This is a genomic window from Mesorhizobium sp. WSM4312 (genome assembly GCF_002294875.1).
Classification (GTDB): domain Bacteria; phylum Pseudomonadota; class Alphaproteobacteria; order Rhizobiales; family Rhizobiaceae; genus Mesorhizobium.
Genome location: NZ_NSFU01000007.1, coordinates 1 through 55,619, shown reverse-complemented (window position 1 = coordinate 55,619; position 55,619 = coordinate 1). Strand labels below are relative to the sequence as shown.

The 55,619-nt window shown below is 62.9% G+C and carries 58 protein-coding genes, 1 tRNA gene and 3 pseudogenes (1 of these 62 running past the window's edge); 28 read left to right on the top strand and 34 right to left on the bottom strand.

What is annotated here, in order from left to right; translation table 11 throughout:
• The 3 genes from CK228_RS12800 to CK228_RS12790 all read left to right on the top strand — a co-directional run.
• On the top strand, positions 1-690 hold the 3' end of the coding sequence (locus CK228_RS12800) for a sugar ABC transporter substrate-binding protein (RefSeq protein WP_095770392.1). Its footprint begins 978 nt before the window's first position; 690 of the gene's 1,668 nt are visible here — the last part of the coding sequence; its start codon lies off the left edge, out of view; the stop codon is at positions 688-690.
• An 89-nt stretch (positions 691-779) separates the two neighbouring features.
• Positions 780-1,910 carry a sugar ABC transporter permease gene (locus CK228_RS12795; RefSeq protein ID WP_095770393.1) on the top strand — a complete coding sequence of 377 codons (1,131 nt, stop codon included), beginning with the start codon at positions 780-782 and terminating at the stop codon, positions 1,908-1,910.
• A gap of 11 nt (positions 1,911-1,921) precedes the next feature.
• A complete protein-coding gene (locus CK228_RS12790) occupies positions 1,922-2,839 on the top strand; it encodes a carbohydrate ABC transporter permease (protein WP_010915657.1) in 918 nt (305 codons plus the stop codon).
• A 214-nt stretch (positions 2,840-3,053) separates the two neighbouring features.
• Here the strand turns inward: CK228_RS12790 and CK228_RS12785 are convergent, their stop codons facing one another.
• Complete coding sequence (locus tag CK228_RS12785) at positions 3,054-3,797, bottom strand: creatininase family protein (protein ID WP_095770395.1); 744 nt, start codon at positions 3,795-3,797, stop codon at positions 3,054-3,056.
• A gap of 3 nt (positions 3,798-3,800) precedes the next feature.
• Positions 3,801-4,427: an SIS domain-containing protein gene (locus tag CK228_RS12780; RefSeq protein WP_245438016.1), complete on the bottom strand. Its 627-nt coding sequence runs from the start codon at positions 4,425-4,427 to the stop codon at positions 3,801-3,803.
• 120 nt (positions 4,428-4,547) lie between these two features.
• Between CK228_RS12780 and CK228_RS12775 the strand changes: the two genes are divergently transcribed.
• Positions 4,548-5,570 carry an aldo/keto reductase gene (locus CK228_RS12775; RefSeq protein WP_095770396.1) on the top strand — a complete coding sequence of 341 codons (1,023 nt, stop codon included), beginning with the start codon at positions 4,548-4,550 and terminating at the stop codon, positions 5,568-5,570.
• A 199-nt stretch (positions 5,571-5,769) separates the two neighbouring features.
• On the opposite strand, the gene CK228_RS12770 is transcribed toward CK228_RS12775, so the two are convergent.
• From CK228_RS12770 to clpP, 4 genes are all read right to left on the bottom strand, one after another.
• Positions 5,770-6,042: an HU family DNA-binding protein gene (locus CK228_RS12770; RefSeq protein ID WP_006201846.1), complete on the bottom strand. Its 273-nt coding sequence runs from the start codon at positions 6,040-6,042 to the stop codon at positions 5,770-5,772.
• Between the two features lie 197 nt (positions 6,043-6,239).
• A complete protein-coding gene (gene lon, locus CK228_RS12765; protein WP_027046751.1) occupies positions 6,240-8,651 on the bottom strand; it encodes an endopeptidase La in 2,412 nt (803 codons plus the stop codon).
• Between the two features lie 273 nt (positions 8,652-8,924).
• A complete protein-coding gene (gene clpX, locus CK228_RS12760; protein ID WP_010915651.1) occupies positions 8,925-10,199 on the bottom strand; it encodes an ATP-dependent Clp protease ATP-binding subunit ClpX in 1,275 nt (424 codons plus the stop codon).
• A gap of 295 nt (positions 10,200-10,494) precedes the next feature.
• On the bottom strand, positions 10,495-11,124 hold the full coding sequence (gene clpP, locus CK228_RS12755; RefSeq protein ID WP_095770397.1) for an ATP-dependent Clp endopeptidase proteolytic subunit ClpP: 630 nt from the start codon (positions 11,122-11,124) through the stop codon (positions 10,495-10,497).
• 338 nt (positions 11,125-11,462) lie between these two features.
• On the opposite strand from clpP, the gene CK228_RS12750 reads away from it, so the two are divergent.
• On the top strand, positions 11,463-12,053 hold the full coding sequence (locus CK228_RS12750; RefSeq protein WP_095788082.1) for a hypothetical protein: 591 nt from the start codon (positions 11,463-11,465) through the stop codon (positions 12,051-12,053).
• Here the strand turns inward: CK228_RS12750 and CK228_RS12745 are convergent.
• A complete protein-coding gene (locus CK228_RS12745) occupies positions 12,050-13,153 on the bottom strand; it encodes an FAD-dependent oxidoreductase (RefSeq protein ID WP_095788081.1) in 1,104 nt (367 codons plus the stop codon). The two genes, CK228_RS12750 and CK228_RS12745, sit on opposite strands and share 4 nt — an antisense overlap.
• 102 nt (positions 13,154-13,255) lie before the next feature.
• Here CK228_RS12745 and CK228_RS12740 point away from each other — a divergent pair, with 102 nt between their 5' ends.
• Positions 13,256-14,506: a cytochrome P450 gene (locus CK228_RS12740; RefSeq protein WP_095788080.1), complete on the top strand. Its 1,251-nt coding sequence runs from the start codon at positions 13,256-13,258 to the stop codon at positions 14,504-14,506.
• 179 nt (positions 14,507-14,685) lie between these two features.
• On the opposite strand, the gene CK228_RS12735 is transcribed toward CK228_RS12740, so the two are convergent.
• From CK228_RS12735 to CK228_RS12710, 6 genes and pseudogenes are all read right to left on the bottom strand, one after another.
• Complete coding sequence (locus CK228_RS12735; protein ID WP_179295890.1) at positions 14,686-15,030, bottom strand: cupin domain-containing protein; 345 nt, start codon at positions 15,028-15,030, stop codon at positions 14,686-14,688.
• Positions 15,031-15,036: 6 nt separating this feature from the next.
• The gene (locus CK228_RS12730) at positions 15,037-16,317 is read right to left on the bottom strand and encodes an O-acetylhomoserine aminocarboxypropyltransferase (RefSeq protein ID WP_095788078.1); all 1,281 of its coding nucleotides are present in this window, start codon (positions 16,315-16,317) and stop codon (positions 15,037-15,039) included.
• A gap of 160 nt (positions 16,318-16,477) precedes the next feature.
• Positions 16,478-16,999 carry a CoA-binding protein gene (locus tag CK228_RS12725; RefSeq protein WP_095788077.1) on the bottom strand — a complete coding sequence of 174 codons (522 nt, stop codon included), beginning with the start codon at positions 16,997-16,999 and terminating at the stop codon, positions 16,478-16,480.
• Positions 16,996-17,777 (bottom strand): annotated as a pseudogene (locus tag CK228_RS12720) (AAA family ATPase). Before CK228_RS12720 ends, CK228_RS12725 begins: the two are co-directional and overlap by 4 nt.
• Positions 17,777-18,199 (bottom strand): VOC family protein, encoded by a 423-nt coding sequence (locus CK228_RS12715; RefSeq protein ID WP_095788076.1) that lies wholly within the window; start codon positions 18,197-18,199, stop codon positions 17,777-17,779. Before CK228_RS12715 ends, CK228_RS12720 begins: the two are co-directional and overlap by 1 nt.
• A 2-nt stretch (positions 18,200-18,201) precedes the next feature.
• Positions 18,202-19,023 (bottom strand): enoyl-CoA hydratase, encoded by an 822-nt coding sequence (locus CK228_RS12710; protein ID WP_095788075.1) that lies wholly within the window; start codon positions 19,021-19,023, stop codon positions 18,202-18,204.
• 155 nt (positions 19,024-19,178) lie between these two features.
• Here CK228_RS12710 and CK228_RS12705 point away from each other — a divergent pair, with 155 nt between their 5' ends.
• From CK228_RS12705 to CK228_RS12690, 4 genes are all read left to right on the top strand, one after another.
• Positions 19,179-19,643 (top strand): PaaI family thioesterase, encoded by a 465-nt coding sequence (locus tag CK228_RS12705; protein WP_095788074.1) that lies wholly within the window; start codon positions 19,179-19,181, stop codon positions 19,641-19,643.
• A gap of 215 nt (positions 19,644-19,858) precedes the next feature.
• Positions 19,859-20,323 (top strand): 50S ribosomal protein L13, encoded by a 465-nt coding sequence (rplM, locus tag CK228_RS12700; protein WP_010915638.1) that lies wholly within the window; start codon positions 19,859-19,861, stop codon positions 20,321-20,323.
• Between the two features lies 1 nt (position 20,324).
• Complete coding sequence (gene rpsI / locus CK228_RS12695) at positions 20,325-20,807, top strand: 30S ribosomal protein S9 (protein ID WP_027028580.1); 483 nt, start codon at positions 20,325-20,327, stop codon at positions 20,805-20,807.
• 420 nt (positions 20,808-21,227) lie between these two features.
• A complete protein-coding gene (locus tag CK228_RS12690; protein WP_245317958.1) occupies positions 21,228-21,932 on the top strand; it encodes a class I SAM-dependent methyltransferase in 705 nt (234 codons plus the stop codon).
• Between the two features lie 11 nt (positions 21,933-21,943).
• Here the strand turns inward: CK228_RS12690 and CK228_RS12685 are convergent.
• From CK228_RS12685 to CK228_RS12670, 4 genes and pseudogenes are all read right to left on the bottom strand, one after another.
• Positions 21,944-22,219, bottom strand: a pseudogene (locus tag CK228_RS12685) (hypothetical protein); the annotation flags it as partial.
• A gap of 12 nt (positions 22,220-22,231) precedes the next feature.
• Positions 22,232-22,387, bottom strand: a pseudogene (locus CK228_RS12680) (DNA polymerase III subunit chi); the annotation flags it as partial.
• Positions 22,387-23,445 (bottom strand): glycerophosphodiester phosphodiesterase family protein, encoded by a 1,059-nt coding sequence (locus tag CK228_RS12675; protein WP_095788073.1) that lies wholly within the window; start codon positions 23,443-23,445, stop codon positions 22,387-22,389. The gene CK228_RS12675 and the pseudogene CK228_RS12680, both read right to left, overlap by 1 nt.
• 96 nt (positions 23,446-23,541) lie before the next feature.
• A complete protein-coding gene (locus tag CK228_RS12670; protein WP_095788072.1) occupies positions 23,542-24,750 on the bottom strand; it encodes an acyltransferase in 1,209 nt (402 codons plus the stop codon).
• Positions 24,751-24,873: 123 nt separating this feature from the next.
• On the opposite strand from CK228_RS12670, the gene speB reads away from it, so the two are divergent.
• The 3 genes from speB to CK228_RS12655 are packed head-to-tail and all read left to right on the top strand — an operon-like array spanning position 24,874 to position 27,677.
• Entirely contained in the window at positions 24,874-25,881 is a 1,008-nt protein-coding gene (gene speB, locus CK228_RS12665; protein ID WP_095770411.1) for an agmatinase, read from the top strand.
• 30 nt (positions 25,882-25,911) lie between these two features.
• Positions 25,912-26,838 (top strand): N-acetyl-gamma-glutamyl-phosphate reductase, encoded by a 927-nt coding sequence (gene argC / locus CK228_RS12660; RefSeq protein WP_095788071.1) that lies wholly within the window; start codon positions 25,912-25,914, stop codon positions 26,836-26,838.
• The gene (locus CK228_RS12655; protein WP_210202890.1) at positions 26,835-27,677 is read left to right on the top strand and encodes an aminoglycoside phosphotransferase family protein; all 843 of its coding nucleotides are present in this window, start codon (positions 26,835-26,837) and stop codon (positions 27,675-27,677) included. Before argC ends, CK228_RS12655 begins: the two co-directional genes overlap by 4 nt.
• A gap of 19 nt (positions 27,678-27,696) precedes the next feature.
• Here the strand turns inward: CK228_RS12655 and CK228_RS12650 are convergent, their stop codons facing one another.
• Positions 27,697-28,857: a COX15/CtaA family protein gene (locus CK228_RS12650; RefSeq protein WP_245438015.1), complete on the bottom strand. Its 1,161-nt coding sequence runs from the start codon at positions 28,855-28,857 to the stop codon at positions 27,697-27,699.
• A 152-nt stretch (positions 28,858-29,009) separates the two neighbouring features.
• On the opposite strand from CK228_RS12650, the gene CK228_RS12645 reads away from it, so the two are divergent.
• The gene (locus CK228_RS12645) at positions 29,010-29,225 is read left to right on the top strand and encodes a DUF2842 domain-containing protein (protein WP_095788069.1); all 216 of its coding nucleotides are present in this window, start codon (positions 29,010-29,012) and stop codon (positions 29,223-29,225) included.
• 73 nt (positions 29,226-29,298) lie between these two features.
• Here the strand turns inward: CK228_RS12645 and CK228_RS12640 are convergent, their stop codons facing one another.
• Positions 29,299-30,357 (bottom strand): polysaccharide deacetylase family protein, encoded by a 1,059-nt coding sequence (locus tag CK228_RS12640; RefSeq protein ID WP_095788068.1) that lies wholly within the window; start codon positions 30,355-30,357, stop codon positions 29,299-29,301.
• A 90-nt stretch (positions 30,358-30,447) separates the two neighbouring features.
• Here CK228_RS12640 and CK228_RS12635 point away from each other — a divergent pair, with 90 nt between their 5' ends.
• The gene (locus CK228_RS12635) at positions 30,448-31,677 is read left to right on the top strand and encodes a GNAT family N-acetyltransferase (protein WP_095788067.1); all 1,230 of its coding nucleotides are present in this window, start codon (positions 30,448-30,450) and stop codon (positions 31,675-31,677) included.
• A gap of 3 nt (positions 31,678-31,680) precedes the next feature.
• On the opposite strand, the gene CK228_RS12630 is transcribed toward CK228_RS12635, so the two are convergent.
• Positions 31,681-32,391, bottom strand: coding sequence for a GntR family transcriptional regulator (locus CK228_RS12630; RefSeq protein WP_095770417.1), 711 nt, complete (start codon positions 32,389-32,391; stop codon positions 31,681-31,683).
• A 263-nt stretch (positions 32,392-32,654) separates the two neighbouring features.
• Here CK228_RS12630 and CK228_RS12625 point away from each other — a divergent pair, with 263 nt between their 5' ends.
• From CK228_RS12625 to CK228_RS12600, 6 genes are all read left to right on the top strand, one after another.
• Positions 32,655-33,743: an ABC transporter ATP-binding protein gene (locus CK228_RS12625; RefSeq protein ID WP_095770418.1), complete on the top strand. Its 1,089-nt coding sequence runs from the start codon at positions 32,655-32,657 to the stop codon at positions 33,741-33,743.
• Positions 33,744-33,777: 34 nt separating this feature from the next.
• The gene (locus CK228_RS12620; protein WP_095770419.1) at positions 33,778-35,067 is read left to right on the top strand and encodes a PotD/PotF family extracellular solute-binding protein; all 1,290 of its coding nucleotides are present in this window, start codon (positions 33,778-33,780) and stop codon (positions 35,065-35,067) included.
• An 83-nt stretch (positions 35,068-35,150) separates the two neighbouring features.
• The gene (locus CK228_RS12615; protein ID WP_095788066.1) at positions 35,151-36,062 is read left to right on the top strand and encodes an ABC transporter permease; all 912 of its coding nucleotides are present in this window, start codon (positions 35,151-35,153) and stop codon (positions 36,060-36,062) included.
• A gap of 1 nt (position 36,063) precedes the next feature.
• Positions 36,064-36,882 carry an ABC transporter permease gene (locus CK228_RS12610; protein ID WP_095770420.1) on the top strand — a complete coding sequence of 273 codons (819 nt, stop codon included), beginning with the start codon at positions 36,064-36,066 and terminating at the stop codon, positions 36,880-36,882.
• Positions 36,879-37,631: an aspartate/glutamate racemase family protein gene (locus CK228_RS12605; RefSeq protein WP_095770421.1), complete on the top strand. Its 753-nt coding sequence runs from the start codon at positions 36,879-36,881 to the stop codon at positions 37,629-37,631. Before CK228_RS12610 ends, CK228_RS12605 begins: the two co-directional genes overlap by 4 nt.
• Positions 37,632-37,636: 5 nt before the next feature.
• Positions 37,637-38,476, top strand: a complete 840-nt coding sequence (locus CK228_RS12600) for a GNAT family N-acetyltransferase (RefSeq protein ID WP_095788253.1) — start codon at positions 37,637-37,639, stop codon at positions 38,474-38,476.
• A gap of 28 nt (positions 38,477-38,504) precedes the next feature.
• Here CK228_RS12600 and CK228_RS12595 read toward each other — a convergent pair whose 3' ends face one another.
• Positions 38,505-40,787, bottom strand: a complete 2,283-nt coding sequence (locus CK228_RS12595; RefSeq protein WP_095770422.1) for a Wzz/FepE/Etk N-terminal domain-containing protein — start codon at positions 40,785-40,787, stop codon at positions 38,505-38,507.
• Positions 40,788-41,043: 256 nt separating this feature from the next.
• Between CK228_RS12595 and CK228_RS12590 the strand changes: the two genes are divergently transcribed.
• The 5 genes from CK228_RS12590 to CK228_RS12570 all read left to right on the top strand — a co-directional run bounded on the left by CK228_RS12590 (position 41,044) and on the right by CK228_RS12570 (position 45,772).
• Positions 41,044-41,607: a polysaccharide biosynthesis/export family protein gene (locus CK228_RS12590; RefSeq protein WP_027046744.1), complete on the top strand. Its 564-nt coding sequence runs from the start codon at positions 41,044-41,046 to the stop codon at positions 41,605-41,607.
• A gap of 10 nt (positions 41,608-41,617) precedes the next feature.
• Positions 41,618-42,748, top strand: a complete 1,131-nt coding sequence (locus CK228_RS12585) for a glycosyltransferase family 4 protein (RefSeq protein WP_095788065.1) — start codon at positions 41,618-41,620, stop codon at positions 42,746-42,748.
• A gap of 89 nt (positions 42,749-42,837) precedes the next feature.
• A complete protein-coding gene (locus tag CK228_RS12580) occupies positions 42,838-44,373 on the top strand; it encodes an undecaprenyl-phosphate glucose phosphotransferase (protein WP_095770424.1) in 1,536 nt (511 codons plus the stop codon).
• Positions 44,370-45,641, top strand: a complete 1,272-nt coding sequence (locus CK228_RS12575) for an O-antigen ligase family protein (protein WP_095770425.1) — start codon at positions 44,370-44,372, stop codon at positions 45,639-45,641. The genes CK228_RS12580 and CK228_RS12575 overlap by 4 nt, the downstream gene beginning before the upstream one ends.
• Before the next feature lie 54 nt (positions 45,642-45,695).
• A tRNA-Pro gene (locus CK228_RS12570) sits at positions 45,696-45,772 on the top strand.
• A 714-nt stretch (positions 45,773-46,486) separates the two neighbouring features.
• On the opposite strand, the gene CK228_RS12565 is transcribed toward CK228_RS12570, so the two are convergent.
• The 5 genes from CK228_RS12565 to CK228_RS12550 all read right to left on the bottom strand — a co-directional run bounded on the left by CK228_RS12565 (position 46,487) and on the right by CK228_RS12550 (position 48,367).
• Positions 46,487-46,681 (bottom strand): DUF1059 domain-containing protein, encoded by a 195-nt coding sequence (locus tag CK228_RS12565; RefSeq protein ID WP_080643723.1) that lies wholly within the window; start codon positions 46,679-46,681, stop codon positions 46,487-46,489.
• 127 nt (positions 46,682-46,808) lie between these two features.
• Positions 46,809-47,042, bottom strand: a complete 234-nt coding sequence (locus tag CK228_RS12560; protein WP_245438014.1) for a hypothetical protein — start codon at positions 47,040-47,042, stop codon at positions 46,809-46,811.
• A gap of 55 nt (positions 47,043-47,097) precedes the next feature.
• The gene (locus CK228_RS35255) at positions 47,098-47,274 is read right to left on the bottom strand and encodes a hypothetical protein (protein ID WP_179295889.1); all 177 of its coding nucleotides are present in this window, start codon (positions 47,272-47,274) and stop codon (positions 47,098-47,100) included.
• 164 nt (positions 47,275-47,438) lie between these two features.
• A complete protein-coding gene (locus CK228_RS12555) occupies positions 47,439-47,897 on the bottom strand; it encodes a YbaK/EbsC family protein (RefSeq protein ID WP_095770426.1) in 459 nt (152 codons plus the stop codon).
• A gap of 185 nt (positions 47,898-48,082) precedes the next feature.
• Complete coding sequence (locus CK228_RS12550; protein WP_095770896.1) at positions 48,083-48,367, bottom strand: helix-turn-helix transcriptional regulator; 285 nt, start codon at positions 48,365-48,367, stop codon at positions 48,083-48,085.
• 281 nt (positions 48,368-48,648) lie between these two features.
• Here CK228_RS12550 and CK228_RS12545 point away from each other — a divergent pair, with 281 nt between their 5' ends.
• Positions 48,649-49,263 (top strand): hypothetical protein, encoded by a 615-nt coding sequence (locus CK228_RS12545; protein ID WP_143750580.1) that lies wholly within the window; start codon positions 48,649-48,651, stop codon positions 49,261-49,263.
• 161 nt (positions 49,264-49,424) lie between these two features.
• On the opposite strand, the gene CK228_RS12540 is transcribed toward CK228_RS12545, so the two are convergent.
• The 8 genes from CK228_RS12540 to CK228_RS12505 form a co-directional block, all read right to left on the bottom strand.
• Positions 49,425-49,808, bottom strand: a complete 384-nt coding sequence (locus CK228_RS12540) for a hypothetical protein (protein WP_095788064.1) — start codon at positions 49,806-49,808, stop codon at positions 49,425-49,427.
• A 64-nt stretch (positions 49,809-49,872) separates the two neighbouring features.
• Positions 49,873-50,175 (bottom strand): hypothetical protein, encoded by a 303-nt coding sequence (locus CK228_RS12535; protein WP_095770897.1) that lies wholly within the window; start codon positions 50,173-50,175, stop codon positions 49,873-49,875.
• 135 nt (positions 50,176-50,310) lie between these two features.
• Positions 50,311-50,850, bottom strand: a complete 540-nt coding sequence (locus CK228_RS12530) for a MerR family transcriptional regulator (RefSeq protein WP_027046741.1) — start codon at positions 50,848-50,850, stop codon at positions 50,311-50,313.
• A 211-nt stretch (positions 50,851-51,061) separates the two neighbouring features.
• The gene (locus CK228_RS12525) at positions 51,062-51,385 is read right to left on the bottom strand and encodes an integration host factor subunit alpha (RefSeq protein WP_010915609.1); all 324 of its coding nucleotides are present in this window, start codon (positions 51,383-51,385) and stop codon (positions 51,062-51,064) included.
• A 102-nt stretch (positions 51,386-51,487) separates the two neighbouring features.
• Entirely contained in the window at positions 51,488-52,459 is a 972-nt protein-coding gene (locus tag CK228_RS12520) for a beta-ketoacyl-ACP synthase III (protein ID WP_095770428.1), read from the bottom strand.
• Positions 52,460-52,468: 9 nt separating this feature from the next.
• Positions 52,469-53,539, bottom strand: a complete 1,071-nt coding sequence (plsX, locus tag CK228_RS12515; protein ID WP_019857626.1) for a phosphate acyltransferase PlsX — start codon at positions 53,537-53,539, stop codon at positions 52,469-52,471.
• Positions 53,540-53,650: 111 nt separating this feature from the next.
• A complete protein-coding gene (locus CK228_RS12510) occupies positions 53,651-54,199 on the bottom strand; it encodes a DUF177 domain-containing protein (protein ID WP_095770429.1) in 549 nt (182 codons plus the stop codon).
• A complete protein-coding gene (locus tag CK228_RS12505; protein WP_095788063.1) occupies positions 54,199-54,744 on the bottom strand; it encodes a ubiquinol-cytochrome C chaperone family protein in 546 nt (181 codons plus the stop codon). Before CK228_RS12505 ends, CK228_RS12510 begins: the two co-directional genes overlap by 1 nt.
• Positions 54,745-54,859: 115 nt before the next feature.
• Here CK228_RS12505 and CK228_RS12500 point away from each other — a divergent pair, with 115 nt between their 5' ends.
• Positions 54,860-55,375: an outer membrane protein assembly factor BamE gene (locus CK228_RS12500; RefSeq protein WP_027046739.1), complete on the top strand. Its 516-nt coding sequence runs from the start codon at positions 54,860-54,862 to the stop codon at positions 55,373-55,375.
• The last annotated feature ends 244 nt before the right edge of the window (positions 55,376-55,619 follow it).

Genomic DNA, 55,619 nt, shown 5'->3' with positions numbered 1-55,619 from the left:
GAACCGGCGGACCAGATCAACGCCGACCCGAACACCACAGGCTTCCAGCAGTTCCTGGCCGGCACCGGTTCGATGATCCCCTGGTGGGGCGACATCGGCTCCAACGTCAAGACCAACGATTCGTCGGTCATCGGCGACGTCACCGGCTTCTCGATCCTGCCGGGCTCGGACGATGTGTACAATTCCAAGACCGGCAAATGGGAGAAGCTCGCCAGCGGGCCGAACTATTCGCCGAACTGCGCCTATCTGGGCTGGGGCGTCTATGTCATGGCCCGCGTCGACAAGGACGAGAAGAAGAAAAAGGCGGCATGGTCCGCCGCCGCCCATCTCGGCGGCAAGGACCTGTCGATCTGGACGGCGATGTATCCGTCCGGCTTCCAGCCCTACCGCAATTCGCATTTCGACATTCCCGAATGGGTGGCGGCCGGCTACGACGAGGCCTTCATCACCTCGTATCTGAAGTCGGAAGGCGACAGCTACAACCATCCGAACGCGGCGATCGAGCCACGCATCCCCGGCATCTTCCAGTATTACAGCGCCGCCGAGGACATTCTCGCCAACACTTTCGCCGGCAAGATGAAGGCACAGGAAGGCGCCGATGCCATCGCCGCCGCCTGGGAAAAGCTCACCGACCAGATCGGTCGCGAAAAGCAGGTCAAGCTCTACAAGGCCTCGCTCGGCCTGGCCTGATCGCAGCGTGAACCCGGGGTCCGGCGACGAAAGCCGCCGGACCCTGTCTTGACCGGCACCGCCGGTCGCGAAGTGCCTACTGCAACTGGATGAGACGCTTGGCTGACCAGATTTTGCCCACCAATGATTGGCCGGCAAACGCCGTCCCATCCGACCTGATACCGCCAGGCCGCAAACGCTTGGGCTGGGCGGTGATGGCCGCTGCAACGCTCGGCCTGCTGGCAACGATCCTTGTCCAGATCCTCTACAAGAGCGAGGTCGATACGATCGGCTTCGACACATGGCGTCCCGTGGTCTACGCCTATGTGCTGTGGGGCGTGGCGCTCGGCATCGGCCAGGTGCTGACGCGCGGCGAGGACGGCCAGCGCGCGCTGTTCCTGCTGCCGGCGCTGCTGTTCACCATCGCCATGGTGATCTTCCCGACACTGTTCGGCTTCTACATCGCGCTCACAGACTGGAACCTCTCCTCCTTCAGCGGCCGCAGGTTCAACGGGCTCGACAATTTCTGGCAGATGCTGGGCGATCCCTACTATCGCAACGCGCTGTTCAACATGGTGCTCTACGTGCTCGCCGTGCTGGTCGAATATGTCATAGCCTTCGGGCTGGCGCTGCTGCTCAACGCGCAGATCCGGGCGCGCAAATTCTTTCGCGTCGTCTTCCTGATGCCGCTGATGCTGTCGCCGGTCGCTGTGTCCTGGATGATCGGCAAATCGCTGATGGAGTATCGCTTCGGACCCGCGGCAACACTGGCGCGCCATCTCGGCTGGGACAATCCCGCCTTCTTCTCCGATCCCATCATCGCCCGCATATCGATCATGATACTGGATGCATGGACCTTCATCCCGTTCATGATGATCATGCTGCTCGCCGGCCTGCAGGCGATGTCGCGCGAGGTGCTGGAGGCCGCGCGCGTCGACGGCGCGACCACCTGGCAGACCTTCTGGCAGGTCACCTTCCCGCTGATGTTGCCGGTTTCGGTGACGGCGGTGATCCTGCGCATCATCTTCAAGCTGAAGCTGGCCGACATCATCATCACGGTGACTTCGGGCGGCCCCGGCGGCGCCACCGATTCCGTCTCCAGCTTCATCTATCGCGAATACCGCGACCGCTCCAATGTCGGCTACGGCACCATGCTGGCGATGGCCTATCTGGTCATCATCGTCGTGTTCGTGACCTGGCTGTTGAAACTCGCCAACCGCTTCGTGCGCAACGTCAATTGAGTGGCCGGATCATGAGCGTTCAGACCACCGAATACACCGTCTCCGAAATCCGTTCTCCGGCGAGCTTCATCACCAGCCGCGTCTTCATCTATGGCGCGCTGGTGTTCTGGGCCTTGATCTGCCTGTTTCCGATCTACTGGACGATAACGACCTCGTTCAAATCGGCGGTCGATGTCACGCAAGGCCATCTGATCCCCTTCGTCGACTTCCAGCCGGACTGGAAAGGCTGGCGTTCGCTCGGGCTGTCGCCGGATTCGATCTTCCAGACCTCCACGGTGCGCGATGAGTTCTTCAAGCGCTTCATGAACTCGGTCATCACCTCGGTCGGCGCATCGAGCCTCGCCATCGTCATCGGCAGCCTCGCCGCCTACGGCCTCACGCGCTACCGCTACAAGTTCGCCTGGTTCAAGAACGAGGACATCTCCTTCTTCTTCCTGTCGCAGTTGATCCTGCCGCCGGTGGTGCTCGCCCTGCCCTTCCTGGTGCTGTACCGCGAAGTCGGCCTGCTCGACACGCGCATCGGGCTGGTCCTGCTGTACACGCTGATGGTGCTGCCGATCGTCATCTGGATCATGCGCGACCAGTTCAACTCCATCCCGGTCGAGCTGGAAGAAGCAGCGCTCGTCGACGGCCTGTCGATCTGGGGGGCGTTCTTCCGCATCGTCATGCCGATCGCGCTGCCGGGCATGGTCGCCGCCTTCATCCTGGCGATGGTGCTGTGCTGGAACGAATATTTCTTCGCTGCCCTTCTGACCTCGACCGATGCCAAGACCATTCCTGTCATGGTGGCGAGCCAGACCGGCTCGCAAGGCATCAACTGGTGGTCGATGGCAGCCCTTGCCACCGCCGCGATCGCGCCGCTGGCGGTCATCGGCATCGCGCTGGAACGCTATCTCATCATGGGCATGACGGCGGGAGCCGTGAAGTAGGCCGCCCTGTCTTCCCTTCTCCCCTTGTGGGAGAAGGTGGCCGAGCGAAGCTCGGTCGGATGAGGGGTGTTGGCAGGATCGCAACACTGAAGATATAAGCGCTTAAAATCACTCTATATTTTGACGCCGCATTTCGTCCAGCACCCCTCATCCGGCTCGGCGCTGCGCGCCGATCCACCTTCTCCCACAACAAGGGGGAGAAGGTCGAACCGCGCTAGGCCTTCAGGATAGCGCGCAGGTGATCCATGATCATCGCGACGCCCTTGTTCCCAAGTTCCGCCGATGCATCCTTGGCGCTCGCCGTGTACCAGCCGGTATTGTCGGCGAAGCGGGCGGCGTCGACCGCCTCCGGACACAGCGCCAGCATCAGTGACGTCTCGCCGATGCCGGCATGGTCGAACGGATATTTGCCATTCATGGCGGCCGGCATCAGCGGATGGACCTGCACCCAGTTGAAGAAATTTTCACCGGCGGCATGTCCGGCATAATAGTCGGCCATGTCCTTCGAGCCCCACCAGCCCTCGCCGCGCTGCTTCTCGAGGAAACGGAAGATCGCCTGGCGGCCGGCGGTCTTGAAGGCGAGATCGGTCGGCATGCCGGCGGCGAAATTCTCGGTCTGGTGGTGGATGATGGCGTGGATGTTGCGGAAACCGATCCGCAGCAGGCTGTAGAACAGTTCCTCGCCGAACGGCGCCAGCTGGTTGCCGCCGACCTGCACCGAGCCCGAACCTTCCGGCGGCGCCACTGCGTAGCTCGCGGCACCGTAGTAGAAGGGGGGCAGGATGACGACATCCCTCTCCTTCTCGAACAGTTCCAGCGTCTTGATGACGGCCAGCGTATCCATGCCGACGGCCATGTGCTCGCCATGGTACTCGAGCACGCCGAGCGGCAGGGCGACCGGCCAATTCTCGGCAATCGCCTTGCGGATCTGGTGCGGCAGCATCAGTTCATAGTGCATGATCTATTCCATATTGGTATGGCGGGCACGCATGGCCTGGGGCGAAGCACCGATCAGGGATTTGAGCTTCAGCACCATCACCTCGAACAGCAGGAACAGCGCGCCTTCGAACACCGAGCCCATCGGCAGGACCGAAGTCCTTTGCGGCCCCTGGTCATTGGCCATGGTCTGGGCCGGAATGAGCAGCGTGGCATCGGCCAACCCCGCCGCGCTGCCGCCGGCCTGGGCGGTGAGCAGCAGATTGGTCGCGCCGGCATCGCGCGCGACGCGCATCAAGGTCAGTACCGTCGAGGTTTCTCCCGGTCCCGAACTGGCCAGGAAGACGCCACCAGGCCCCAAGGGCGGCGTGGTCATGTCGCCGACCACCGAGACCGGCAGGCCGAGATGATAGAGCCGCATGGCGAAACCCTTGACCTGCAACGCCTCGCGGCCGCAGCCATAGACGACGATCTGTCTGGCTTCGGCCAGCAGCTTGCAGGCCGCGCCGATCTGGCTGTCATCCACGCGCGCCAGCACGCCGCCGAGTTCGTCGAGCGCGGTCTTGAACAGATTTTCGTCCCGGTCGCTCACGACAAACCCACCCTCGAAATCCTCCTCGGACTTTTTCACGAACAGCTTGATTTCATTCATGCTAGCAACCGCGAAAATGCGTGTCCAACGCCGCGCAGCGCTTTTGCCTGGTCGCAGGCATGATAGTGTCATGTCAGATAAATCAGCTCACACAGATCAACCCCGGGAAAATTGCAGGACATGAAGACACGGCATTTCGACCGCATCGGCAATGGCGGCCTCACCTTTACGGAGCTCGGCTTCGGCACGGCACCGCTCGGCAATCTCTACCGCGCCGTTTCGGACGAGGATGCCAAGGCCACGCTCGACGCCGCCTGGGCGACAGGCTGCCGCTACTACGACACCGCGCCGCTGTACGGGCTTGGCCTGTCGGAAACACGCCTCAACCCCTTCCTGCGCGGCAAGAAGCGCGACGACTATGTGCTGTCGAGCAAGGTCGGCCGCCTCATGCGCGCCTGCCCGCCGGAGCAGCGCACGGCCATCGGCAAGTTCTTCGACACGCCATCACGCCAGGAGGTCTACGACTACAGCTATGACGGCGTCATGCGTTCGTTCGAAGCCTCGCTCGAGCGGCTCGGCGTCGACAGGATCGACATACTGTTCGTGCACGATGTCGACATCTTCACCCATGGCAGCAAGGAGGCGTCCGACCGGCGCATCGAAGAATTCATGCGCTCGGGCTACTATGGACTCCTGTCGCTGCGCGACCAGGGCGCGATCAAGGCGTTCGGCGGCGGCATCAACGAATGGCAGGTTGCCCAGACATTGGCAGAGCGCGGCGATTTCGACCTGTTCCTGCTGGCCGGGCGCTACACGCTGCTGGAACAGGAGGCGCTGACATCCTTCCTGCCCCTCTGCCAGAAGCGCGGCATCGGTATCGTTCTTGGCGGCCCTTACAATTCCGGCATACTGGCGACAGGACCGAAGCCCGGCGCCTACTACAACTATTCCGAGGCGCCGAAGGACATTCTCGAGCGGGTCGCCGGGATCGAGGCTGTCTGCAAACGCCATGGCGTCAGGCTGATCGAGGCGGCGCTGCAGTTTCCGCTGCTGCATCCCTCGGTCGTTTCGGTGATCCCTGGAGGCCAGCGGCCGAGCGAAGTCGAAAGCAACCGGGCACTGCTCGACGCGAAACTGCCGGCAGCGCTGTGGGCCGACCTCAAGAAGGAGGGCTTGATGCGCGACGACGCGCCGACCGCATAGGAGCGTTGCCGCCTCTAATTCGGGCCAAAAAAAGAAAAGCCTGGCAAGCGCGGCTTTTCTGGTCGCGTGTACCGGCGTCGGGCACAAAAAATGAAAAGCCGGGCAAGCGCGGCTTTTCTGGTCGCGTGTACCGGCATTGGGCACAAAAAATGAAAAGCCGGGCAAGCCCGGCTTTTCTGTCTCTGAAAAGAAAAAACGCTTAGTTGACTGCGTCCTTCAGGCCTTTGCCGGCCGAGAACTTCGGCACGGTGCGTGCCGGGATCTTCACTTCGGCGCCGGTCTGCGGGTTGCGGCCGGTCGAGGCGGCACGCTTTGACACGGTGAAATTGCCAAAGCCGACAAGCCGGACATCGCCGCCCTTCTTCAGTTCGCCGGTGATGACGGAAAATACCGCATCGACCGCCGACTGCGCGTCACCCTTCGAAATGCTCGCGGCGTCGGCGACAGCGGACACCAGTTCGTTCTTGTTCATAAAAATTCCCTTCCATGAGAACACCGGAACTAACGACTCATCCGGCAGGAAACGGACTTTAGAAAGAAGCGTTGCCGCAACCAAGTCGAAAAGCCTGGAAAAAATGGAAAAAAGCCCGGAAATCCGGGGTTTTTCACATGAAAAAGCCGGGCACGAGGCCCGGCTTTCCGTTTGTGCACTGCAACCTTAGAAGGAATCTAATGTGCAAGCGACTTTCCAGCATCGTCGGCACTGTCGGTCGTGGCCGGCGGATTGACCGGTTCGACCCATTCGATCGGCTCCGGCATACGCACCAGTGCGTGGCGCAACACCTCGCCGACGCGCGAGACCGGAATGATCTCCATGCCGTTCTTCACATTGTCCGGAATCTCCGCCAGATCCTTGGCATTGTCTTCCGGGATCAGCACCTTCTTGATGCCGCCGCGCAGAGCGGCGAGCAGCTTCTCCTTGAGGCCGCCGATCGGCAAGATGCGGCCGCGAAGCGTTATCTCGCCAGTCATCGCCACATCGGCCCGGACCGGAATGCCCGTCAGCACCGACACAATGGCTGTAGCCATGGCAGCACCCGCGGACGGACCATCCTTCGGCGTGGCGCCTTCCGGCAAGTGCACGTGGATGTCGCGCTTGTCGAACAGCGGCGGCTCGATGCCGAAATCGAGAGCTCTTGAGCGGACATAGGAGGCAGCCGCCGAGATCGATTCCTTCATCACGTCGCGCAGATTGCCGGTCACCGTCATGCGGCCCTTGCCGGGCATCATGACACCTTCGACCGTCAGCAATTCGCCGCCGACTTCCGTCCAGGCAAGACCGGTGACGACACCGACCTGATCGTCGGCCTCGACCTGACCGAAGCGATAGCGCTGGACACCGAGGTAGTCGGCGAGGTTCGCCGCCGTGATGCTCACCGTCTTCTTCTTCGTCTTCAGGATCTCGGTCACGGCCTTGCGCCCGAGCTTCATCAGCTCGCGCTCCAGGCTTCTGACACCCGCTTCACGCGTGTAGGTCTGGATGATGGCACGGATCGCATCCTCGCCGACGGAGAACTCCTTCGGCTGCAGCGCGTGATCGCGGATCACCTTCGGCATCAGGTGCCGCTTGGCGATCTCGATCTTTTCGTCCTCGGTGTAGCCGGCGATACGGATGATCTCCATGCGGTCCATCAAGGGCGCAGGGATGTTCAGCGTATTGGCCGTCGTCACGAACATCACGCTCGACAGGTCGTATTCGACCTCGAGGTAATGGTCCATGAACGTCGAGTTCTGTTCGGGATCGAGCACCTCGAGCAGCGCCGACGACGGATCACCACGGAAGTCCTGGCCCATCTTGTCGATCTCGTCGAGCAGGAAGAGCGGGTTGGACTTCTTCGCCTTCTTCATCGACTGGATGACCTTGCCGGGCATCGAACCGATATAGGTGCGCCGATGGCCACGGATCTCGGCTTCGTCACGCACGCCGCCGAGCGCCATGCGGATGAACTCGCGACCGGTCGCCTTGGCGATCGACTTGCCGAGCGAGGTCTTGCCGACGCCGGGAGGGCCGACGAGGCACAGGATCGGCCCCTTCAGCTTCTTCTGGCGGCTCTGCACGGCCAGATACTCGACGATGCGGTCCTTGACCTTGTCGAGACCGAAGTGATCGGTGTCGAGCACGTTCTGGGCGTAGGCCAGGTCCTGCTTGACCTTGGAGTTCTTGCCCCACGGGATCGACAGCAGCCAATCGAGGTAGTTTCGCACGACGGTCGATTCCGCCGACATCGGCGACATCGTCCGCAGCTTCTTCAACTCGGCTTCCGCTTTTTCGCGGGCCTCCTTGGAGAGCTTGGTCTTCTTGATGCGCGCCTCGATCTCGGCGGCCTCGTCGCGGCCGTCCTCGCCCTCGCCGAGCTCCTTCTGGATCGCCTTCATCTGCTCGTTGAGGTAGTATTCGCGCTGCGTCTTCTCCATCTGGCGCTTGACGCGCGAACGGATGCGCTTCTCCACCTGCAGGACGGAGATTTCGGCTTCCATGAAGCCCATTGCCTTTTCCAGCCGCTCCTTGACCGAGAGCGTGGCCAGCATTTCCTGCTTTTCAGGGATCTTGATGGCGAGATGCGAGGCAACCGTATCGGCGAGCTTGGAATAGTCGTCGATCTGGCTGGCGGCACCCACCACTTCAGGCGAGATCTTCTTGTTCAGCTTGACGTAGTTCTCGAAGTCAGTGACGACCGAGCGGGCCAGCGCCTCAACCTCGACCTCCTCCTCTTCCGGCTCGACCAACGCGGTGGCGCGGGCCTCGTGGAAATCGGGACGGTCGGTGAACGAAACGATCTTGGCACGCGAAGCACCTTCGACCAGGACCTTGACGGTGCCGTCGGGCAGCTTCAGCAATTGCAGCACATTGGCGAGCGTGCCGATGTCGAAGATCGCATCGGGCTCGGGATCGTCATCGGCAGCATTCATCTGGGTGGCAAGCAGGATCTGCTTTTCCTGACCCATCACCTCTTCCAGCGCCTTGATCGACTTTTCGCGCCCGACAAAGAGCGGAACGATCATGTGCGGGAACACCACGATGTCGCGCAGTGGGAGGACTGCGAAGACGCCGTCGCTGGGAGCCTTGGATATTTTGGCCATTGTCCAACCTTTCATGTCGCGGTCGCCATCAGGCCAACCGCGAATCTTATATTAACGACCGGGGATCGTTCCGCCTACCACCGTTTGTGACGGGTGTTTTACAGCACAGAAATCGGGCACCTCGGCCTTCTCGTGTTAGGTGGATGCAGGCAGGGCAAAGATCAAGAGTTAACATCGCCTGCAATCCACTCCATCACTGAGGTCGCGTTCCCTACACAGCAAAACGGCGCCGCGACGGCGCCGTTCCACAAAAATATGCGGCGACGTGCCATGTCAGGCGCTGACGTTGCCCTTCTTTTCCTTCTGTTCGGAGTAGATGTAGAGCGGCCGGGCGCTGCCGGTCACCACTTCTTCCGAAATCACCACTTCGCGCACGCCTTCGAGCGCGGGCAGTTCGAACATGGTGTCGAGCAGGATCGCTTCCATGATCGAACGCAGGCCGCGCGCGCCGGTCTTGCGCTCGATAGCGCGCTTGGCGATCGCCGACAGCGCGTTCTCGTGGAAGGTCAGGTCGACATTTTCCATCTCGAACAGCCGCTGGTACTGCTTGACCAGCGCGTTCTTCGGCTCGGTCAGGATCTGGATCAGCGCCGGCTCGTCGAGGTCCTCCAGCGTCGCCAGAACGGGCAGACGGCCGACGAATTCCGGAATGAGGCCGAACTTCAGCAGATCCTCGGGCTCGACCTGGCGGAAGATGTCACCGGTGCGGCGGTCCTCCGGCGAGGCGACCGTGGCGCCGAAACCGATCGAGGTCTTGCGGCCGCGATCCGAGATGATCTTGTCCAGGCCGGCAAAGGCGCCACCGCAGATGAACAGGATGTTGGCGGTGTCGACCTGCAGGAATTCCTGCTGCGGATGCTTGCGGCCGCCCTGCGGCGGCACGGAAGCGACGGTGCCTTCCATGATCTTCAGCAGCGCCTGCTGCACGCCCTCGCCCGACACGTCGCGGGTTATCGAGGGATTGTCGGACTTGCGCGAAATCTTGTCGATCTCGTCGATGTAGACGATGCCGCGCTGGGCCCGCTCGACATTGTAGTCGGCCGACTGCAGGAGCTTCAGGATGATGTTCTCGACGTCCTCGCCGACATAACCGGCTTCGGTCAGCGTCGTGGCGTCGGCCATGGTGAAGGGCACGTCGATGATGCGGGCCAGCGTCTGCGCGAGCAGCGTCTTGCCGCAACCGGTCGGGCCGATCAGCAGGATGTTGGATTTGGCCAGCTCGACATCGTTGTTCTTGCCGGCATGCGCGAGGCGCTTGTAGTGGTTGTGGACGGCCACCGACAGCACGCGCTTGGCGTAGGGCTGGCCGATGACATAGTCGTCGAGAACCTTGAGGATCTCCTGCGGTGTCGGCACGCCCTCGCGCGACTTCACCATCGAGGTCTTGTTCTCCTCGCGGATGATGTCCATGCAGAGTTCGACGCATTCGTCGCAGATGAAGACCGTCGGGCCGGCGATCAGCTTGCGCACCTCATGCTGGCTTTTGCCGCAAAACGAGCAATAAAGCGTGTTCTTCGAGTCACCGCTGTTGTTGCCGACCTTGCTCATTTTCCTGTCCTTTCATCGCCGCCCGCCGATGGTCTGGCTGAAAGGGCGCATACTCTATTTATCGCGGGAATCCGCCGCCGCCAGTGTCCCGGCTCCCGCAACGTATTCCGTACGAAACACAAATCAGAAAACGTGGCAATGATTCGCAGCAACCCCACACAAAGCTAAGCCGTCGAAAATCAACATAGCCTTAACGTAGGCAATCCCGACCGTCGAGGGAACAGCCAATTGTGGCCGAAATGCCGCAAGACGCGCCAAAAGCGCGTGATGGTGTCATCCAACTGCCACCAAGCCCTTATGCCACGGCGCTTTCAACCGGCTCGCGCGACGAAATGACCTTGTCGATGAGGCCGAAATCCTTGGCTTCGTCGGCGGTCATGAAATGGTCGCGGTCGAGCGTGCGTTCGATCTCCTCGTAGCTCTTGCCGGTGTGCTTGACATAGACCTCGTTGAGACGGCGCTTCAGCTTGACGATATCCATGGCATGGCGCTCGATGTCGGAGGCCTGGCCCTGGAAGCCGCCGGACGGCTGGTGAACCATGATGCGGGCGTTCGGCGTGGCGAAGCGCATGTCCTTATGGCCGGCGGTCAAAAGCAGCGAGCCCATCGAGGCCGCCTGGCCGATGCAGAGCGTCGACACGGCCGGCTTGATGAACTGCATGGTGTCGTAGATCGCCATACCCGAAGTGACCACGCCACCCGGCGAATTGATGTAGAGGTTGATTTCCTTCTTCGGATTTTCGGCTTCGAGGAACAGGAGCTGCGCGCAGACCAGCGTCGCCATGCCGTCCTCGACCGGACCGGTGATGAAAATGATGCGCTCCTTGAGGAGGCGCGAGAAGATGTCGTAGGCCCGCTCGCCGCGATTGGTCTGTTCGACCACCATCGGAACGAGGTTCATGTAGGTTTCGACGGGGTTTTTCATCAGTTATCTCTTATCTCGCGGTGGGATTCCGGCGCCGGGAATGCTGGCAGATCGGGCAGAATCGGTTCTGGATCGTTGTTCCGTAGATAGGATGCCGGCTCATCCTTGTGCAAGGCCGACCCGTCCTAGCCATCTGGGTAAGTCGAATCAAGCTTTTCGGCCAAGGATTCGCATCGCTGACGCTTGCGCCGGTCAAGGGCAGACGGTACCGGCCCGCAACGTAGCAGTTTCTTAACCGCGTCACTTAACGAAATGCGCCAAAACCGCTTTTCTGAGCGGCGTCTTTCCCTACAATTCAACGTTGAACTTGTGCCTGCGGTTCAAACAGGGGGAGTGTCATGTTCAGGAGAAGCGCATCCTTCGCCATTGCCGGGCTGGCCATGCTCGGCACGACTTCGCAGACGGCGGCCGGCGGCCGCGCGGTGGAATGCTACGAACCGGTCCGCACGCCTGACCTCTACGACACCGTCTATGAAGACGTGATGGTCAGCCCGCCGGGCCAGCAGGTCGACTACACCCCGCCCATCTACGGCACACGCGAACGCGTGGTGATGACCGTTCCGGCGCAGGTGACCTACGAAATCGTGCCCGCCGTCACCCGCACCGTCTACCACACGGTGAGGGTCGACGACGGCGGCTATTCCTGGGAATGGCGCGTCATCCATGGCCGCAAGGTGCTGTGCAAGGTCTGGCACAAGGCGCGCTACGGGCGCGTCGCCGAGACGGTGGTGATCCAGCCTGAACGTACGCGGCGGGTCGTCATCCCGGCGCAATATGACAGGATCGCCGAGGAAGTCCTGGTGCAGCCGGAGCAAAGGCGCGTCATCGACGTCCCTGCCTCCTACCAGACCGTCGCGCGGCGCGTGCTGGTCCGCGAAGGGTCGTCGGGCTGGCGGCGCGTGCATATTCCGAGGCACTGCCAGGATTAGGCCACCTCCGCCCGGAGCCACGCCTTCAGGCCGGCGATGTCGCCATCGCCAACGGCGACGGCTACGCGCCTGCCGACCGCGGCACCGAACTTGTAGCCATGGCCAGAGCAGGCCGAGACAACAAGGCACTTGCCCTTGGCATGCGCCATGAATTTCTCATCGGCGGTGAAGGTGTAGGCGCAGGTGACCACCTCGGTCACCTCATATTCCTGGATGCGGGCGATCGGCGGCGAAAACAGGTTGCGGATCGCCTCGCCCTCGCCCGGCACCGGCTGACGGTTCCAGTCGGCGTCGCTGGTCGGCACCCTGTGCAGACCTGAGCCGAATTTCATGCCGGCACCGCCGGAGGGCGGAATGACGTAGCCATCGACAGCGCCGCCGACGTCGAGGACGACCGGTGCCGCCTCCCAGGCCGCCTTCAGCTCGGCCGGCGGTTCGACATAGGCAAGGGCTGTTCGATAGGTCTTCAGTTCGCCGCCCAGTTCCGGAAGCAGCTTCAGCACCCAGGCGCCAGCGGCGACGACGACGCGGTCGGCCTGCATGGCTTCGCCGCTTTCGAGCACGATGCGGCCAGTGTCGGAGTCGATCGCGGTCACCTTGCTGTGTTCGTAGACATTGGCGCCGTTGGTACGCAGCCAGGCGGCAAGGCCGGAAGCGATCTTGCGGCAGTGGAGCGCGCCGCCCTCCGGCGAATAATAGGCATAGCGGAACGTGCCCGGCTCGAGGAAAGGCCAGCGCTTGACCGCGGCGTCGGGTTCGAACAGTTCGAACGGAAAATTCCCCTCCTCCAGGCCCTCGCGGTATTCCTCGGCCTCGTCGCCCGGTTCGCGCGAAATGCAGACGAATCCGCGCGCATCGAGGTGGCTTTCGCCGAGATCGGCCCACATCTCGTCCCAGGCCTCATAGGCTTCGGTGATCAGCCGCCCGTAGCCGGTTCCGGTGCGGTAGGCGCGACGGATGATGCGGTGATGGTCGCCGGACGCGGCCAGCGGGTTGGGGATCGGCCCCTGCTCGACGATCGACACGCTGTGGCCGGCCTTGACCAGCGACCATGCCGTGGAGAGACCGGCAATCCCCGCGCCGACAACGATCACGTTCATCCGCTCAGACCTTCCGCGCGCATTGGCTGGCTCAATTCATTGGAGTGCGGGCGCCAACATACGGTCTGGAATGCGGCTGGCAAGCCGCGCTATGGGTCTGGCATGACCAATTCGACACTCCCCTATCTTGCCTTCGATCCAGCCACTCGCCGGCTGCGTCTCGACCCGCACGAGCCGGCTTTCTTCCTGAACCCGTATGTGGCTTACGCCGTCCTGCACGGCGTCTCGAACGCCTTCTTCTGGGAGGAATTCGGCTTCTGGTGCTTTGGCGGCTTCGACGATGTCAACCGGCTGCTGCGCGACCGCCGCTTCGGCCGCCAGAACCCGGCCGGCATTCCCGACAGCCGGGGTGTCGGCCAGGACCGCAGCCATCTCAAGGCGTTCGACGGCATTGAAGCCAACTCCATGCTCGAATTGGAACCGCCCGTGCACACGCGTCTGAGAACCTTGGTCAACCGGGCCTTCGTCTCGCGCCAGGTCGAACGGCTGCGGCCACGGGTCGAGGCGCTCGCCAACGAGCTGATCAACCGCTTTGACCCGGCCGGACCGGTCGACCTTTTGCCTGCCTTCGCTTCTCCCCTGCCGATCACCATCATCGCCGAAATGCTCGGCGTGCCGGTCAAGATGGGCCCGCAACTTCTCGACTGGTCCCATCAAATGGTCGCCATGTACATTCATGGCCGCACGCGCGAGACCGAGGAGACGGCCAACCGCGCCGCGAGCGAATTTGCCGATTTCCTGCGCGGCTACGTCACCGAGCGGCGCAACAATCCCGGCGACGACCTCCTGTCGCTGCTGATTTCGGCACAGGAGGAAGGCCAGAGGCTGTCCGAGGACGAAATGGTGTCCTCGGCAATCCTGCTGCTCAATGCCGGCCATGAAGCGACCGTGCATCAGACCGGCAACGCGGTGCGCTCGATCCTGGCGCAAGGCGGCGATCCCAGCCGCTTCTTCACCTCGGCGGAAGCGACCGCCGCAACCGTCGAGGAATGCCTGCGCTTCGACGCGCCGCTGCATATGTTCACGCGCTACGCCTACCAGGAAATCGAGATTGCACCCGGCATCATCGTGCAGCCGGGCCAGACCATCGGGCTTTTGCTCGGCATGGCCAATCATGATCCGCACGCTTTTGCCGAACCGCAGGCCTTCCGGCCGGATCGGAGCGACCAGAAGAACGTGTCCTTCGGCGCCGGCATCCATTTCTGCATCGGCGCGCCGCTGGCCCGGCTCGAACTGCAGGTGTCGTTGAGGACTTTGTTCGAGCGGCACCCGCGGTTGCATCTTGCCGAGACCCCGCGCTTCCGCGACACTTACCACTTCCATGGGCTGGAAACGCTCGCCGTCGGCTTCTGAACGATCGCGGGCGAGACTGTTTTGGAGACCGGCGACGGCGTTCGCATTGGCGTAGTTGTGCGCCTGGCTGGGGACCACAGCACTCGCCCACGCCGATATCGAAGTCCAGGACGCCAATCTGCTGACGGCGCATGACAAAAGCGTCGGAAGCCTGCCCCAGCCAGTTTCCGGCGAAGTGATCACAGCTTGATCACATACTCCTTGCGAGTCGTTTCAAGCACTTCCCAGCTGCCCTTGAAGCCCGGCCTCAGCACGAAACTGTCACCGGCCTTGACGGTTCGCGCTTCGCCCCCGTCTTCCGAGATCACCGAAACGCCGGACAGGATGTGGCAGAACTCCCATTCGTCATAGACGATACGCCATTTGCCGGGGGTCGCTTCCCAGATGCCCGCATAGAGGCCGCCGTCCCGCTCCTCGACGTTCCAGGTGCGGAATTTTGGATCGCCCGAGATCAGGCGATCCGGCGCGGGCGCGCCGGATTCGGGTTCGACGCTCTTGGTGTCGACCGAAAGGAAAGCGGCCATCAGCAATCAGACCTTGGCGAGTGCCTGTTCGAGGTCGGCGACGATATCAGTGACGTCCTCGATGCCGATCGAAAGCCGCACGGTGTCCGGGCCGGCGCCGGCCTTGACCTTCTGCTCGTCGGAAAGCTGGCGGTGCGTGGTCGACGCCGGATGGATGACCAGCGACTTGGTGTCGCCGACATTGGCCAGGTGCGAGAACAGTTCCAGCGCCTCGACGAATTTGACCCCAGCCTCGTAGCCGCCCTTGAGGCCGAAGGTGAACACGGCGCCTGCGCCGAGCGGCGAGTATTTCTTCTGCAGCGCATTGTTCTTGTCGCTGGGCAGGCCGGGATAATTCACCCAGGCGACCTTGGGTTGGTTGGACAGCCAGCCGGCAACCGTGACCGCATTGTCGCAATGACGCTGCATGCGCAGCGGCAAGGTTTCCAGGCCGGTCAGGATAAGGAAGGCGTTGAAGGGCGAGATCGCCGGGCCGAGGTCGCGCAGGCCAAGCACGCGCGCGGCGATGGCGAAGGCGAAATTGCCGAAAGTTTCGTGCAGGACGAGGCCGCCATATTCGGGGCGCGGTTCCGACAGCATCGGATATTTGCCCGACTTCGACCAGTCGAAGGTGCCACCATCGACAATGACGCCGCCGATCGAATTGCCATGGCCGCCGATGAACTTGGTCAGCGAATGCACGACGATATCGGCGCCGTGCTCGATCGGACGGATCAGATAGGGCGAGGCCAGCGTGTTGTCGACGATCAGCGGCAGACCGTGCCTGCGGGCGATGTCGCCGATCTTCTCGATGTCGACGAAAGTGCCGCCCGGATTGGCCAGGCTCTCGATGAAGATCGCCTTGGTCCTGTCGTCGATCTGGCTTTCGAAGGTCGAGATGTCGTTGGTGTCGGCCCAACGGACTTCCCAGCCGTAATTCTTGAAGGCATGGCCGAACTGGTTGATCGAACCGCCATAGAGCCTTGTTGCGGCGACGAAATTGTCGCCCGGCTGCATCAGATTGTGGAACACGATGACCTGCGCGGCGTGGCCGGATGCGACTGCAAGGGCAGCAGTGCCACCCTCGAGTGCCGCAACGCGCTCTTCAAGCACGGCCTGCGTCGGGTTCATGATACGGGTATAGATGTTGCCAAACGCCTTCAGGCCGAACAGGGACGCGGCGTGGTCGGCATCATCGAAGACGAAGGAGGTCGTCTGGTAGATCGGCGTGGCGCGCGCGCCGGTGGCCGGATCGGGCTTGGCGCCGGCATGGACGGCGAGCGTGTTGAAACCGGGCGTACGGGTCACTTAAAACCTCCCTCAAGAACTTCTCAGAATTCGCCGGGCATTCTTGGCGAAGCCCGGCTCGGAATGCAAAGAAGAAAATACCCTTCGGCGTGGGACCTTCGACCAAGCCGCAGGAAAATACGACGCCAGCCGGAATAATTTTGCGCTTCTCGCCCGCGGCCTATTTCTGGCGCACGCCGAAACTCTGAAACCCCTGGCGCATCAGTGGTTTTTTGGACGACAGCACGCCGGAATTGACGCCGGTCCAGCCGATCTCGCCGGAGAGCTTGCCGTATTCGATCTTGGGGCAGCGGTTCATCACCACCTTGATGCCGGCGGCTTCGGCGCGCGTGGCAGCCTCGTCATGGCGCACACCGAGCTGCATCCAGACGACTTTCGGCAAGGGATCGAGCCGCAACACCTCGTCGACAATGCCCGGCACCGCGGTCGCGGCGCGGAAGATGTCGACCATATCGATCGGCTCCGGAATATCGGCCAGACTGGCATAGGTCATCCGGCCGAGGATTTCCTTGCCGGCCTGGCCAGGATTGACCGGAAACACCGAAAAGCCCTTGGCCAGCAGGTATTTCAGGACGAAATAGCTCGGCCTGACGTCATTGGCCGACGCGCCGACCATGGCGATGATCTTCACCGAATTGAGGATGCCGGCGATGTAGGTGTTGTCGTAGCTATCGTGATTCATGCCTCGTCCTCATACAACGCCTCGGCGAGAAAACCATCCGGGTCGTTGCTGAAATCGCGCAACATGCGGAAGTGGTCCGTATCACGAAAGTCGGCGGGCTCGAGCCCGAACCGGCTGATGCGGAACAGCCGCGCGCCGGGACAGGCCATCAACAATGGCGAGTGCGTCCCATGATCACCTGCGCGGTGCCGGATTGGTCCATGCGCCGCAGCATCTTCAGCAGTTCGATCTGCCGCGACGGGGAAAGGGCGCTTTCCGGCTCGTCGAGGATATAGATGCCTTGCCTGCGGCAGCGTTCCTCGAAGAAACGGATAAACCCCTCGCCATGCGACCAGGACAGGAAATCCGGCGGCGGTGGCTTGAACGGGTCTTCCAGAGCCGCCTGGTCGAGGTAACGAGCCACCGAATAGAAGGATTCTGCGCGAAAGAACCAGCCGGCGGTTACCTTCGGCAGCCACTGGCCCCGAAATGTGCTGGCCAGCGCAGCGCCGCTCTTGTCGATGGCGATTGAATGGTCGACCGGGCGGTAGCCCTTGCCGCTGCCGGCCTCGTCATAACCGGCCAAAGCACCAATCGCTTCCAGCAGCGTCGATTTGCCGGTGCCGTTCTCGCCGACGATGATGGTGATCGGCGTGGTGAATTCGAGCTCGAATTCGCGGTAGCGAAACAGCGGCAGGTTCCAGGGGTACTTTTCCCAGTCGGACACTCGCTGTTTATCGAGCAGGACACGCTTGAGGTATGGCGCCTTGAGCCGCGTCAGCTGTTTGCGGTAGGCCATCAAGCAGGCAGCGAAATCGTGCCGTCCGCCGCGATCGGAAAGGCCGGATTGTGTGCGACTTCCCAGACATGCCCGTCCGCATCGGCGAAATAGCCGTACCAGCCACCCCAGAAGGCGCGGCCTGCCGGTTTGACGATGCGGCCGCCGGCCTTTTCCGCCGTGGCGAGCACCTCGTCGACTTCGGCGTCGGAGCGGGTGTTGTAGGCGAGGTAGACGGCGGACGGCGCTCCGGCGAATGCGATGCTGGAATCCGCCTCGGCACTGGCGCGCGGGAACAGGCCGAGAATGATGCCGCCCATCTGGAAGAAGGCGACGCCGTCGGTGATGCCGGCATGCCGTTTCAGCCCCATGGTTTCGTAGAAGCGCACGGCGCGGTCGAGGTCATCCGTTGCAATCGTGACGATGGAGATGCGCGGCTCCACGGCTACTCGTCCGTCCATTCCGGCTTGCGCTTGCCGATGAAGGCGCCGATGCCTTCTTCCGCGTCGCGCGCCAGCATGTTCTCGACCATGACGCGGCCGGTATAGGCATAGGCGTCCGCCAGGCCCATTTCGGCCTGCGCGTAAAAGGCCTCCTTGCCGGTCTTGACCACCAAAGATGATTTGGAAGCAATGGTTTGCGCGTATTTGCTGACGATCTGATTCAGGTATTCGCGCGGCACGACACGGTTGACCAGGCCGAATTCCTTGGCGGTTGCCGCGTCGATCGTCTCGCCCGTCAACAGCATCTCCATCGCCTGCTTGCGCGAGACGTTGCGCGACAGAGCCACCATCGGCGTCGAGCAGAACAGGCCGATATTGACGCCCGGCGTGCAGAAGGTCGCCTCATGCGAGGCGATCGCCAGGTCGCAGCTGGCGACAAGCTGCAGGCCGGCGGCGGTCGCCAGGCCGTCGACTTCGGCAATGACCGGCACGGGATGGCGCACGATCGCCTGCATCAGTTGGGCGCAAGCGGCGAATGTCTCTTCGAAGAAAGCCTTGCCGCGATCGGCATCGGCGCGGCGCGCCGTCATTTCCTTGAGATCATGGCCGGCGCAGAACACTTTTCCGGCCGCCGACAGGATGATGACACGAACCGCCTTGTCGGCCTTGGCGCGGTCGAGTTCGGCCGTCAGCGCCGCCATCACCGCGAGCGACAAAGCGTTGGCTGGCGGATTGGCGAGCGTGAGGCGCAGCACGCCCTTGTCCAGCCTGTTCGTGACCGGCCCCTCGACAGCGACAGGCTTGATGGCAAGGATTTCGGCCATGGCTAAGGTCTCCACGATTCCGGTCGGGCTTGTGGACTATCTAATATCGGATTGGCCTTCGTCCAACACCCATCGCTTACGCCAGAAGGCCGAAGGTGTTGCCAGCAATGCCTTGCCGCGCTCATACAGGCTTGGCGTAAAAGCGAGAGACCGACATGCCTGCCCAGACCAATCTCAAGCCGGTGCTGACCGCAGCTCAAGTCAATGTGCTGATGGAAACCGTCTATCCTCAGCTCAACGACCAGTTCAAATATTATGAGGCGATCGACGTTTTCCCAGGCGGCTGCACCGTACGGCTCAATGCCGGCGAGCGGCATTTGCGTCCCGGCGGCACGGTATCCGGTCCGTCGCTGTTCACGCTGGCCGACATTGGCGGCTATGTCTGCGTGCTTTCCCATGCCGGGCCGGATGCGCTGTCGGTTACGGTCAACCTCGACATCAACTTCGTGCGCAAGGCCGAGGCCGGGCCGATCGATGGCCATTGCCGGATCCTAAAGCTCGGAAAGAACCTGATGGTGTTCGACATCGACATCGTCGCCGGCCCGGAGGGACAAACAATCGCGCACGCCACGGGCACCTATTCGATCCCGCCGAAGCGCACCGGCGATGTGGTAAAATAATACCTTTTTACTATGCCATTGTTTTTACTGCTGTTTCTTCGCTAGATGGCTTTTTGATCGACTTGACGCGCAATTCCCCCTCACCTATAAGCCGTCACGAAGCAGCGGCCCGCAAAGGCCGCCGTTTTGTTATTGGCGGCGGGCAAGCGCCTCATCGCCAATCCAAGCAACAAGAAACGCCTTCTCTTTGAAGGTCAAAACCGAGAGCAGAAAACATGACAACCTTTTCGCAGAAGCCTGCGGATGTGGTGAAGAAGTGGATCCTGATCGACGCCGAGGGTCTCGTCGTCGGCCGTCTCGCCACTGTCATCGCCAATCATCTTCGCGGCAAGCACAAGCCGACCTTCACCCCGCATGTCGACGACGGCGACAATGTCATCGTCATCAATGCCGACAAGGTGGTGTTCACCGGCAAGAAGTTCACCGACAAGGTCTATTACTGGCACACCGGCCACCCCGGCGGCATCAAGGAGCGCACCGCGCGCCAGCTGCTCGAGGGCCGTTTCCCCGAGCGTGTCGTCGAGAAGGCCGTTGAGCGCATGGTCCCGCGTGGCCCGCTCGGCCGTCGCCAGATGAAGAACCTGCGCGTCTATGCAGGCGCCGAGCATCCGCATGTTGCCCAGCAGCCAGAAGTCCTCGACGTGGCCAAGCTGAATTCCAAGAACAAGAAGGTCGCATAAGATGGCTGAGCTTTCCTCGCTCGCAGAACTGGGCGCCGCCACGGGCAACACCAATACCCAGCCGGCAGCCCCCGTCCACGTCCAGAAGCTCGACAAGTCGGGCCGCGCCTATGCCACCGGCAAGCGCAAGAACGCCATTGCGCGCGTCTGGGTGAAGCCGGGTTCCGGCAAGATCGTCGTCAACGACAAGGAATTCGCGACCTATTTCGCGCGTCCGGTCCTGCAGATGATCCTCAACCAGCCGATCATCGCTTCCAACCGTTCGGGCCAGTACGACATCGTCGCCACCGTCGTCGGCGGCGGCCTCTCCGGCCAGGCCGGTGCGGTGCGTCACGGCATCTCCAAGGCGCTGACCTACTACGAGCCGGCGCTGCGCGCCGTGCTCAAGAAGGGCGGCTTCCTGACCCGCGACAGCCGCGTCGTCGAGCGCAAGAAGTACGGCAAGGCGAAGGCCCGCCGCAGCTTCCAGTTCTCGAAGCGCTAAGCGCTCCGCAGTTGGACAATCGAAAAGGCCGCCTCCGGGCGGCCTTTTTGCATTTGCGAATCCCTATCCTGCGGAATGATCCGCGTCACGGATGAACAGGAAGGCGCAGAGCGCCGCGCCGGCCACCGCAAGCGCCGAGGCGAGGAAGGCAATCTGCATGCCCTGGATCGTGCCCAACCCCAAAGGCGGAGCCGAACAGGTGTTGCACATCCGGAAAATGTCAGGCTCGGCAAATTTGCTGAGGCCCGTCGCGCGCGGCGCGGCACCATGCTACGAAACGGGACCGGCCTTTTCGGTCCAAAGGATATTTGGATAGGTAGTTCTTAGGGAAGGTCGCAGATGTCACCCGAACCGATCAAATTCACCGACGGCGCGGCTTACGAGCGCTTCATGGCTCCCTGGAGCCGATCCGCCGGGGCTTTGTTCCTCGACTGGCTGGCGCCGGGCTCCGGACGGGCCTGGGTTGATGTCGGTGCCGGCAACGGCGCGTTCACTGAGCTCATTCTAGCGAAGTCCGCCCCTTCGTCCGTTTGCGCGATCGATCCCTCCGACGCGCAGATTGCGACCGCTCGGCAAAAAATCTCGGCAAAGCAGGTCGAGCTGTTGATTGGCGATGCGATGGCCCTTCCCTACGACGCCAACCGCTTCGACGTCGCTGTGATGGCGCTGGTGCTGTTCTTCGTCCCCGACCCGCGCAAGGGCGCCTCGGAAATGCTCCGCGTCACCAAGCCCGGCGGCATTGTCGCGTCCTACACCTGGGACGTCATGCGCGGCGGCACCCCTACGCAGCATTTGTGGGAGGAGATGGACGCGATGGGCAAACCGGCCGCACGTCCGCCGAGCGCGGAGGTCTCGCGTTTCGCGGCGCTGAAGGCGCTTTGGGCGGAGCTCGGCATCCGCGATGTCGAGACGCGCGAGCTTGTCGTCGAACGCGCCTTCGCTGACTTCGACGATTATTGGCTATCCATGGTCGTGAGCAGCCCGAGCGGAATCGTCGGGAAGCTGTCGGATGCGGAGAGCGCGGAGCTGAAACGCCGACTAAAGGACAGACTGCCGGCAAGCGCCACGGGAGCGATCACGGTTCACGCCTGGTCGACGGCGATCAAGGGGCGAAAGGCCGCTTAATGCGCGGCGCCTTACGTCGCCGCTTTCTTCTTCCTTCTTCGCCTTCGGCTTGCCGGCTTCGATGCGACCGGCGCTTCCAGCGTGCCCTAGATCGAGGACAGGCGGCCGGACGTGAACGTGTAGATGCCCGCACGCCGGCCGGTCGTCCAGGTGACCACAGCGACGCGCCGGCCGGCACCGTCACAGGAGAGATTGACGTTCGAGGGCGCGCCGATGCCGCGCACCACGTCGCATTCGGTGTGGCCGAGCCCGACCGTGCCGCCCATGGCCGCGGGCGCCGTCGTCGATGTAAACGACCGCTAATTCCGCCGCTGCCACCGGCCCCGTTCGTCGGCCTGCCAATAGGTGACCTCAAATCCGCGCGTCTTGCAATCCGTCCAGGTGCTGCGGGCCAAGGCAAGTGCGTCCGGATCGTCGCCGTTGAACAGCAGCACCATGCGCTCGTAGCTCTGGCTCAATTGATGCTGGCGGTCGCGGCAGGCTCGAGGCGTTCGCCCGTCCCGGCATAAGGCACGCGATAGCCGTTCGCCGCCAGCCAGGCGATGGCCGCTTTCGGTTCGTCGGTCTGGATGATGGTGGCGCCACGATCGGCCCAGAAGCCCCAGGCTTCGCGCGGCAGGCTGGCCTGGACCGCCAATTCGTCGCCACGGCCGCCAGCGAGGAAGCCACCCGGCTTGTTGACGATGGCATAGGTGTCGGCCCAGATGTGCCAGTTGCCCCGCACCGCGGCCGCGCGCATGCGGGTGCTGAACAGCGGTCCACCGGTTTCGGTCAGCGTCTCGGCGCCGGCCCGCCAGTTGATCAGCTCGATCGCGCGCGGCGAGAAGGCGTGGTCGACCGTCCCGGCGAAACCGGCGTCATGGACCGCGTCATCGGCGATGATCGGCATGAACTGGATGCCGCCGCCGATCGCGGCCATGGCCGCCTTCACCGTGGCAATCCTGGTCTGGTTCCAGAGATTCTCCTTGACGATGACCTGGTCGGCCATGCCGAGATCGCGCGCCACCACGATCATGCCCGGGAGGTCACTGACTTCGAGCTTGTTGTCGAGATTGATGAGGATCCTGTCTCGGGTCGCCAGCAGCATCTCGCGCAGCGTCGAAACCCTCTCGTCGGTGACGGCGCGGGTGCCCTCGATCACCAAGCGGCAGGTCTTCAGTTCGGCAAGCGTGTATTTCGCCACCTCGCCCCTGCAGGTCGTGGTGCGCTCGAGCCAGCTGTCATGCATGACGACGAACTCACCGTCCTTCGAGCGCCTGATGTCGACCTCGACAATCTCGGCGCCCATGGCGATCGAGCCTTCGACGGCGGCGAGCGAATTTTCCGCATAGAGCGTCTTGCCGGCCTGCATGCTGCCTGCACGATGGGCGGCCACCATGACATGGTCGCGCCACTGGTTGGCATGCTCGAAGCGGTCGAGAATCTGCCTGGCGCGGGTTTCGCTGGCCAACGCCTGACCAGAGGAAGCCGCAAGTGCCGCGGAAAGCAGAAGACTCAGACAGATGGTTCGCATCCAGAATCGCTCCTTGCCGGATCGAAGCCGGGATAGGCGATGCCCGTGACATCTGGGTGAACGAAGCCGGCTAGCAGATTCTCAGGAAAGGTGGCGTCAGATGCGTTTCGAGAGCCGGCGGAACCTTGTCATCGCCGGAATTTCGATGAAGCGCCAAGTGATCCACGATGCGGCGATGGTGGCGACGAGCATGACGACGATTGCCACCGTTCCGGCCCAGCCGGTGCCGAAGCCCGTCGCCGGCGACCCGCGCAGCACGATGTCGCCGACGAGGCCGAGGCCAAGCTTGTGCTCGACGAGCCCGGCAACGTTGATCAGGCGCGCCTGCACGAAGATGTGGACCATGTAGATGGAATAGGACAGCGCGCCGAGCGTCAGCATGAACGGCGCCCGCAGCAAGGCGGAAATCCAGCCGCCCTCATGGGCAAAGAGAAACAGCGCCAGCGCGAACACCAGGGGTGCCGCGATGCCGAAATCATTGCTGCCCGCCAGTGAGACGAAAAGCACGATGACCGCCACCATGACGATTTCGGCAAGGGCCCAGCTCAGCCGCGGGCCGCTTCTGGCGAGGAGCTGTCGCGCCCCTGCAATGGAATCATGCTGAAACCAGGCCAGCAGGGCCCCGAGCGAGAAGCCGTAGAGGCAGCGGATGAAGCCGAAATCGTAGGATACATCCATATGATGTATGGAGAAGCCAAGCAGAAAAAGCGGCGCGGTGATGGCGGCGGCGACAAGCCATATCCAGGCACGCGCGCCGGCGATGAAGACCACGCCGGCGAACAGCAGGTAGGCGAAGAACTCCGCCGAAATGCTCCAGCTTGGCGCATTCCAGGTCAGGTGATCCTCGAAGCCCATCCCTTGCAGCAGGAGCAGATTGGCAAGCAGGCTCTTCAAATCGAAACCGCCGGTGAAGGGGGCAGCGCCGGTGCCATGCAGTTGCGGCAGCATCAGGCGCAGCAATTCGAAGCCCGCAAAGGCGGCGAGCATGATGAGATGCAGCGGATAGATGCGGCCGAACCGCACCAGCGCGAACCGGGCGACCTCTGCCGGCTGGCCCAGCCGATCGGCATAGCTGCCGGCGATGACAAAGCCGGAAAGGACGAAGAAGAAATCGACGAAAAGATAGGACGAACCGATGAAGGCGCTCTGCGAGATCGCGGAAGCGGTCGGGAAATGAAACAGCACCACAAGCAGCGCGCAGATGCCGCGCCACGAATCGAGAACCTGGAAGCGCTCGCCGGCTATCGTACCGGCATGGGTCGACACCACGGCATCGGACGGATTAAGAAACGCGGCCTGCGTCATGATGATACAAATCCTGTCTTGCCGTGGCACCCGGGCGGCGCCGTTTCGTCTCCCCAAGCCGTGACTGGCATCTTCCATGCCGGTTCTGTAGTTGTTGCACCCCGATGAAAACGAGGACCAGTAATGGCGACCAAGAACATCGACCATGCCTTCACCGCCCGCTCCAAAACGGGTGGCGCCCTTGAGCCGACCTATTCCGGCGCGCTGTCGTTCATGCGGCGCAAATACACCAAGGACGTGAAGGGCGCGGACGCAGTGGTATGGGGCATTCCCTTCGACGCCGCCGTCACCAACCGGCCCGGCGCCCGTTTCGGGCCGCAGGCGATTCGCCGCGCATCGGCGATCCTCGACAATGACCCGCAATATCCATTTTCGCGCGATCTGTTCGAACATCTCGCGGTCGTCGATTACGGCGACTGCCTGCTCGACTCCGGCAACCACCAGAAAACGCCGGGCACGATCGAGCGCGAAGCGGCGAAGATCCTGAAATCAGGCGCCTTTCTTTTGACGCTGGGCGGCGACCATTTCGTCACCTGGCCGCTCCTCAAGGCACATGCCGCCATCCACGGACCGCTTGCCCTGGTGCAGTTCGACGCGCATCAGGATACCTGGGAGGATGACGGCAAACGCATCGACCACGGATCCTTTGTCGGCCGTGCGGTCAAGGAAGGCATCATCGATCCGGACCGTTCGATCCAGATCGGCATCCGCACCCACGCCCCTGATACGTTCGGCATCAAGATCCTCTACGGCCACGAAATCGAGGAGATGCGCGCCTCCGACATCGCCTACGCCATCGTCGACCGCACCGGCGGCAAGAAGACCTACCTCACCTTCGACATTGACTGCCTCGACCCGGCCTATGCGCCCGGAACCGGCACGCCGGTGGCCGGCGGACCGTCCTCGGCGAAGATCCTATCGACGCTGCGCCAGCTCAACCAGGTCGATATTGTCGGCGCCGATGTCGTGGAGGTTGCGCCGGCCTACGATCACGCCGATATAACGGCGATCGCCGGCTCGATGGTGGCCATGCAGTATCTCGGCTTGCTGGCCGAACGAAAGGCACGGCAGGATGAGATGAACAACGGCAATCACAACGGTGCCGCGGTGAATCACGGTAACGGCATATAGTCTCGGAATATCAGGGAATTTGATCAGGTCATGAAACCGAAAATCTTCATCGACGGCGAGCACGGTACCACCGGCCTCCAGATCCGGGCGCTGCTTGCCGAGCGAGGCGACCTGGAGATCATTTCAATCCCCACCGAGCGCCGCAAGGAAACGGCGGCGCGCGCCGAATTCCTCAATGCCGCCGATATCGCGATCCTGTGCCTGCCGGACGATGCGGCGAAGGAGAGCGTCTCGCTGATCGCCAACGACACCACCAAGGTCATCGATGCGTCGACCGCGCATCGTGTCGCCGAAGGCTGGGCCTATGGCTTCGCTGAGATGGACAAGGATCAGGCGAAAACCATCGCCACGGCCAAGCGCGTCGCCAATCCCGGCTGCTGGCCGCAGGGACCGATCGCCACGCTGAGGCCACTGGTCACATCAGGCCTGCTGCCGGCGGATTTCCCCATCACCGTCAACGGCATTTCCGGCTATTCGGGCGGCGGACGCCCGATGATCGAGGACTATGTCGCCAAGGGCGAGGACGCCTCGGAGTTCCTGCCCTATGGCCTGACGCTGCAGCACAAGCATGTGCCGGAACTGCGGGCCTATGCAAAACTGTCGCATGACCCGATCATGCAGCCGGCGGTCGGCAATTTCGCCCAAGGCATGATCACCGTGGTGCCGCTGCAGCTCGGCGGCCTCGAGCATGTGCCGACAGGCGCGGAGCTTCATGCCGCCATTGCCGACCATTTCGCCGCCATCAAGGGCGGCGTGGTCGAGGTGGCGCCCTATGCACATCTGGAGCGCATGCCGGAGATCGATCCCGAGATATACAACGGCACCAACCGCATGAAGGTCTACGTCTTTGCCAACGACAAACGCGCGCAGGCGCTGCTGCTGGCGGTCTATGACAATCTCGGCAAGGGTGCCTCGGGTGCAGCCGTCCAGAACATGGACCTGATGCTCGGCCTTTGATGGACGCACCAGCCTTTCCGGCGCGCTGGAAAGTCAGCGCGCCGGACCTCATTGCCGAAACCTTTTCGAGCCGTATCTGGAAGGTTGTTCGCGACGACGGCTCGCCGGCCGTCGTCAAGGCGCTCAAGCCTTTCGACGATGTCGCCGACGAGCTGCGCGGCGAGCATTTCCTCGCCTGGCGGCGCGGCGAAGGCGCGGTGCGCCTGCTTGGCCGCGACGGCCACCGCATATTGCTCGAATATGGCGGCGACACCCTGCTTACGCGGGTTCTCGATGAACAGGGCGACAATGCCGCGACCGCGATCGCGGCCGAGGTGATGACGAAACTGTTTTCACCATCGCAACACCCTTACCCGCCCGAGTTGCAGCCGCTCAGGGAGAGGTACGCCAGCCTGTTCAGGAAAGCCGCAACCGACAAAGACGCGGGTCATGCCAGCATCTATGTCGAGGCTGCGTCGACCGCCGGACGGCTGCTGGATAATCCGCACGATATCAGGCCCTTGCATGGCGATCTCCACCACGACAACATCCTGCACGGGCCGCGCGGCTGGCTGGTGATCGATCCGAAAGGTGTGCTCGGCGATCCCGGCTTCGACGCCGCCAACATGTTCTACAACCCGCTCGACCGGGACGATCTTTGCCTCGATCCGGAGCGGATCGCGCATATGGCCGAAGTCTTTGCCAGGACACTGGGCCAGGCACCGCCAGCCATCCTCGACCACGCCATCGCCTATGGTTGCCTGTCGGCCGCGTGGCACCGCGAGGACGACAATGCGGTCGAGGAGAACCGCGAACTGTCGATCGCCGAGGCGCTCCGGGCAGTGCGGCTCACCTTCTGAGCGCCGCAGTCACATAGCGTTAGACGTAGCGAGGCAGTTCGACTGCAAAGTAGACTATTGCAGCTGCCAAGAGACCAAAGAGAATGTATCTGCGTTTCATCGGTGGCCGTGTCGGCAGTGGATAGGCGCCCTTGGTGCCGCGCCAATGCGCGGCGGCAAAGCCCAGCACGATCAGTGCAAAAGCTTGATGGGTCAGTGCCATATGCAGCGGCACCTGCATCAGCAGCGTACCGACGCCGATCGAGGCCTGCACCAGCACCAGCACAAACAACAGCGTCGCGCGGCGGGCATGGGTCGAGCCGGGCAGCCGACGACGCGTGGCGATCATGTGCCAGAGCGCGACGGCGAAGACCGTATAGGCGCCGAGCCGGTGGACGAACTGCACCGTCTTCGGACTTTCGAAGAAGTTGCGCCATGCCGGCTCGAGGATCAGCAAATCACCCGGGATGATCTTGCCGTCCATCAGCGGCCAGGTGTTGTAGCTCAGGCCGGCTTCGAGCCCGGCGACCAGGCCGCCGAGGTAGATCTGGACCAGCGCCAGGAACACGATGAAGCCGGCCAGGCGCTGCGTCGAGCGATCGGCGGCGGGCTCCGAATGCGGCGCCAGCCCACGCGCGACGACCATGGTGGCGGTGAAGATCAGCGCCGCCAGCGTCAGGTGCGTCGCCAGCCGATACTGGCTCACGGACACACGGTCGACCAGGCCTGAGGCCACCATCCACCAGCCGATAGCGCCCTGCAGGCCGCCGAGAAGCAGAATGCCGACCAACTTTGGCCCCAGGCCGCGCTCGATACGGCGGCTCCCCCAGAAGACCAGCAGCGGCAAGGCGAAAACCAAGCCGACGCTGCGCGCCAAGAGACGGTGCGCCCACTCCCACCAGAAGATCGACTTGAACGCCTCGATGCTCATGCCCTTGTTGAGCTCGGTGTATTGCGGGATCTGCTGGTAGCGCTGGAATTCCTCCTGCCACTCGGCGTCGTTGAGCGGCGGGATGATACCGTGGATCGGTTGCCATTCGGTGATCGACAGGCCGGACTCCGTAAGCCGCGTGGCGCCGCCGACCACCACCAGGGCAAACAGCACCAGAAGCACGACATAAAGCCAGCCACGCACAAGCGCGCGGTTGTGCAGGTCGCGGTCGCGGGCGACGTATGGCGCGGCGGCTGATACGGCAGCCATGATCTTGTCCCGTCCGGTTGAGGTGGCGGATTGGTGAACCATCGCATTCGTGCTGGCAAGACCATGCAGCGCGGCACGCCGTCGCGCCCGATGTCGCGGGTTGCGCCTGTCCGGCGTTCGGCCTAAGCGGTAGCGATCAACGAGGCCGAGCCATGCCCATTCGCCTGAAAAAGCTGATCGGAATGTTCCTGCTGGTGGCACTGGTCATCATCTATGCCCTGGTCGCATCGATCGTTGCCGTCGCCCGTCTGTCGGAATCGGGCGCGCTGGTGCACTTCCTGTTCTTCCTGTTCAGCGGCCTGCTCTGGGTGCTGCCGGCGATGGGCATCATCAAGTGGTTGATGCTGGAACCGCGGGCGAAGCGCTGAAACGGGCTGGCCCGGTTGCAGAGGCATAGACGGCTGGATCAACGCGCACGGCGGATTGACGGCACCCCCCCGGTCAGATGGTGACGACCATCTTGCCGGCATTGGCGAGCGGCGTCGTCACGCCCGACAGCATGGTGCGGATATGGGCGAGGTTCTGGTAGCGGCCATTGATCGAAATGCGCGGCAAGGCATGCAGGAAGCCGGCATGTTCGGCGCGCAGCACGCCATGGCGGGTCGTCACGGCGGAGACATAGCCGGCGTCGCGGGCAAAGCCGACTTCTCGGCAGCCGACCGCGCTTGCATAGCCATAGGGATAGGCGAAATGGAGTGGTTCGCTGCCAAGCTCTGCTCGCAACATGTCCTTCACGGCGTCGATCTCGCGCCGCGCATCGGCCTCGGAGAGCCGCTTCAGATTGCTGTGATTGATCGTATGGGCGCCGATCGTGACCAGCGGATGCGCGGCGACGGTGCGGATCTCATCCCAGTTCATCAGCGTCCGCAGGCGCGAGGCATCCGCGTCGACGCCATTTGATCTGGCGAGATCGCGCAGCACGGTGCGCAGATCTTCCTCGCGAACCTCGGTGGCGAGGTAGGCGTGCAACCGGGTTATGGCCTGGCTTTTCCGGGCCGAGGTCGCGCAATCGATCACCGCCGGACCATTCGAGGTCGACAAAGTCAGGCGGTCGGACGCGTTGACGATATCCTCGGCCACATCCCACCACAGATCGGCGGTGCCGTCGATCAGCCCTGGCGCCACATAGATGGTCACCGGCGCGCCGTGCTTCTCCAGCACCGGCAGGGCCTCGGTCATGTTGTCGCGATAGGCATCGTCGGCGGTGATGGTGGCGAACCGGCCGCCCTTGCCGCCTGCCTTGATGCGCTCCACGGCCTCGTCCATCGAGACGAAAACATAGCCGTCCGCCTTCATGTCGGCGATCACGGCGTCGAGGAAACTGGGCGCGATGTTGAGGTGCCGGTTGACGCTGTCGGGCTTTTCCGGTGTCGCCGTCACGCGGTGCAGCATCAGGATGGCGCCGATGCCGCCGACAAACGGCCTGGCCAGCGGTGCGAGGCCGGTATAACGGGCGACGTTGAGCGCCAGCTTCCGGATTGCCTCCCCACCGTCGATCATTCATTCACCTTTTGCGCCTAGGCTGATCCAAGCACGGAATACGCCTGAGCGCGCCCCAAATCGGGATCAATACGCCTTAAGGATTGAGGTATGGTTGACGCAATGGCGTCATTTGACGGCAATCGGCTCGCGGCGACCGAGGCTTCGCCACGCGCCCTGCCGAAGGACGCCGCCGGGCCATCGGTCTCCGTTGCAGCAGCCGATGGGCTCGCGGCCTATGCAGGGTTCTGCCGCTCGGCGATTTATGCGCCGACACAGGGCGCGACATGGATCCTGAACTGGGCCGCGCAGTTCGAGCCCGATCTGTTGGTGGCGACGCTCACTCTCGGAGGCAAGCCGGTCTTCGCGCTGGCGCTGGAAGTTGTCAGCCAGGGGCCGTTCCGGGTCGCCCGTTTCATGGGTGGCCGCCATGCCAATGGCAATTTCGCGGCCGCTGACCCGCAATGGCTGGCCAGGGCGGAGAGCGCGGCCGTCGGATCAGTGTTTCGGGCCATCGCCAAGGCTCGGCCCGACATCGATCTCATCGCGCTGGAACGATTGCTGCCCGATCTCGATGGCATCGCCAATCCGCTCGCATCGCTCGATCATTTCGCCAGCCCCAATCTTTCGCTGGCCATCGACCTTGGCGGGGGCTTCGAGGCGCTGCTGCTGCGCGCTAGCGGCAAGCGCAAACGCAAGAAACATCGGTCGCAGATGCGCAAATTCGACGCCGTCGGCAGCCATCGGCGCATCGAGGCGCGCAGCCCCGACGAGGTGGAGCGATTGCTCGACGCCTTCTTCGGGATGAAGGAGCTCCGCTTTCGCAGGATGGGCATTGCCAATGTCTTCGGCGGCGACCAGACGCGCGCCTTCTTCCGGGCGCTGTTCACGCAGGCCCTGGCCGAGGACACGCCCTCGTTCGTGCTGCATGGCTTGGAGGTTGCCGGCAAGCTGCGCGCCATCACTGGATCGAGCCGCTGCGGCAAGCGCCTGATCTGCGAGTTCGGCGCGATCGCCGAGGACGATCTCTCGCACAGCAGTCCCGGCGATTTCCTGTTCTTCGACAACATCCAGGAAGCCTGCGAGACGGGTTTCGCCGTCTATGATTTCTCCGTCGGCGACGAACCCTACAAGCGGCAGTGGTGCGATGTCGAAACCAGGCATTTCGAGGTGCTGGTCCCACTGACGCTGAAGGGCCGCGCGCTGGCGCAGACGCTTCGCCAGGGCGCGCGGTTGAAGGCTTTCGTCAAGAACAGCCCGACGATCTGGAAACTGACCAAGATGCTGCGCCGCAAGGCAGCCGGACAGGCAGCGCAAGCCGCCACGGACGACGAAAACTAGCCGTCAGAAATTGAGAGCCTCGCGGAGCGCCGGACCCGCCCTGACGCGCAGATCGAGATCGGCCTCGATATGGTCGATGTGATGCAGCATCAGCTGGCTGGCCCGTTCGCAATCGCTGCTCTCCAGCGCTCCGACAATTTCCGTGTGCTCGCTGTGCCCGCAGGCTGACACGCCAGACCGCCCGTAAAGCGCGATGACAAGCGAGGAGCGCGCGACCAGTTCCTCCATGAAGCGCTGCAGGATGCCGTTGCCGGCGACCGAAGCAAGCAGCAGATGGAAATCGCCGGACGCCTTGATCTCGGAGCGCCGCGCGGTCGGACCGCGTTCGGCAATGAAGCGGCCCTCCTCGTCGAGTTGCGCCCTGAAGGCCGCGATGTCGGCGGCGGTGACGCGCCCGCAGGCGGCAACGGCAATGCCGGGCTCGATCAGCCGGCGCGAGGCGAACACCTGGCGCGCCTCCTCGGGCGAGGGGTTGGCGACGAACGCGCCGCGGTTGCGCTCCGTGCGCACCAGGCCTTCGAAGGACAACATCTGCAGGGCCGCGCGCGCCACGGTGCGCGACACATCGAACAGCGTGCCAACCTCGCCCTCGGACAGCTTGGTGCCCGGCGCCAGCCGGCGGTCGACGATGGCGTCGCGCAGATTGTCGCGGATCGCCTGTGCGCGATCCTGATTGGCGCTGTCGGTGGAATAGATGTGATCGGCAATATTCATGGCGATGATGTTCCCGCACCCTTCTAACGCGACTCGCCGTCTGCGCACGAGAGGCAAAGTGAACACAAAGCCGGAAAAGATTGCATACGATTTTTGTGCAGATCGCGCACAATAGCCCATAATTTGTGCAATGCACAAGACAGCCCGCCAGATAGGCAACCGCAGGCAGGCCTGATTTTCCAGACAATTCAAATGCTTGGCCAGTCACCCCGATATTGGCACGCATGATGCATTGGTTAATGCGACCAAACGGGGAAGCCTGAATGTCCAAAGCCGCCGAGATCGACATCGTGTCCGTTTCGAAAGTCTATGGAACGACGACCGCCGTCGAGGATATCAGCCTGAAGATACCGGCGGGCACCTATTGCTGCCTGCTCGGCCCCTCCGGCTGCGGCAAGACCTCGACGCTGCGCATGATCGCCGGCCACGAAAGCATCTCGTCCGGCGATATCAGGCTCGGCAACGCCGTCGTTACCGACCTGCCGCCGGCCAAGCGCGGCACGGCGATGATGTTCCAGTCCTATGCGCTGTTTCCGCATCTCGACCTCATCGACAATGTCGCCTTCAGCTTGAAGATGAAGCGCGTCGACAAGGAAAAGCGCCGCGCCAAGGCGCTCGACATGCTGAAGCTGATGCAGATGGAGGCCTATGCGACGCGCCGCCCGGCGCAGCTTTCCGGCGGCCAGCAGCAGCGCGTCGCGCTCGCCCGCGCCCTGATCACCGATCCGGAAGCACTGCTGCTCGACGAGCCGCTTTCGGCGCTCGATCCGTTCCTGAAGATCCGCATGCGCGCCGAGCTGAAGAGATTGCAGACGTCGCTCGGCATCACCTTCGTGCACGTCACCCACAGCCAGGAGGAGGCGATGGCGCTTGCCGACCTGATCGTGGTGATGAATGACGGCCGTATCGAACAGGCGGCGCCGCCGCGCGACGTGTTCGAGCGGCCGGCCACGGCCTTCGTCGCGCGCTTCATGGGCGACCACAACGTCATCTCCGGCCGGGTCACCGGCAGCCGAGACGGCATGGTCGTCTTCGACGTCAATGGTGGCGGCACGCTCGCCGCCAGCGGCAAGCCGCAGCAGGCGGGCGCCTCGATCGACATCGCCATCCGCACCGACCATGTGCGCATCGGCGCGGCACCCGCGCCCGGGCTCGGCTTCACCGGCATCGTCGCCAACATCGAATATCGCGGCGCCACCGTGAAGCTCTCCGCCACCGGTGCCGGCATCGACGATTTCACCGTCATCATCGACGATTCCGAGTTCTTCGCCAGACCCGTCGCCATTGGCGACGCCGTACCGCTCGCCTGGGATGCCGAGGATGCGATCGTCCTCGGCCGCCTTCATTCATGACATCAACCAAGCAAAACAAGACAGGGGAATAGACATGACAGACACAATGCAACCCAAGACTGGCATCTCGCGCCGCTCGCTGCTCAAGACGGGTGCGGCCGCCGTCGGCCTCGCCGCCGGATCGGGCGTCATTACTGGCTTCCCGACCATCTGGGCGCAGTCCAACATCACGCTGCGGCAGTTCGGCACCGGCGTGTCGAACCTCAACGCCATCGCCGACAAGTGCAAGGCCGACCTCGGCATCACACTGGAGATGACGGCGACCGATTCCGACGCCGCCGCCCAGCGCGCCGTGACCCAGCCCGACAGCTACGACATCGCCGATATCGAATACTGGATCTGCAAGAAGGTGTTCCCCACCGGCGTGCTGCAGCCGATGGATGTCAGCAAGCTGAAATATTACGACGAGCTGGTGCCGCTGTTCAAAACCGGCAAGCTCACCCCCGACAGCGTGATCGCGCAGGGCACCGCGCCGCACACGGTGGGTTATGTCGAGGCGCAGGACTCCAAGACCTTCGCCAAGGCGCCGACCAACTGGTTCACCATGGTGCCGACCATCTACAACGCCGACACGCTGGGCATCCGTCCCGACCTCGTCGGCCGCGACATCACCAGCTGGGCCGACATCATGGACCCGGCCTTCAAGGGCAAGACCGCCATCCTCAACATCCCGTCCATCGGCATCATGGATGCCGCCATGATCATGGAAGCCAGCGGCAACATCAAATATGCCGACAAGGGCAATATGACCAAGGACGAGATCGACAAGACGATCGACTTCCTGATCAAGGCCAAGCAGGGCGGCCAGTTCCGCGCCTTCTGGAAGTCCTTCGACGAGAGCGTCAACCTGATGGCGTCGGGCGAAGTCGTCATCCAGTCCATGTGGTCGCCCGCAGTGGCCGCCGTGCGCTCCAAGGGCATCGCCTGCCGCTTCCAGCCACTCAAGGAAGGCTACCGCTCATGGGGCGGCGGTCTCGGCCTTGCCGCCCACCTCAAGGGCGCCGAACTCGACGCCGCTTATGAATACATCAACTGGTACACGTCGGGCTGGGTCGGTGGCTACCTCAACCGCCAGGGTTACTACTCGGCCAACATGGTCTCGGCCAAGAAGTTCATGACCGAGGACGAGTGGGGCTACTGGATCGAGGGCAAGCCGGCCAAGGGCGAGATCAAGGCGCCCGACGGCACCGTCATGGAAAAGGCCGGCGCCGTGCGCGATGGCGGCTCCTTCGAAGAGCGCATGGGCAAGGTCGCCTGCTGGAACTCGGTGATGGACGAGGACCGCTACATGGTGAAGCGCTGGAACGAGTTCATCGCGGCGTAAGGCTGCGCCTCTCCTCTTCCCCTTCTCCTGCTGGAGAAGGGGAAGGCAGCTCCGCCCGGACAGCACCCGCACCGAGAGCCTAGATGACAGTCGCCCTCGAACGTCCCACCATAGCCGCCAGTCCCCTCAGGCGTCGCCGTCGCTTTTCGCTCGGCGCCGTCACGCCCTATCTGCAGTCGGCTCCGCTGGCGCTGATCCTCGGCGCGTTCCTGCTTTTGCCCATCATCATGATCGTCGTCGTGTCCTTCTGGGATTACGACTTCGCCGCCATGTATCCGGATTTCCTGACAACCAACTATTCCGACGTGCTGGGCTCCTGGGTCACCTGGAAGACCTATCTCAACACCATCAAATTCGCGGCCATCGTCTGGGCGCTGACCTTGTTCATCGGCTTCTGGGTCGCCTATTTCCTCGCCTTCCACATTCGCACCACCGCCATGCAGATGGTGCTGTTCCTGGTCTGCACCGTGCCGTTCCTGACCTCCAACATCATCCGCATGATCTCGTGGATCCCGGTGCTCGGCCGCAATGGGCTGATCAACTCGACGCTGGTGCATATGGGCCTGGTGCCAAAACCCATCGAATGGCTGCTCTATTCCGAATTCGCGGTCGTGCTCGCCATGGTGCACCTCTACACGCTGTTCATGGTGACGCCGATCTTCAATACGCTGATGCGCATCGACCGCTCACTGGTCGAGGCCGCCCGCGACGCCGGCGCCTCCGGCTGGCAGGTGCTCTGGAACGTCATCATTCCTCTGGCCAAGCCCGGCATGGCGATCGGCACCATCTTCGTCGTCACGCTGGTGATGGCCGATTTCTCCACCGTGCAGGTGATGTCGGGCGGCCAGAGCGCGTCCGTGGCGCTGATGATGAAGAACCAGATGTCGCTGCTGCAATATCCGGCCGCCGCTGCCAACGCCGTGGTGCTTTTGGTGCTGGTGCTCTTGATGGTCGCCGGCATCCTGCGCATCGTCGATATCCGCCGGGAGCTTTGACGTGAGCCACGAAAAACGCACCCTCGAATTTTATGTGCTGGCGGCCTTCTTCGCGCTGTTCGTGCTGTTCCTCTACGGCCCGCTGTCGGCGATCCTGATCCTGTCGTTCCAGGGCGAGACCGGGGGCCTCACCTTCCCGCTCAACGGCGTGTCGCTGCACTGGTTCGCCAATCTGTTCGAGCGCCAGTCGGTCGGCGATTTCGGCGGCAGCTTCAAGCGCTCGCTGGTGCTGGGGCTGATGGTGATGGTCGTCACCGTCATCGTGTCGCTGCTGGCGGGCCTTGCCTTCCGCCGCAAGTTTCGCGGTGCCACCGCCCTGTTCTATTTGGCGGTCGCCAGTCTCGTCGTGCCCTCCATCATCATCTCGCTGGGCATCGGCGTCGTCTTCCAGCAGGTCGGCTTGCGCCCAGCCTGGTATACCTCGGCCTTCGGCGCGCAGCTGACCTGGACCTTGCCGTTCGGCGTGCTCATCATGTTCGCCGTCTTCAACCGCTTCTCGCCGGCCTATGAGGAGGCCGCGCGCGATCTCGGCGCCACCTCCTGGCAGACCTTCGTCCATGTCGTGCTGCCGATGATCGCGCCGAGCCTGATCGGCGTCGGCCTGTTCGGCTTCACGCTCTCTTACGATGAGTTCGCCCGCACGCTGATGACATCGGGAACCTTCAACACGCTGCCGCTCGAGATCTATGGCATGACCACCAATGTCACGACGCCGGTGCTCTACGCGTTGGGCACGGTGACCACCGTGTTCTCCTTCCTGGTGATCCTGGCGACGCTGGGCGCCATCCTCTATGTCGGCCGCCGCCGGGCGAGAGCATGACCGTGCAGATCCTGGTAGTGAACCCCAACACGACGGCGAGCATGACCGAGACCATCGCGGCCGCCGCGCGCGGCGTCGCTGGCGTCCGGACTGAAGTCGTCGCCGTCACCTCGTCCACGGGGCCAGCCTCGATCGAAGGCTATTATGACGAGGCGATGGCCGTGCCGGGTCTTTTGATGGAGATCGCCGCCGGCGAACGCCGCGGCGTGCAGGCGGCGATCATCGCCTGTTTCGACGACACCGGCCTCGACGCCGCGCGGGCCATGGCCGCCATTCCCGTCATCGGCATCTGCGAGGCGGCACTCAGCATGGCCTCCTTCATCGCCCAGCGCTTCACCGTCGTAACCACCACCGAACGCTCGCGCGTGCCGGTGGAGGGGCTGGTGCAACGCTACGGCATGGCCGGACGGGCGCGTGTGCGCGCCGCCGACATTTCGGTGCTGGCGCTCGAGGATCCGGCATCGGGAGCAGTTGGCAAGCTGCGCGACGAGATCGCCCGGGCCGTGGAGCAGGATCGTGCCGAGGCGATCGTGCTTGGCTGCGCCGGCATGGCGGACCTTGCGCACCAGTTGCAGGCGGATTTCGGACTGCCTGTCATCGACGGTGTCGGCGCCGCGATCAAGCAGGCCGAAGCGCTCATTGCGCTCGGCCTTTCGACATCGAAGCGCGGCGCCTATGCCAGCCCGCTGGCCAAGCCCTATCGCGGTATGCTGAAATCGTTCTCGCCCGGAGCTGTCGCCGCGGAGTGAGCACCATGAATCGAACCGTCCGCACGCTGTCGCTGGGGGAATTGACCGACCTCATCGACTGGGCGGCTGCGGAGGGCTGGAATCCCGGCCTGGAAGACGCGGCGATGTTCCAGGCGGCGGACCCGGAGGGTTTCATCGGTGCCTTTGTCAGGGATGAAATGGTCGCCGCGATCTCGGCGGTGGCCTATGGACAGGATTTCGGTTTCATCGGCCTTTACATCTGCCGCCCGGACATGCGCGGCAACGGCCACGGCAAGGCGGTGTGGACCGCGGGCATGGACAGGCTGGCCGGGCGCACCATCGGCCTCGATGGCGTCGAGGAGCAGCAGGCCAACTACCGCAGCAAGGGGTTCGAGCCGGTCTACGAGACCATCCGCTACAGCGGACGACCCGCGGCCCTGCCCGTCCGCGCCGAGCGGCCTAGCATGGCGAGTGCGCAACCGACGCCCGACATCATCGCCTATGATGCCCTTTGCTTTCCCGCGCCCCGGCGGTCCTTCCTGCAGCGATGGCTGCAACCGCCACATCATCATGCCGTAACGGCGATCACGTCGCGGGGAACGGCTGGCTATGCGGTGGCGCGAGCCTGCCGCAGCGGCTTCAAGATCGGCCCACTTTTCGCCGACGACGAGCAGACCGCGCTTGAATTGCTCGGGGAGCTGGCGGGCGCGTGCAAGGGTGGCGAATTGAACATCGACGTGCCGGCCACCCAGGTGGATTTCATCGCGGCGCTCGAGGCGGCGGGCTTCACACCGACCTTCAGCACCACCCGCATGTACAAGGGCGCGCCGCCGAAGCTCGATGCCAAGAGGGTATTCGGCGTGACGACGCTGGAGCTGGGATAGGTGGCGCGCGCCGCTGAACGCGGTTTTTTCAGGCCGCGGAGCGCCGTCCCGGAGTGCCCGGCGGCTCGTGGCCAATCGGCGTCACCAGCGTCAGGTCGGGGTAACCGCTCTCGATCAGATTGACCGCGGCCTTGGTGACCTCGTCGTCCGGTTCGAGCATGGACAGGAACACCTCTGTGGCATCGGCCCCGAGACGGCTGATGCCTTGCGCGTCGGCCGGCCCGCATTCGACCACCACCAGATCATAGGCGGTGGTCAGTGACTGCATGATGATCGGCAGCCGGTCGGCGGCGCGCATGGCGCGGACCGGATCGGCGGTGCCGACCGGGATAACGTGGCAGTCCGAATAGAGATCGGCATGGATGACGTCGCTGAACTGCGCCTGCGAGGCGAGCAGGTCAGTGATGCCGGGGAAAAGCCCGCTGTCCAGCATCGGCCGCGAGGCGGCACCCGAGGCGGTGAGGTCGAGCAGCAGGACGCGCAGGCCGGCGTCGGACACCTCGCGCGCCACCAGGATCGCCGATGCGGCTGCCTCGTCGCCTTCGGGCGAAACGAATATGGCGCGGGCGGCCCCGCTGGCGATCAGCTTTTCCGCCGCCTTCTCGATGTCGATTTCACCCAGCACCGAGCGCGGCCGCTGGACCTCTACAACCGGCTCCGGCTCGGTGACCGATTCGACTTCGGCGACAGGCTCGGCCTTGACGGCAGGCTCGGGCTCGGCAAAGGGCCGCGGTTGCGCCACTATCTCCGGGTCCGCAGCCGCCTCGGACCATTGCGCCTCGGCGCCAGGATTGGCGAACCCGCCGGCGACAGCCGGCTCCAGGCGGGCAGATGGCTCAGGGGCGTCCGGCTGCTGGCGCGCCGTTGCCGGCATAGCCACTTCGTCGATCGGCGCAAAACGGGTGCCTGGAGCCGGGCGCATGGCGCGGCCCGAGAAGAGTTCGCGCAACAGCGTGAATATGGCCGCCAGCAGAAGCGAAGCCGCCGCAGCTGCCCCAACGATCGGCCCAATTTTGGGGAAGTATGGCTCGGAGGGCACCGAAGCCGGTGAGGCGATGCGGGCGTCGACCGGCACATAATTGCGGTCCTGACGCGAAGCTGCCTCGCGGTAATTGGTCAGATAGAGCTCGAGCTGCTGGCGCTTGGCGGCGGCGTCGCGCTGCAGCGCGTCGAGATCGACCTGCTGTTCGCCGGCCTGCGCCGAAGCCGCCTTCAGTTGGTTGACGTCGGAGACGAGCTGGCTTTCGCGCGCCTTGGCGGCGTCGGCCTGCATCACCAGGCCCTTCATGATCTTCTGGGCTTCGCTGCGGATCTGCGCGTCGAGATCGGCGAGCTGTGACTTTGCGGCGCGAACGCGCGGGTGGTTGTCGAGCATCGTCGTCGACAGATCGGCGATGGTGGCGCGCAGCTCGGCCTGACGCTCCCGCAAACGCTGGATCAGGTCGGACGACAGCACTTCCGGCAGCGAATCCAGCGAGCCGCCATTCTGCAGCGCCTTGCGCACGCTGTCGGCGGTGCCTTCGGCCGCGGCGCGGTTGGCCCGCACCCGCGACAATTCGGTCGACAGTTCGGCCAGCTGCTGGGTTGCCAGGGTGGCATTGTTGCCGCCCATCAGCAGGTCGGACTGCGCGCGGTAGGCTGCGACCTTGGCCTCGGCATCCCTGACCTGCTTCGACAGGTCGGCGATCTCGGGCGCCAGAAAATCAGCCGCGGCAGTGTTCGATTCGCTCTTGGCCGCGCCCTGCCCCGCAATATAGGCAGCGGCAATGGCATCTGGGATGGCGGCGGCGAGCTTGGGATCCTCCGAGGAGAACTCGATGGCGATGATGCGGGTCTTTTCAACGCCGAAGACGTTGAGCTTCTCGCGCATCTTCTTCAACACGCGTTCGTCGGCCGGAACATCCATCGGGTCGTTCTTCAGCCCAAGCAGGATCAGCACGCGGCTGACCGCCGACATGTTGATCGTTTCGTCGAACTCACGCAGCCGCGCCAGACCGAGTTTCTGCGCCACCTGCTTGAGGATTTCGTTGGACGAAATGATCTGGACCTGGGTGGCGACGCCTTGTTCGTCGAGGATCGGCTTGTCGCCATCATTGTTGCTGCCGGCCGGACGGGTGTAGACGGATTCGCGCGGGGCGATTTCCACCTGCGTCTGGGCCTTGTAATGCTTGGTCGCGAACGAAGCGAACGCAAACGCCAGACCGGTCACCACCAGAACGAAGAGCAATATGCGCAGCCAGTTCCTCGCCAGGCTGGCGAAGAGCTGCCTGAGGTCAACGTCGACATCTGCGGCCGCGGACTGAACGGACATGCATCCCTACTCCGAAACTGGGTCGGGATGCACCGTAAACAACTATGGTAACTCAGCCGTTAAGATCGCGGTAATACTCCATTAGGAATACTGGCCGCGCCCCAAGAAAAACGATAAAAATGGCAAAACCCCTGCTTCGTGCAGCGCTATCGGCCGGCTCCTTTACCGGCCATTAACCCTAACAGGATGATAACGGACCCGGTCCCAGATGTTTGCTGCGATGCCGCAGCGGCCAGTCGAAGGTACGTATCCGGTCATGAAAAGCACTGCTTCTCTCTTTCACGCTCTGCTTGCCGTATCGATGCTTGCCGGCTGCTCCAGCTACCGCCCGACGCCGGCTGCCTTCCACGAGGTCCTCGACCAGCCTTACCGTCTCGGCGCCGGCGACCGTGTCCGCGTCACCGTGTTCGAGCAGGATGGCCTGACCAACACCTACAGCGTCGACCAGTCCGGCTACCTCTCCTTCCCGCTCGTCGGCGCCATTCCGGCGCGTGGCCACACCGCGCAGCAGATGGAAAAGGAGATCGCCGACAAATTGCGGCAAGGCTATCTGCGCGACCCCGACGTCTCGGTCGAGATCGATCGCTACCGGCCGATCTTCGTCATGGGCGAAGTGGGTGCCGCCGGTCAGTATTCCTATGTGCCCGGCTTGACCGTGCAGAAGGCCATCGCCATTGCCGGCGGTTTCTCGCCACGCGCCAACCAGGAAAGCGTCGACATCACCCGCGACATCAACGGCAAGGTGATGACCGGCCGCGTGGTGACATCCGATCCGCTGCTGCCTGGAGATACCGTCTACGTCCGCGAACGCCTGTTCTGACAGACACCACGTGGCGGACAAGCTCAGGATCGTCCACTGCTTTCGTTCACCGGTCGGAGGAATTTTCCGCCATGTGCGCGACCTGACCGAAGCGCAGGTCGCCGCCGGCCATGTGGTCGGCATCGTCTGCGATTCGACCACGGGCGGCGAATTCGAGGAGCGCCTGTTCGAGCAGATGAAGGACATGCTGGCGCTCGGCATCCATCGCACGCCAATGCAGCGCCATGTCGGCCCGGGGGATCTCGCCTCGGCCCGGCGCACCTACAGGATCATCAAGGAATTGCGGCCGGACGTGTTGCATGGACACGGCGCCAAGGGTGGCGCCTATGCCCGTCTGTTCGGCTCATTGTTGCGGGTATCAAGGTCTCGCGTAGCCCGCCTTTATTCGCCGCATGGCGGCTCTCTCCACTATGACGAAACGACAGCCACGGGGAAGCTGTTCTTCGCGCTGGAGCGCTCCATGGCGCACTTCACCGATTGCCTGCTGTTCGTCTCGGACTACGAGCGGCGAACCTATCGCAGGAAGGTGGGCGAGCCGCCGATCCCTAACACGCTGGTCTACAACGGACTGCGCGCCACCGAATTCGAGCCGGTACTCATCGGACCCGATGCGGCGGATCTACTCTATATCGGCATGATGCGCGACCTGAAGGGGCCCGACATCTTCATCGACGCCCTGGCCGCCGCCGGCCCGCGGCTTGGCCGCGCGCTGAGCGCGGTGATGGTCGGCGACGGCGACGACCTGCCGCGCTACCACGCGCAGGTAAAGCGCCTGGGACTTCAAGGCCGTGTCCGCTTCCTTTCGCCAATGCCGGCCAGGGAAGCCTTCGGACTTGCCGAACTCGTCGTCGTTCCATCCCGCGCGGAAGCCATGCCCTATATCGTGCTGGAAACACTTGCCGCGGCAAGACCGATGATCGCCACCTCCGTCGGCGGCATACCGGAGATCTTCGGTTCCGGCTCCCCTGCCCTGATCCGCCCCGATCCGGCCGAACTGGCCGGCAAGATGAGCGAGGCGCTGGCCGACCTTGCCGCCTATGGCGCCCTGATGCCCGATGGCCCCGGCCTCAGGGCGCGCTTTGGCGCCGACGTAATGGCCGCCGAAATCGAGAAGGCCTATTTCGCCGCGCTCGGCAGGTAACGCCTGACCCTTTCCAAAGCCACGCGTTGTTTCAAGGGTTTCTTAGCTCTCTTTTGCTATTCACCCTGGGGAAGCTTGCGGACTGTTCCATGAATGAGATCGATCCCGCGCACCGCTTTTCACCCGAAGCGGTGCGTAAATTTGACGGCTCGACCGATGGCGATGCGCCCGGCGGCATGAACGACGTGGCCCGGCAGGTCGCGTCGCAATACCGGCGCGATACGATGTCGCCGATCATGGTCAGCGGCGTCCTGCGCATGGTTGAATTCGGGGTGCTGTTCCTCTCGGGGCTCTGCGTCTATTTCTACTTTGTCGGGTTCTTCAACTATCTCGCCTGGCAATATCCGGTGACGATCGCCGCCGCGTCGTTCCTCGCCGTGGTGCTGCTCGACGTCACCGACTGCTACCAGGTGGTTTCGCTGATGCGGCCGATCGCCAATTTCGGCCGCATCCTGCTGGTCTGGGCCGGCGCCTTCGCGCTGATGGCGTTGACAGCGTTCGTCATGAAGATGTCGGAAGATTATTCGCGGCTTTTGTTCGGCACCTGGTTCGTCGTCGGTTTCGTCCTCCTGTTCGGCCTCAGGCTGGTCATGTCGAGACTGATCCGGCGCTGGGCACGCGATGGCCGCATGGAGCGGCGCGCCGTCATCGTCGGCGGCGGCAAGGCGGCGGAAATCCTGATCCGCTCTGTCGAAAAGCAGCCTTACAACGATATCCGCATCTGCGGCATCTTCGATGACCGCTCCGACAAGCGCTCGCCGCCGATCGTTGCCGGCTATCCCAAGCTCGGCACAATTTCGGAATTGATCGAGTTCGCCCGCATCGCCCGTATCGACATGCTGATCGTGTCGCTGCCGCTGACCGCCGAAACGCGCGTGCTGCAACTGTTGAAGAAGCTGTGGGTGCTGCCGGTCGACATCCGGCTTTCGGCGCATTCCAACGCGCTGCAGTTCCGTCCGCGCGCCTATTCCTTCATCGGCTCGGTGCCGATGCTCGACATTTTCGACAAGCCAATCAACGATTGGGATTCGGTCGCCAAGCGCACCTTCGACATCGTTTTCTCGCTGATCGGAATCATCGTCTTCTCGCCGGTGATGCTGGCGACCGCGATCGCCATCAAGCTCGACAGCAAGGGACCGGTGCTGTTCAAGCAAAAGCGCCACGGCTTCAACAATGAGATCATCGAGGTCTACAAGTTTCGCTCGATGTACACGGACCGGTCGGATCCGACCGCCAAGCAGACCGTGACCAAGAACGATCCGCGCGTCACCCGCGTCGGCCGGTTCATCCGCAAGACCTCGATCGACGAACTGCCGCAGTTCGTCAATTCGCTGCTGGGCTCGCTGTCGCTGATCGGCCCGCGCCCGCATGCGATCGCCGCGCAGTCGCACAACCTTCTCTACAACGAGGTGGTCGACGGCTATTTCGCTCGCCACAAGGTCAAGCCCGGCGTCACCGGCTGGGCGCAGATCAACGGCTGGCGCGGCGAGATGGACACCAATGAGAAGATCCGCATGCGGACGGAGTACGACCTCTACTATATCGAGAACTGGTCGCTGCTGTTCGATCTCAGAATCCTGTTCCTGACGCCGATCCGGCTGCTCAACACGGAAAACGCCTATTGAGCGCGATTTCCCATGAACTGCCGCAGGCCGCGGTCAACGCCAAGCTGACCGCCCTGATTTCCTCCAGTGCGGTGGTGGTCGGCATCCTTCTGTCCGGCTTCGTCATCAGCGAGCCGGCGCCTTACGAAATCTACATGGCCGGGCTGATCGCCATCTGGGCGCTCTTCGGCCTGCGGATTTCTCGCGCGGCCATGCCGCTGCTGGTGCTGCTGGTGACGATGAACATCGGCGGCATGATCTCGATGACGCAGATGGCGGACCTCGCCTTCACGCCGCTCTATCTCTCCGTGTCATTGTTTCTCGCCTTCAGCGCGGTGTTCTTCGCGTCGGTGACCGCCACGCAACCAGGCCTCTACCGGCTGATCTTCAATGCCTATGTCGTCTCGGCGGTGGCGACCTCGCTGCTCGGCATAGCCGGCTATTTCCATGCCTTCCCCGGCGCGGAGATGTTCACCAAATACGACCGCGCCGCCGGCGCCTTCCAGGACCCGAACGTCTTCGGGCCGTTCCTGGTGCTGCCCGGCATCTATCTGCTCTATCTGATCCTGACAGGTTCGGTCGCGCGCATGCCGCTGCTGGCGGTGCCGCTGCTGATCATCGCATTGGGCATCTTCTTCTCCTTCTCGCGCGGCGCGTGGGGCATGTTCGCCGTGTCGGCGGTACTGCTCACCGGCTGCCTGTTCCTGCAGAGCGCCAGCGGCAAATTCCGGCTGCGCGTGGTGATCATGACCATCGCCGCGCTGTCAATGCTGACGATCACCATCATCGTCATCCTGCAATTGCCCGGCGTGGCGGAAATGTTCTCCAGCCGCGCGCATCTCGAACAGAGCTATGACACCGCGCGCCTCGGCCGCTTCGCCCGCTACGCAATCGGCTTCCAGATGGCGATGGAGCGTCCGTTCGGCATCGGGCCGCTGGTCTTCGGCAAGATGTTCGGCGAGGACACGCACGACATCTGGCTGAAAATGCTGATGGACTATGGCTGGCTTGGCTTCGTGTCGTTCCTGACGCTCGTCGTCTGGACCATGGTGGCCGGGTTCCGCATCCTCCTGCGCGACCGGCCGTGGCAGCCCTATCTGTTGTGCGCCTATGTCGCCTTCATCGGCAATATCGGCCTCGGCACCTTCATCGACATCGACCACTGGCGCCACATGTATCTGTTGCTCGGGCTGGTGTGGGGCGCCATCGCCCTGGAGTACCGCCATCAGCGGCTGTCGCGGCCGGCATTTCCAGGTGCGCCGGCGATCGCATCCACGCAGGCGCGATAAACGCCGAATTTCGGTTGACCCGGGCAGGGTTATCACGATACATCGCGCTCGGTCCGGAGTGTAGCGCAGCCCGGTAGCGCACTTGACTGGGGGTCAAGGGGTCGTCGGTTCGAATCCGGCCACTCCGACCATTTTAAGACAAGGACTTGCCCCCAAAAGTCCACCTTCATTTTCCATCTCTAGGGTAACGCAGGGAGTATCACCCTCCCTTTCGGTGACGTCCAGCGAGCCGGCGGCGCATCGTTCGCGTCTGCCCGTCGGGCGGCACTTCTTATCCCGTTTGGATTCGGCACCGGTGCCTCTCGGACGTCTCGCGGTGGTGGATCGACATGTTCAAGCTCCGAGGGCGCTTGATTGTCGCGATGAGGGATTGGTGTCTTCTTCGGGTCGGGCTCCTTCGGAGGAGGATCTTTGATTTTGTTCCGCATATCCAGTTTCCTCCAACCCCTGCCGGCCTCAGGATTAGCCGCGGCGCTGCAACAGGGAAAACCGAATCGTCAGCCTCTTGTTCCGTTGTGCCCGTTAAAAACCCGCCACCGTGAGGCAGCGGGTGCTGGCGCGGAATGAGGCTGCGGAAATGACGCCGAAATTCGTCAGCGCACCTTGCGCTTGAGACACTACATCTTTCGGCGGGTAGTGAGCGGACGCTTCGGGTCAGCCAGCACAGCGCTCTCGAGCCCGACTGGTCAGCCCCAGCGGCCACCGCTGCTAGTATGTGCGCCCTTGTCGGTCATTGCCCGCCACCTTCCGACAGGGTGCCGGCGGACCGATCGCAAAGCTTCACCAATATCGCGTCGTACGCTCGGCCAGAGCCGGGCGGAGCTTTACCCAAAGCCGCCTGGGGCTCAGGGAGCAGGTGCGCCTTCGTGGATAGATTTCCGGACCTCGGAGCGGAACTCAGGGGTATCGTGTTCCCCATGAACAGACACAGCGTGTTGTACCGCAGCCTCGATCAGTTCGTCCTCCCGATCTGCGGAGATTGCAACGGTGCATTTCATTTCGCTCGGGAATTCTCGGCAGTCAATGTATTTGCGTGCCATAGGTTCCTCCTCGAAATCTCGCTGTTTTCGGCGACCAAACAGCATACTCCTGCCCGCTGACGCAAACAATCTACGTCTATCGGGGGTAGTCTCTCAGTTTGAAATTATTGCGGACAAGGGCGCCAGTTCAATCGAGCTTCTGTATGCGCCCCTTTTCGAGGCGGAACACCCCGCTGTTCCCGCCTTGGCGCTCGAAATCGCTCTGAAGTTCATCCCATGTGCCAAGATACTGGCTGCAATCGGCGCAGCTGATCGGCGTTGAAGGTTGAGCGTCTGTTGGAATCTGCAGACGGATGATGCCGCAATAGGGGCACTCCAATAGATGGTCCAGATACTCGCCGGCCATGATCACTTTCAGCACCCCGTCCGGAACTATCGGGCGAGCAAGCCGCGAACGCAAGGGCTGCAGTACAAAACTACAAGCCGGCGCTCCCTGCCTTCTTCAAGGCGCGGGCGTGGAAAAGAAGCGAAGAACAGTTAGGCCCCAGCAGTCGCACCAGGTCTAGCGCCTGCTCCTCTGATATCCCGGTTTCGATCACCAGGGCTTTTGCGACCTGAGCTTGCCTGATTGAATTGGGATTGGTTTCCGCCACGTCTTGCGCTCCCTGGTGAGGCGGGAGCGCAATGCGGTCTCTCAGCCGGGCGCGCCTTTTGCTAGTTGCACCCGATGTCACCCAAACTAGCGTAGAGATTCGATTAGGCAACTCTATCGGGCGAGGTCGTCAGATTTTCGGCCATGCGGAGCATCGCTCGATCGCTATTGGCAGACATCAATCCATTCGGCGCCGGTAAGGTCGACCATGCGCTGCGGTGCAATCCGTACCGCGGCATTGGTGGCGCCCGCGGCGGGCACCACCTCTTGGAATTCCCGCAGCGAGACGTCGCAATAGATCGGCAGCGGTGCCGGCAGGCCGAACGGGCAGACGCCGCCGACAGGATGGCTCGTGGCGGCAACCACTTCGTCCGCGTCCAGCATGCGCGGCTTGCCGCCGAACTGGTCCTTGAACTTGCGGTTGTCCAACCTGGCGATGCCGCTGGTCACCACCAGCATGGTGCGCTCGCCGACGCGTAGGCAGATCGTCTTGGCGATCTGCGCCGGCAGGACGCCGTGCGCCTCCGCCGCCAGCGTCACCGTCGCCGAGCTTGTTTGCGTGACGATGACCTCGATGTCAGGCGCATGAGCGGCGAAGAAGGCACGAACGGAGTCCAGGCTCATAGCGAAAAAACCACAGTTCACCTCGATACACGGCAGACGCGATCGGCGCGGATTTGGATGCCGCAGGAATAAACACGCGCGACCTGTAAATCGGCAAGCCCGGCCTGCTGGGGAACGCCGTGGCATCAACAAGAAACCCGCCAGGCGGGCCCTGGCGGGTTCCTTTTTGCATGGCTGGGCCTGGCCTATGCCAGGGGTCGGCCTTGCGGGGCCGGTTTCGGCGCGGCGGCAACGATGAGGGCGTCCTGAGGCAGGCGAAGCGCGGACGCAATACGACGCAGCTTCGACGGATCGGCCGCCCGGCCGTTCTCGATGTCCTCGATCTCGCCGACCGATAGGCCGCAAGTCAGGGAAAGCTCTTCCACACTGTATCCGCGGGTTTCCCGCATGGCTCTGAGGGTGGTGTAATTCGGCCCGATCTCACCGGCTAACGGTTCGGAGAGGGCATGGCTTTTTGCATTGTTGGGCATTGGCAACTCCGCTGGCTGAAAGAGTTTGATCAAAAATGGAGCGTTGCCTGAGACGAGCAGGAACATGCCCGCTCGCCAGCGATTTGCCAAGAGCCAAACAGGCCGTCACGCTATCGTGAACCGGACCCGCGAGGCGGCGCACGCACATCGCGCCATCAAGTTCTTTTGAACGGCCCGGTACCTTTTTGCCCGGAGGTTTAGGCCCACCTGTTCGTTGTTCTGATGCGCCGGCGTGAAAACCATCCGGTTCCAGCTGGCCCGTTCCCAGAAGGATCTCCGTTATGAACTTCAAGACTTCCCTCCTCGTGCTCGCCACGATTTCCAGCCTTTTCACCGCCGGAGCGGCGACCGCCGAGGCGGCTGACACGCTGCGCGTGCGCGGCACGGTGGTCAGTTTCGAGCCGTCGCTGCTGACCGTCAAAACCCGTCAGGGCGACACCTCCGCGATCAAGCTCAATACCGGGTGGAAGATTTCCGGCGTCGCCAGCGCCTCGCAAAGGGACATCAAGCAGGGCGATTTCCTCGGCATCGCCTCCGTCTCGAAGGCGGATGGCGGCAGCGGCGCGCTGGAGGTGGTGATTTTCCCAGCCGCCCTGAAGGGGACTGGCGAAGGCGACCGTCCCTGGGATCTGCAGCCGAACAGCCGCATGACCAACGGCACAGTGGCCGACGTAACCGACATCAGCGGGCGCGCCGTGACGCTGACCTACGACAACGGGCAGACCAAGAAGATTTCGATCCCCGACGGCACGCCCGTCGTGACCTTCGCCCCGGCCAGGCCGGCCGATCTCAAGCCGGGCGCGACGGTCTTCGCCACCGCCCAGCGCGAGGCTGACGGGACGCTGAGTTCCAGCCGCGTCGTGGTGGGAAACAATGGCGTGATCCCGCCGATGTAGCCACAATCAGCGGCAAGAGCCGGCTTTTCGGCCCTCACAATAAAGTCGGGAAGCCGGTTCCCCAGAAACACGCCGGAAACACAATTCTACAATCGGGAAATACTGACGAAAAAAAACAGGAGCGTAATTCCATTCGCGGCGATCGGGCCATCGACCCGATTTTAAGATCTGCCGGCGAAAGAAGGAAACGATCCATGAAGAAGTCCCTCCTCTCGGCCCTCGGGCTTGCAGTTGCACTCGCTTTCACGGCGCCGGTCATCGGTGCGACGAGCGCCGATGCGGCCCCGATGGCAAAGCATCATCGTCATCATCGCGTCCATCATCACCATGTTCGTCATCACCGCGTTCACCACTACGTTCATCACCGCCACCACATGAAGAAGGCCTACTAAATACAGACTGCCAACGAGACGACCGGCCTTGGTTTCTTGTTCAAGGCTGGTCTTCTCCTGGTCATGCGATGCCAGGCTGGACACCAGGCCTTCGCGAACAGGGCCGGGCATCCCGATGATGGCAAGGCCCGATATCTCCTGGATGGACAGCACCGCTCTGCCTGTCGCGATGGCAGCTCACGCTTCGCCAACACTTGTCTTATGACCGAGAGCGCCCTTAGCGCCGGCTGAACAGTAGGCTGGCGACCAGACCAAGCACCACAAGCCCAACCGCGGCGGCCGCTGCCGGATGGTCACGAGCCGATTTCTCGACCACCCTGCCCTGTTTGCGGATTGCCGGCATCGCATCGCGCAGGCGTCCCGCGAGATCCGAATATGTGTCGAGCGCGGCATCGCGGCCATCTTCATAGTAGGCGCCACCCCGCTTTGACACCGCCTTGCGCAACGCCACGAGTTCTCTCGAAAGGGCCGCGACCTGCTTTTCGAGGTCGATGTCCGAAAGGGTCGAAAAAGATGCCATCATGCGTTTCCTTGTCTTGCCATGCGACGTCGTCTTGCTGAACGACGTCTTGCTGAACGACGTCTTGCAGAAGGAAACGTAACGCCTCACCCCAAGGCGGGTTCCGGTTTCGAGGCTTCAGAGCGCTTCGCGCGGTCAGCGCACCTGGTCAAGCAGGCGCTTGCATTCCAGGAGGTCGAACAGCGCCTCCTGCAGCAGCGCGCGATTGTCGCGCGACAGTTTCGACGAGTCCGGCTGAACCGGACCTTCCTCATCGCTCTTGCCCAGACCGAAAAAGCGACGGCTCGGCTTGACCCTTGGCTGACCAACCAGCTCGTCATCGCCGCCGCGCGGCTGCGCCGCCGGCGTCAGCGGCACCTGATCGGCCTGCTTTCGTTGCGAGATCGCCTCGACGGCGGCCATGTCGCCATTGCCGATTGCAACCAGGAAATGATTGCCGTTCTCGCGCAGCAACTTCTGCACGCCCTTGATCGTGTAGCCCTGGTCGTAGAGCATGTGGCGGATGCCCTTGATCAGTTCGACATCCTGCGGCCGGTAATAGCGACGGCCGCCGCCGCGCTTCATCGGCTTGATCTGGTTGAAGCGTGTCTCCCAGAAGCGCAGCACATGTTGTGGCAGGTCGAGATCTTCGGCGACCTCGCTGATGGTACGGAAGGCGTCAGGGCTCTTGTCCATGGGCGAAATCCTCACGCTGGAGCGTGATCCGGAACGGTCTTCAGCGAGATCAGTCTCAACAAAGAGACGCTCATTCTATTTGCGCGGAATGGATCATACGCGGAACACCAATCCGGCCATGCTGCCGAATCGGGCCTTATTTCAGCGGTTTGTGAAGCAATATTCAAGCCCGGCGTGATCGCGGGGCCGGTTTTCAACCGTACAATGAAGGCTATTTGCCGCCCTTTGCCTTGCTGTTCTGGTGAGAGCGCAAGATGCGGTTCTTCAGCACGTTGGACGATTTGAACGTCATCACCCGGCGCGGCAGGATCGGCACCTCTTCGCCGGTCTTGGGATTGCGCCCGATGCGTTCGTTCTTGGAGCGGACATGGAACGTCGCGAAAGACGACAACTTGACCGTCTCGCCACGCACAATGGCTTCGCAGATTTCGTCCAGCACGGCTTCGACCAGTTCGGCGGATTCAGTGCGCGACAGGCCGACCTTTCGGTAGACGGCCTCCGCCAGGTCGGCACGCGTCAGTGTCTTTCCCCCCATGCGACCGTCCCATCAGTTCAAAACGTAAAATCGGCACAACAACGGTAGAGCCTAAGTAATTGATCCGGCAAGGTCAAGGACCGAAACCGAGCCGTTCGGCACTTACCAGCGAACCAGAACGGCGCCCCAGGTGAAGCCGCCGCCCATCGCTTCCAGGAGGACGAGGTCGCCCTTCTTGATGCGGCCATCGGCAACGGCCACCGACAGCGCCAGCGGCACGGAAGCAGCCGAGGTGTTACCGTGCAGATCGACCGTAACCACCACCTTTTGCTCTGCTATCCCGAGCTTCTTGGCGGATGCGTCAATAATTCGTTTATTGGCCTGGTGCGGCACGAACCAGTCGAGATCGTCGGCCGATATGCCGGCGGCGGAGAAGGTTGCCTCGATGACGTCGGTGATCATGCCGACCGCATGCTTGAAGACTTCGCGACCTTCCATCCTGAGGTGACCGACCGTTCCCGTGGTCGACGGTCCGCCGTCGACGAAAAGCTTGTCCTTGTGCACGCCGTCGGAGCGCAGGCTGGCCGCCAGGACGCCGTGGTCGGCAATCGTGCCGGCCCCCTCGCCCGCCTCCAGGACAAGTGCCCCTGCGCCATCGCCGAACAGCACGCAGGTCGAGCGGTCGCTCCAGTCGAGGATGCGTGAGAACGTTTCCGAGCCGATCACCAGCACACGTTTGGCAAGCCCCCCACGGATGTAGAGGTCGGCTGTCGTGACCGCATAGACGAAGCCCGAACACACCGCCTGCATGTCGAAGGCGAAGCCGTGATGCATGCCGAGCCGGTTCTGGATCTCGACCGCGGTGGCCGGGAATGTGTTGTTGGGCGTCGACGTTGCCAGCACGATCAGGTCGATGTCATCAGGCGTCAGCCCGGCATTGGCAAGGGCGGCACGTGCCGCGGCCTCTCCCAGGGAAGCCGTCGTCTCGTCGTCGGCCGCGATATGACGCTGGCGGATGCCGGTACGCTGGGCGATCCACTCGTCCGAGGTTTCAACCATGCCCTCGAAATCGGCATTCTTCATGATGCGGCGGGGCAGCGCGGCGCCCATGCCGCGCACGACTGATCTGATCAAAGTTCTTTCCTATTCCTTCGCGTCGGTAACGACGTCGGATTTCCGGGATGACAGGGCACGCGGGTTGCGCGCATGAAACAGGTCCAGGTCGGCTTCGATGCGGTCGAGCAGATTGTTGCGCACCATGTCATAGCCGAGCTCGATCGCCGCGGCGAACCCGTCGGAATCGGCACCGCCATGGCTTTTGACGACAATGCCGCTCAGCCCCAGGAAGACGCCGCCATTGGAGCGGCCGACATCCATCTTTTCGCGCAGGCGATCGAAGGCGCCCTTGGCGAAGACATAGCCGATCTTGGCCATCAGGGTGCGGCTCATCGCGGCGCGCAGATACCCCGCGATCTGGCGAGCGGTGCCTTCCGCGGTCTTCAGCGCGATGTTGCCGGCGAAGCCCTCCGTGACGACCACGTCGACCGTACCCTTGCCGATATCGTCGCCTTCGACGAAGCCGTGATAGTTCATCGAGGCCATGTTGGCCTCGCGCAGCATGCGCCCTGCCTCCTTGACCTCTTCCTGGCCCTTGATCTCTTCGACGCCGACATTGAGCAGGCCGACGGTGGGCCGGGCAATGCCGAAAACGGCGCGCGCCATGCCGGTGCCGAGAATGGCAAAATCAATGAGCTGTTGCGCATCGGCGCCAATGGTGGCGCCGACGTCCAGAACCACGCTTTCGCCGCGCAATGTCGGCCACAATGCCGCGATCGCCGGGCGATCGATGGTGGCCATGGTGCGCAGGCAGAATTTCGACATCGCCATCAGCGCACCGGTGTTGCCGGCGGAGATGCAAGCGTCAGCGGCACCTGACTTGACCGCTTCGACCGCCTTCCACATCGACGACTTCCAGCGGCCATGGCGCAACGCCTGGCTGGGCTTGTCGTCCATCCTGACCGCGATCTCGCAATGGAAGAATTCGCTCACCTCGGCCAATTTGGGGAACTTGGCCAGTTCGGGGCGCACAAGTTCCTCACGCCCGTAGATGACGAAGCGGATGTCGGGACGGCGAGTCGCGACCGTCATGAGCGCCGGAATGACCACGGCTGGTCCGTGATCGCCGCCCATGGCATCGATGGAAATCCTGATCACGCGGTATTCATCTCACGGTTAGGCGGCAGTCGCTTAGCGATCGCAAAGGTTCGGCGAAAATAGCGGTTTTGGCTTTTCGCACAACCGACTTTTCCATCGCGGGCGAGGTTTTCAGGATTTTCCCAGCAAGGATCGCAGTTTTTGCTGAAATTCATTCTCCGCCGCTTCGGTATCGCCGCCGGCATCCAGCGACGCGCCCGGCTTGCGCGGGTAAGGGTCGATGGCCAGTCCGAAGAACTGTTCGGCTAGCGCCCCGACATCGATGGTGTCGCCGGAGAATGTTTCGGGGCTGTCGGGCCCGTCCGCATCGAGCAGGATCTCGCCACCGCCCTCGAACCCCTGCCGCCCAAGCTTGGAATCCTCGGGCAACAGCAGTGCCTCGACCGGCTCGTCGATATGCGCCTGGACGGGGTCGAGCGTGACGATGCAGGCCTGCGTGATATCGGCCTCGACACGGCCACTGACCTTGACGCCATTGCGCTTCCAGGAAACGACAAGGAGTTCGGCGCGATAGGCTTCGACCGACAGCAGCCCGTGCTCCTCGGCGAGCGCGGCGCGCTGGGCGGCGTCGGCCTCGATCACCACCGGCAGGCCCTTCTGCGGCAGCCGGGCGACATTGGCGAAAAAGGAAACCGGGCTTCGCGGATCAGCATGTTTCATCAAGCACCTCCCTTGGCGAGCGGAAACACCGCCGTGCCGGAAACGATCGATTCGGACGGCTGGGCGGCCAGCTGCCGGCAGGCGTCGGCGACATAGTCGGCCAATTGCGGCGCCTCCGGCCATGTGCCGGCATCGGGCCGGACATTGCGTGCAAGTGCCGCGGTCAGGCCGTCGCGATCGTTTCTTTCCAGCGCATCATCATAGGCGGCGGTGCGGCCATAGAACATCTTCGCCAGTTTCTTCATGCGCTTGGGCACGCCGACATCGCCAATGCCCAGTTCCCGCAGCGAATGATCGACGTCGAGAAAGAACTCGTCGATCAGCACCTGGGCGATCTCCTGCGCCACGCCGTCTTCGCCGCGCAAGCGATGCTGGAACAGGAACATATGCAGCGAAAGCATCTCGAAACGGCCGAGCGGCGTGTCCGGCACATTCCAGTGGGAATAAAATACGGTCTGCCGCGCCGCCGCCACGATTTGTGCGTAAAGCGCGTCCGTTATGGCGCGGTTGGCGTGGCGTTCGCGACCAAAAAGGCGCTGGAACATGGGGATGGTCTCCCGGGGACCGTTTGTTGAATTGGCCTTGTTGCATCGGCAGGCAAGCTGGTTTACCGGTTTTGCGGCCCAGCGCAAGTTGCGGCGATATAATGGAGAATTGTTGTTGCGCGCGCTGAATTTCAAGTCGACCTTCTCGTCCAGGCCTGCCGGCGCGATCTCGCTGCTGCTGGTCGTTTCGGCGCTTTCGGCGTGTCACACCAACAAGATGATCGGCGACCTCAATCCGAGCGAGACATTCACGCAAGGTTACGTCTACGACCAGCAGGCCGTCGATTCGGTGCCAGTCGGTTCCAGCCGTGAGCAGGTGCTTCTGGCGCTTGGCACGCCGTCGACCACGGCGACTTTCGACAACGAGGCATTTTATTACATTTCGCAGACGCGCAAGCGCTATGTCGCCTTCGATAAGCCCAGGCTCGTCGACCAGAAAGTTCTGGCGGTCTATTTCGGCGCCGATGGCCGCGTCACCCAGATCGCCAATTACGGCATGAAGGACGGCAAGATTTTCGACTTCATCTCGCGCACCACGCCGACTGGCGGCAAGGACCAGAACTTCCTCAGCCAGATCATCAACGGCGCCAGCAAGCTGGCGCCCGGTATCCCCGGCGGCGGTACTCCCTGATCATCAGACCCTGCTTCCCCGTGGGAAGCAGCACCATCTCAGGCGACCAAAAACCCGTGGGAGCGATCCCACGGGTTTTTGTTTGGCCAAGGCGAGCAGACGGGGGCGAGCCGGCGTTAGAGCGGGATGGGATTAGTGTCGGTCATATCCTGAGTTTTCGAAATAGTTTGAGCATTCTGTCGGTGTGACGCGATTGAGGGTCTGCCCGATTGCGTCGCAAACGGTTTCGACAGTGCGGCTTGCT

Excerpts from the sequence above, each read along its gene's own strand:
- argC (WP_095788071.1), top strand. The coding sequence starts at position 25,912 with ATGAAACCGAAAATCTTCATCGACGGCGAGCACGGTACCACCGGCCTC.
- CK228_RS12545 (WP_143750580.1), top strand. The coding sequence starts at position 48,649 with ATGAACTTCAAGACTTCCCTCCTCGTGCTCGCCACGATTTCCAGCCTT.
- CK228_RS12620 (WP_095770419.1), top strand. The coding sequence starts at position 33,778 with ATGACAGACACAATGCAACCCAAGACTGGCATCTCGCGCCGCTCGCTG.
- speB (WP_095770411.1), top strand. The coding sequence starts at position 24,874 with ATGGCGACCAAGAACATCGACCATGCCTTCACCGCCCGCTCCAAAACG.
- CK228_RS12645 (WP_095788069.1), top strand. The coding sequence starts at position 29,010 with ATGCCCATTCGCCTGAAAAAGCTGATCGGAATGTTCCTGCTGGTGGCA.
- CK228_RS12550 (WP_095770896.1), bottom strand. The coding sequence starts at position 48,367 with ATGCCCAACAATGCAAAAAGCCATGCCCTCTCCGAACCGTTAGCCGGT.
- CK228_RS12590 (WP_027046744.1), top strand. The coding sequence starts at position 41,044 with ATGAAAAGCACTGCTTCTCTCTTTCACGCTCTGCTTGCCGTATCGATG.
- CK228_RS12750 (WP_095788082.1), top strand. The coding sequence starts at position 11,463 with ATGTTCAGGAGAAGCGCATCCTTCGCCATTGCCGGGCTGGCCATGCTC.
- CK228_RS12795 (WP_095770393.1), top strand. The coding sequence starts at position 780 with ATGAGACGCTTGGCTGACCAGATTTTGCCCACCAATGATTGGCCGGCA.
- CK228_RS12735 (WP_179295890.1), bottom strand. The coding sequence starts at position 15,030 with ATGGCCGCTTTCCTTTCGGTCGACACCAAGAGCGTCGAACCCGAATCC.
- rplM (WP_010915638.1), top strand. The coding sequence starts at position 19,859 with ATGACAACCTTTTCGCAGAAGCCTGCGGATGTGGTGAAGAAGTGGATC.
- CK228_RS12775 (WP_095770396.1), top strand. The coding sequence starts at position 4,548 with ATGAAGACACGGCATTTCGACCGCATCGGCAATGGCGGCCTCACCTTT.
- CK228_RS12510 (WP_095770429.1), bottom strand. The coding sequence starts at position 54,199 with ATGAAACATGCTGATCCGCGAAGCCCGGTTTCCTTTTTCGCCAATGTC.
- CK228_RS12770 (WP_006201846.1), bottom strand. The coding sequence starts at position 6,042 with ATGAACAAGAACGAACTGGTGTCCGCTGTCGCCGACGCCGCGAGCATT.
- CK228_RS12725 (WP_095788077.1), bottom strand. The coding sequence starts at position 16,999 with ATGAATCACGATAGCTACGACAACACCTACATCGCCGGCATCCTCAAT.
- CK228_RS12605 (WP_095770421.1), top strand. The coding sequence starts at position 36,879 with ATGACCGTGCAGATCCTGGTAGTGAACCCCAACACGACGGCGAGCATG.
- CK228_RS12565 (WP_080643723.1), bottom strand. The coding sequence starts at position 46,681 with ATGGCACGCAAATACATTGACTGCCGAGAATTCCCGAGCGAAATGAAA.
- CK228_RS12505 (WP_095788063.1), bottom strand. The coding sequence starts at position 54,744 with ATGTTCCAGCGCCTTTTTGGTCGCGAACGCCACGCCAACCGCGCCATA.
- CK228_RS12710 (WP_095788075.1), bottom strand. The coding sequence starts at position 19,023 with ATGGCCGAAATCCTTGCCATCAAGCCTGTCGCTGTCGAGGGGCCGGTC.
- CK228_RS12780 (WP_245438016.1), bottom strand. The coding sequence starts at position 4,427 with ATGAATGAAATCAAGCTGTTCGTGAAAAAGTCCGAGGAGGATTTCGAG.
- rpsI (WP_027028580.1), top strand. The coding sequence starts at position 20,325 with ATGGCTGAGCTTTCCTCGCTCGCAGAACTGGGCGCCGCCACGGGCAAC.
- CK228_RS12530 (WP_027046741.1), bottom strand. The coding sequence starts at position 50,850 with ATGGACAAGAGCCCTGACGCCTTCCGTACCATCAGCGAGGTCGCCGAA.
- CK228_RS12675 (WP_095788073.1), bottom strand. The coding sequence starts at position 23,445 with ATGCGAACCATCTGTCTGAGTCTTCTGCTTTCCGCGGCACTTGCGGCT.
- CK228_RS12625 (WP_095770418.1), top strand. The coding sequence starts at position 32,655 with ATGTCCAAAGCCGCCGAGATCGACATCGTGTCCGTTTCGAAAGTCTAT.
- CK228_RS12745 (WP_095788081.1), bottom strand. The coding sequence starts at position 13,153 with ATGAACGTGATCGTTGTCGGCGCGGGGATTGCCGGTCTCTCCACGGCA.
- CK228_RS12670 (WP_095788072.1), bottom strand. The coding sequence starts at position 24,750 with ATGACGCAGGCCGCGTTTCTTAATCCGTCCGATGCCGTGGTGTCGACC.
- CK228_RS12535 (WP_095770897.1), bottom strand. The coding sequence starts at position 50,175 with ATGGCATCTTTTTCGACCCTTTCGGACATCGACCTCGAAAAGCAGGTC.
- clpP (WP_095770397.1), bottom strand. The coding sequence starts at position 11,124 with ATGAAAAACCCCGTCGAAACCTACATGAACCTCGTTCCGATGGTGGTC.
- CK228_RS12650 (WP_245438015.1), bottom strand. The coding sequence starts at position 28,857 with ATGGCTGCCGTATCAGCCGCCGCGCCATACGTCGCCCGCGACCGCGAC.
- CK228_RS12630 (WP_095770417.1), bottom strand. The coding sequence starts at position 32,391 with ATGAATATTGCCGATCACATCTATTCCACCGACAGCGCCAATCAGGAT.
- CK228_RS12790 (WP_010915657.1), top strand. The coding sequence starts at position 1,922 with ATGAGCGTTCAGACCACCGAATACACCGTCTCCGAAATCCGTTCTCCG.
- CK228_RS12705 (WP_095788074.1), top strand. The coding sequence starts at position 19,179 with ATGCCTGCCCAGACCAATCTCAAGCCGGTGCTGACCGCAGCTCAAGTC.
- CK228_RS12595 (WP_095770422.1), bottom strand. The coding sequence starts at position 40,787 with ATGTCCGTTCAGTCCGCGGCCGCAGATGTCGACGTTGACCTCAGGCAG.
- CK228_RS12740 (WP_095788080.1), top strand. The coding sequence starts at position 13,256 with ATGACCAATTCGACACTCCCCTATCTTGCCTTCGATCCAGCCACTCGC.
- CK228_RS12640 (WP_095788068.1), bottom strand. The coding sequence starts at position 30,357 with ATGATCGACGGTGGGGAGGCAATCCGGAAGCTGGCGCTCAACGTCGCC.
- clpX (WP_010915651.1), bottom strand. The coding sequence starts at position 10,199 with ATGAGCAAGGTCGGCAACAACAGCGGTGACTCGAAGAACACGCTTTAT.
- lon (WP_027046751.1), bottom strand. The coding sequence starts at position 8,651 with ATGGCCAAAATATCCAAGGCTCCCAGCGACGGCGTCTTCGCAGTCCTC.
- CK228_RS12600 (WP_095788253.1), top strand. The coding sequence starts at position 37,637 with ATGAATCGAACCGTCCGCACGCTGTCGCTGGGGGAATTGACCGACCTC.
- CK228_RS12555 (WP_095770426.1), bottom strand. The coding sequence starts at position 47,897 with ATGAGCCTGGACTCCGTTCGTGCCTTCTTCGCCGCTCATGCGCCTGAC.
- CK228_RS12785 (WP_095770395.1), bottom strand. The coding sequence starts at position 3,797 with ATGCACTATGAACTGATGCTGCCGCACCAGATCCGCAAGGCGATTGCC.
- CK228_RS12525 (WP_010915609.1), bottom strand. The coding sequence starts at position 51,385 with ATGGGGGGAAAGACACTGACGCGTGCCGACCTGGCGGAGGCCGTCTAC.
- CK228_RS12580 (WP_095770424.1), top strand. The coding sequence starts at position 42,838 with ATGAATGAGATCGATCCCGCGCACCGCTTTTCACCCGAAGCGGTGCGT.
- CK228_RS12615 (WP_095788066.1), top strand. The coding sequence starts at position 35,151 with ATGACAGTCGCCCTCGAACGTCCCACCATAGCCGCCAGTCCCCTCAGG.
- CK228_RS12635 (WP_095788067.1), top strand. The coding sequence starts at position 30,448 with ATGGTTGACGCAATGGCGTCATTTGACGGCAATCGGCTCGCGGCGACC.